Raw genomic sequence first — 57,671 nt, 5'->3', positions numbered from 1 at the left:
CGCCTATTCCAATACCGATTATGGCGAGCCTATAAGTTTCTATGTAAGTAAAATCACAGACTACAGTAATATTAGGTTTAAATTCAAGTATCGTCTGGATTTCAGTATTTAACACTATAATAGTTTGCCAATTACTTTTTCCTGATTTCAATATTGTCCATATTTAAATCAGTGTCTCCGGTATTGGTAAACTTTACTCTGACTGTTTTCATATAATCACCATATTCCTTTCCTGTTTGAAATTTCAACCTCTGTTCTGTATAATCTGATTTTCCGGTCATAGTTTGATCTTTACTTTGTTCCACATCGCCACTAACCTGTTTCAGATTACCAACCGTAGCTTTCAATTTGCCTGTGCCCTTTACCCAATAAGTCAGTTCATAATCCTTGCTGTTGTTCAGATACACATACTGCTCTATACTTTGACCGGGTTTCAACAGTACTCCGTATTGTCCGGATCTCGCAGAAGCAACAGATAATGTTCCGCTTCCTTCCCATGGCAATAAAGTTGTATTGGCTTCAAAACCTGGGTTAGGCAACTCATTCCCATTTTCTAACGGCCAGTTATAAGCCCTGATATAGTCCACTTCCATATTTACCTGACCACCCGCACCATAACTTCCCAGAAAAACATTCATAAAATGATTGGGCGAATAGATCTGATTTTTATTGTCATAAGCTTTGATCAGCTTGCCATTAATGTAGTGTTTAATGCTAGATGGCGTCCAGAGTATACCATGAGTTACCCAATGATCAACATGGGTAAAGCCTTCGGCAATATCCGTAGCCAGGTTATGCAAAAAAGCCCCATACTCATCTACATGCCCATGCAATACAAACTGAGCATCCAGATTTTCAAACACATCAATCTCAAAAACCTGGCCTTTCGGACGGATTCCTTTCACGCCATCCAAGGTAGTTCCTTGCTGCAAATAGTTCTTCAAATCCGGCCCTGGCGAATCAAACCAATAAGCAGTATTGATCCCTTTGGAATTCCCGGTGCTGCTCCGTTTAACCCTAACCTCAAAATATCCCCCATGGCTGTTGTCGAGATAATTCTCATTTGTCCGCCAATCATAGGTTTGGATAGAAGAAATTTTCCTGCCACTTTCCGGGTAAAAACTTTTTAGAGGAACAGAGTCATTTGTAAATAGATTAATGCTGTGCCCATTAAAAGTCATGCCTGGCTGGGGCAAACTATCATGCTGCATTAGTAACAAATTGTCTTTTTTGAGGTAATCGATATTGGAATAATAGTTGGTGCTCCACTTATTCCGGTTCAGAAAATCATCATTGAACTCATCATTCCAGAAAATTTCCATTCCGACAGGAACAGCACTTGAACTGGCGATGTCCAGATTACTAAGTTCGTCCTTATCCAGTTGCCACTGTTTCGTTGTGCTTACTTTAACACTAATCGGTTTACTGGAACCAGCTTTGTTATAGGCCTCCAACCACACATAATACTGGGTTTCTTCTTTCAGCCCCTGTATATAATATCGTTGCTTTCCATCAACTATGGTCGCTCCAGGACTGAGCGGTTGCTGGTTCTGCTCAGACCAGTAAACTTTAAAACCCTGCTGATCAGAAGCCTGGTCTGTCCATTCTAACCGGATCCAGCTCCTGGTACCCAAGGTTTTCAGATTTGCAGGAACTGCAGGGGTCTGTCCAACAGCCCCTGCAGTGATGAAAAGTAAAAAGAATAGAATCCTCATTTTAATTGTATCCTGGATTTTGTTTAATCACTCCGTTACTTTGATTAATCACCACTCTTGGGAGCGGGAGTAATACTTTAAAGGCTTCTGCGGTTCCCGAACCATCGTTTGCCGCACGCTGGGTAAACAAGTTCCATCTGATCAGATCGTCCTTTCTCCAACCTTCCGCCCACAACTCAAATAGACGCTCATCCTGAACTTTGGCCAGAAATTGTGCCTTCGACAAGCCAGAAGCCAGGTTCGCCAATCCGGCCCTGTTTCTAACCGCATTGATGTCACTATAGGCCTCATCACTAGGCCCTCCGTTGGCTTCATTAATACTTTCAGCCAGCATAAGTAAAACATCGGCATAACGATATATCGGAAAATCAACACCACTGTTCTGCGCATTCGCTTTAGAAGGATCAGGTGCAAATTTCATAGGTACCGCCCCAATATCACCCGCAGTCCGGGCATCTTTATAGATTACATTTCCATTCGCATCTTTTCCTATAGGATATTTGCGCAACAGCACTTTAAGTCTTTTATCAGTCTGATCAAATTTATCATAAGCTTTCCAGGGCATCTTATAGCCACCCCAAGCGGTCAGGTTGATCCCCGAAGGATCCTTGTAATCTGCAGGCAAAGAATGAGCAAGCCACATATTTGTGTACTGATCTCCACCGGTCGGCGTACAAACAATAGCCAAAATGATCTCCTTTGAGGCCCCCCCTTTATTGGCAATGCTGAAATTATCTTCATAATTGTCTTGAAGAGCATATCCCTCGGTTTTAATCTTCATTCCAGCCTCTACCGCTTTTGCCCAGTTCTTTTCATGCATATACAACTTCATCAGACCCGTTAACGCCGCTGCCTTGGAAAAACGTCCATAATCACCACCGGTAAATTGGTCAGGTAATACAGCAATCGCATCCAGATAATCTTTTTCTATCTGCGCCACCGTAACTGAACTTTCCGGCCTTGGTACAGCCGGAGTATTTGGATCTGCAGCAATTTTAGCATCGGTCACTATATTTACCGGTCCATAGTTGAAGTAGAGCAACTGAGCATAATGTGCACGCAAAGCCTTTAATTCACCAACATAACGCTTCTTTAAATTATCATCCATGGTAATGCCTTGTATTTGGTCAAGACTAATCGCAATTCTGGAAATGTAAGGCATGTAATTTTTATAATTGTGAGTAACCCAGTCAAAGTCTGGATTATAATTCAGACTATTCAGTTTTACCCAGTCACCTCCCCAGGCACAAACACCTTCATCAGTAGTCATCATTGCTTGTGTTCTCCAGGCATAAGTACCGGCTGTCCACCCACCCTGCCAGTCTACACCTCCTGCAAGTCCTGTATAGGCAGCATTAGTTGCAGCCCCGGCACCTTCAGGCGTTTTAATTACGGAATTCAGGTCTCCATAACTAACATAATCTAAATTTTTCTTACAAGAGCCTAAAAAAAGTACAGATCCTGTTAAACAGATTGATAATAATGATTTAGACAATTTTGTATATATATGATTTTTCATGACGATATTTTTTATTAAAATGAAGCATTGACACCAAACACATAACTTTTTACCATCGGATAAAAATTCGATGTATCCAGTTCCGGATCAAGTCCAGGGTAATTGGTAATCGTAAAAGGATTCTGCACATCAAATGATACCCTTACTTTTGAAAAAATATGTTGTCTCCGCATCAGTTTTTCTGGTAAGGAATAACCAAGTGTAATATTTCTGCAGCGTAAGAAAGTTGCATTGACTAGCCAGTAATCTGATCCATCCTGGTAACCACCATAATTGGCATCATACAATGAAGTTGGAAAATTGCCTCCAGTATTCTGAAAACTCCATCTGCTCGCAGAAATAGGCATTGCATTAAAACCATAAGCATTGGTTGTTCTCTCATTTGCCCTTCCATCCAGGTAAGGCGACCATTTTTTCTGTTTAAGTCCCGACATGAAAATATTCAGGTCAAAATTTTTATAACTAAATTTGTTGCCTATTCCAAAATTAAACTGAGGATCCTTGTTTCCGATATACATTTGGTCTGCCGCAGTAATCTTTCCATCAGGGCCAGTAAGATTACCCACCGCATCATAACCATGGATATCTTTAAGAATCACGCCCCCCGGAAGCATTCCCGGCATCTGACTAGGTGCAGTTCCATACTGACCTGTAAACAGACCCGCAGACTGGTAACCAACAAAAGGATTAAATAAAGCACCACTACCAGAAGGAACCTCATATTTTTCCAGTACCGACAAGGCCTGAGGAGATCTTTGTACCCAATAATTCAGGTAGTGAGAAAAAGTCAGGTTTGTAGACCAGGCGAAACCATCTCCTGATTCAGGAACGATATTCTTGGTTTGTAAGGATATATCATAACCTCTGGACCTGGTTTTGCCTGCATTGGTATATACGCCGTCAATAATAAACCCAGTTGGGTATTTCACATAAGCAATCAGGTCACGAATGGTCTTGCTGTAATAATCAAATGATCCTGTAACCCTGTCATTAAATAACCCATAATCCAATCCAATATTAATTTCAGCAGCAGTTTCCCAGGTCAAGTCGGGATTTGCAGCCCTGGTCAAAGAAACACCTGAATTTATGCTCCCAGATCCAAAATAAGGACTTAAATTTGTTCCGTACTGCGCAAAAGCGGCCCCAGTAAAGGAACTATTTCCTGTTTCACCATAACCTGCACGCAATTTCAGGAAAGAGACTTGCTTAACGGACTTTAAAAAAGTTTCATCAGACAATACCCATCCTGCAGATACAGAAGGGAAATATCCCCATTTCTTATTCTCTGCAAAAAGAGAAGCGCCATCTCTACGTATAGATGCCTGTAATGTGATGTTACCATTGTAGGTATAAATAGCCCTTGCAAAATAAGATGCCCAGGTAGATTGTCCTTTACCAGACCCTACAGTAGGTTTATCTGCTTGCCCAGCGTTCAGGTCATAGTACAAAGTCGCATCAGAAAGAAAATTTTGGTTCGCTGCACTAAGGTTTTCAGAATCTGTTCGTTGATAGGTATAACCCGCCACTGCATTCAGGCTATGTTTGTCTGATATACTTTTGTTATAAGAAAGCGTATACTCAAATAACTTAGACTGCGAATCAGATTCTGTAATACTTGCTGCTCCATTCGTCTGGAAACCATATAAAAAAGTTCTCGGAAAATAAGTCGACCTTTTCGAATTAGACTGATCTAAGCTAAAACTTCCTTTAGCTTTTAATCCTTCGACAATAGTCCACTCACCATACGCACTGGTTAATAAACGCGTTGATTTCGTTTTGTCTGTAACAGTTCCATAAGATAAAGGATTAGGAATATTCGGATAATAAGGGCTTAAAGGGTAACTTCCGTCCGCCCCTCTCAAAGGCACAGAAGGTGCCCAATAGATGGCAGCCGTAACAATTCCACCATTCTCATTTGCTCCGCCGGTTACGGTATTGTCGGCATCTGAATTGGAAGCAATGATATTTGCACCAACCTTAATCTGATCAGAAACCACCTGATCTATATTTAAACGGCCATTATACCTTTTATAATCGGTACCAATGATCACACCTTTCTGGTCAAAATAATTTCCAGATGCGAAATACGATGTCTTACTATTACCACCAGAAAGAGACAGATTGTGCTGTTGCGTATAGCCTGTTCTTACAATGGCATCCATAGCAGACGGGTTGTTATTGGATGCTCCATCCATCTGCGATTGTGAAAAAACAGGGGTATATGGCGCTACAGTACCAGCCTGAACAGTTCCATAATAAGGAGCAATTTTATTATCTCTGTACCAGATCTCCTGCTTAATTAAATTGCGCTGCCTCATGTAATCCTGTTCGCCAAAAACCGGGTACATTTTATCTACGCTCTGTATGCCATAAGATCCAGTATATTCAATCTTTGCTTTACCATCGGCACCTCTTTTGGTAGTAATTAAAACCACACCAGCCCCTGCCCTGGCGCCATAAATAGAGGCCGCACTCGCATCCTTCAAAAATTGTATAGATTCAATATCATTTGGATTGATAAAATTTAAAGGTGATTTGTCTACCCCACCAGCTGCATAATGATTTGTGCCAATACTCCCGCCAATATTGGGCTGTTCTGCTGCGTCATTAACAGGAACACCATCCACAACATATAAAACACCAGCATTGGCAAAAGACGGATTACTCCTGATTTTCACAGTAACCCCCGCACCCGGTTGACCTGTAGGCTGTACCACTTCAACCCCGGCAGCCTTTCCCTGCAAAGTTTGCTGGAAACTGGAAGCCACACTGGTATTCAGATCCTTACCTTTAACCTGTACTACAGCACCGGTCAGATTTCTCTGCTTTACAGCACCATAGCCAATTACAACAACCTCTCCCAGGGCATTGTTAACCTGTTTCAATGTAATGTTCAACGAGCTCTCATCCGTGTAGGTAATTTCTTTGGTTTCAAATCCCACATAACTGATCAGCAATACATCTCCTTTGACCAGTGCAAGCTGAAACTTTCCATTGGTATCTGTTACCGTACCTTTTGAACTGTTCTTCACCTTAACACTTGCCCCAGGTACAGGAGCACCGCTTTCATCAACAATACGTCCTAAGACATCTTTTGTTGTAAATACGGCAACAATCCGGTCCAGGAAAGATTTCTCTCTTACCTTAATCACCACCACTCTGTCCTTAAGCTCATAGCTCAGGGGTTGCTCGGCAAAAAGCGCATCCAGCGTTTCCTGCATAGAAGCATTTTTCAGCTCTACATTAACAGGTTTAGCACCTTTCAAATTGTCTTTTACATAGAAAAAATCATAGCCGCTCCGCTCACGGATCTTCTCTATGACCTTTTTAAGGGAAGCATTCTTTTCAGAAAGTGTTATTTTCTGTGCACGTCCGGCGGCACTCACCTGCAGGAGGGCCGCAAATAATAAAAATGTGGTGATTCGCATAACGAACATGATTTTCGACAGCATGCCCTGTCCAGGCCCTGCCATCTTGTGAAAAGCATTTAAATTCATACTTTTGTTCTGTTTGGGTTATTACTAGATTCTGTTAGTTATTATCAGGATGAAAATCCCGGTAAGGGTGACCCGAACATTTAGCGTGGAAGTGGTACGAACACTTTCACGTTTTGTTTTTTAGGCCCCCTCTCTTTTTGGTTATGAATACCGTCGTAGTAGTTCTTTCTTCATGTTCATTGGATTTAAAGGTTTAATTATTTGGTTAAATATTTTATTAACAGTTCTTTAATCTAGGTTTTACTCACGTAAATCTTTTTGCCCTCTATTCTAAATTTCACCAGGCCGGTGCTTTGCATAATTTCAAGAACTTTTGATACACTCTGGAAACGGGACATGGTTCCTTCCATAGCATCCAATGGTATGCTTCCTTCATACACCACCTCTACATTGTACCAGCGGGCAACCTTACGCATAATCTCGTATACATTCTCGTCATTGAACTCAAAATAGCCCTTCTTCCAGGCTATAGCTTCATCCAGATTTACTTTTGCTATTTTAATAGCACCAGCTTTATCCATGGCAGATTGTTCTCCCGGTTTCAGGATGCTGCCCGAATTGACTTTTACAGATCCTTCCAGCAGGGTCGTTTTAATAATAGGTTCATCGGTATAAGTGTTGACGTTAAAATGTGTACCCAGTACCTCAACATTCTGCCGGTCTGAATGGACAATAAAAGGTTTATGTTTGTCTTTGGAAACCTCGAAATAGGCCTCACCCTTAAGCTCGACATTTCTTTGCGAAAGACCTGCAAAGCTCAGTGGAAATTTCAAAGTAGTTGCCGCATTCAGCCATACTTTTGTCCCATCAGGCAATTCTATCTGGTATTGTTCTCCATTAGCGGTCGAAAGCGTATTGTAAGCCGTATGACCAGCGCCTTTTGCATTTTTTACATGATAAACTACTTCTCCATTTGCCGTTTTAGTGATACTTACACCAGATTGATTGGCCAGTTCTCCTGTAGAGGCATCCTGTAATATGATTTTTTTTCCGTTCGATAACGTCAAAGTAGCGGTGTGTTTACCTGGAGCGATATCATTAGCATAAACAATCTCCATTTTTTTTGCAGGCTTTTGCAAATAATAAGATAAGCCTGCACCAACAATGAATACTATAGCCGCCGCCGCTGCTATACGCGGCCATAATTTAACACGTCCTTTAGACGCAATGCCCAAACGCGACTGCAGTTTCTCATTTGCTTTTTTAAAATCCGGCGCAACCAGATCGTCATCATTTGCCAGTAAAGACGCATTAAGGTACCAACTTTCCACGATAGCCTTTTCTTCCGGGCTACAATTTCCATTTGAGTACTTTTCCAGTAAACTTTTAGCCTCTTTGCTTTCCATAAATCCGATTGTCTTATAATCCTGTTTATGTGTAAGACGAACAACCGGAACGAAAGTGGTAGATTTAAAAAAAGAAAATATACAATCCGCCCAATTTTATTTTCAGAATCTTTATAGCATTGGAAATCTGCTTTTTAACCGTACCCTCCGAAATTTCGGTCACATCTGCAATCTGTTTGTAAGAAAGGTTTTCTTTTCTGCTCAGTTCGAATATCTGTCGCATTTTTTTTGGCAGCTGAGAAATTTCACTTTCAATACGATGGGCCAGTTCATGCTCCCGGACAGTATTGTCGGTAATAAATTCCCCTTTGTCTATAAAGCTTTGCAAAGAGGTCAGATAATTTGTTTTAAGTTTATTCCTATTCACCAGATCAATGACTTTATTACGGGATGCCGCATATAAATAGGAGGATAAAGAACCAGTAAAAGAAAGCTCTGCGCATTTAGACCATAGAGAGGCAAATATCTCCTGAACAATATCTGTCGCTTCATCATCATCTCTAAGCATCCTTCTGGCATGACGGAACATTAAAGCCCAATATCTATGGTAGATTTCTGTATACGCAACATGGTCTTCAGACTTCAACAAGTCAGTCAATTCGTTATCGGTCAGACCACTATACTTTCTCATAATATTAGATTCCGCTTCCGCCTGGAGAAAATTATTATTGAAGCTACCTCAAGTTTATATTTCTGGTCAAGTATAATTCAAATAATCCTAATGTGAAAATAAATAAAACAAATTGTCTTGTTTGTATAATGAACCTAATATATCAAAAGGCCTGTTGCTGCATAAGAATGCAACTACAGACCTTCTACTTAACTCCCTTATCTCTTATCTAACAACCCCCTCAATAGCCTCACCAATTGGGTTTACAGAAGTAAAATCAAATCCCAGCAACTCCCCAATAGTTTTAGCATACTGGTTTTGATAAATCTGTGAACTGGTCTTTACTTCACCAAGAGCTTTGATATTAGGTCCCATAACCATCAACCAGGTATCGTTAGAATGCGGCGTTCCAGAACCATGACTGGTCCATTGCTTACCTTCACCCCTTCCATGATCCGGCATGACCATTAACACCGTATTGTTTTTATAAAAAGAATCATTCTGCAAATAAGCCCAAAGACTCCCGATCATCGCATCAATACCGTGAATATCATCAAGATAAAAATCATATTTACCCTCATGGGCATGATCATCGGTATCCGCCAGGTCAAGATAAACCGCCTTTGGATGTTTAGCCATAATATACGATTTAGCAATGGCATAGGTATTGGCATCCAAACGCTCACCATCACCCCAGATTTTAGGCGCGTAATGCTGAATCTCATTGGCCATCCTTTGACTTTCGGTAAGCCCTTCCCCTTTAACGTCTTCAAAAGGATTATTAACCATTAGGCCATTTCTGTTCCGGTTGATGATCCTGGCCACAGCATCCCATGACGCAAAAGCAACCACTTTTCCTTTATAACCTTTTTGCTGATCAATAAACTCCAGGATATTCTTATTTGGATTATCCGGATAATTATTTGAATTTACCTTTGGATCAGGATAACCAGTTAAGTTTTCACTGCGGCCAGGATACGAAAACCAATAGGTATTTTTAACATTAACATTATTGCCCAGCTCCCTGTTTCCATACAGCTGCCCGCCCTTAGACAAATTACCCCAAACAAAAGGCATCAATTTGGCTCGTCTTTCCAATTGATTTTCTGACCAGTATTTTTTAAAAATATCCGACGAGTCCTGAGAAATATATTTCTTATTAGTCATTAACTGTTTTTCCGCCCCCTGAAATATTTCTTTCCAGCGAAGCCCATCAATAGATACAATAATAACATTCATCTGCTTTTTGCCTTTTTGAGCAAAAGCCATCTGTACCATCACCAGTACCAGGAGAAAAGAAACAATTTTTTTCATTAGTATATAATTTGATTTTTAAAAGTTATGAAGCTATCATGAGCCTATTCATTGCTGTGCTTGAGTGTTTGCTTATGATGGTTTCCTCATCATAATATTATATGTTTATTATTTCAAAGCAACAGCAAATACATTTCCAGCAAAATCTGCTACAAACGCAGTATCATTCGATACCGAAACATCAGCAAAAACAGGCGAACCTAGATTCATCTTCTGCAAAATACCTCCGGTTTTCTCATTTAAAACATAAAAGAAACCATCAGAAGCACCAAAAAGTAATTTATCTTTGTACTTCAGCACCGAACCCTCAACCGTTGCAGATTCCGGCCCGGTATATGGGGCAGAATAAACCAGCGCATTGCCAGCCGGCCTGTTCCACACCTCTTTTAAAGTCTTCAGATCATAAGCAACCACACCATTTTTGGCAGTAGCCATAATGATATGCTCATCCGTCACAAGCGGGCTTGCCATAACTTTAAATTCATAAGGTGCCTCAATCTTTTGCAGCGTTTTACCACTTAAAGGGTCAATTACAAATATGGCATTGATCCCCGTCACATAAATATTGCCGTTTACATACTTCGCCGTACTGCTTCTAAAACGCAAGCCATCATCGCTTCTTTTCCACAACAGCTTTCCCGTATTTTTATCATGCCCAAATAAACTTTGCCAGTTACTTCCCGTCACAAGAACATCACCCGCAAGCGTCATCTTTGCAGGAGTTCCTTCTCCCCCGCTCCAGTCTTTATTGGTCCAAAGCATCTTACCTGTCTTCACCTCCAATGCCTGAAAATAAGGACCAAAGCCAGTATAATAAATACCCTTCTCTGCAACACCACCAGATATATAGCCTGGAAGATTCTTCATACCCAGGTTCCTCTTCCAAACCACCTGTCCAGACGAAGCCTTAAGCGCATAAGTAAAACCTTCCATATCCGTACATAAAATCAAACCACTATCATAAGAAAGCTCATGTTTTACAGAATTTTGTGTTTTGTAATGCCATAAAACAGCACCAGTTAATGGATTTATGGCCGTAACGCCACAATTCATATTATTGCCATCATCAATGGTGGCCAAAAATAATTTCCCTTCGGCAGATAAAGGTGCCGCTTTCCATATATTCCCCTTTATATTGCGCACCCATTTTAAAGACGAACCAGCTGCTTGATTACCAATCGTAAAAGTTTGTTTTTGGATATGCACCTCCCCATCTGCAAAAGACACCTCGGTCTGAACAGTCAAGGGTTTCCCTTTCGCCAATGAAACTGCCGGTATCCTGCCTTCCCAATTCCAGTCTGTATTTGCAGTCAGACTGGCTTCAGCTACCTTATAGCCCCTCACATCATAAATTATACTTTTAACACTTTTTACCGTAGTCTCACTATCGTAAACACTGGCATTTACCATCAAAGCGCCATTTTCAATTTTCACCATATCAGATCCTGATGGCGTGTTGACCACAAGATGTTTATGCAAATAGGTATAATGCGGCTGAACTTCTTTCACTCCATTTTTATCAATTTCGATAGAAAGAAATTGCCCTGCAGAATTGTCTATTCCACCTTTATCAGGCGGTGCGGTAGAAATATACTTGATTCCTGTTTTTTCACTCTGTCTTACAAAATTATTGTGCCAGTGGCCATATACCCACGCTTTTAAATTATTTTCATTCAAATTAATGGAGTCATTTTTACCTTTTAAAATGAATTGATCGCCATAAGTAAGCAAATCGTGGTTAAAAATAATGACAGGTTTTCCCTTATCAACAGCAGCAAGATCATTGCGCATCCAACTAATCAACTCATCAACAGTATAGGAAGGCTGAAAATCGCCAGACCGCATTGGCGTTACAATAAAATGTGCCGGACCAGCATCAAAAGAATAATATACAGGTCCAAACAGACGCTCAAACAGTTCCTCACCATAGGCCCCCTTAACCAAATCATGATTACCTATGCAATAAAAGATCTGTTTCCCAAGTGCCTCAGAGGTAACCTGGCTTGCGTGAAAATTCAGCCCTTTTTCATAGCATATATCACCAGTATGCACAATAAAACTTATGCCCTGCTTCTTGGCATAATTCTTTACATTAACAATCCAGTCGTTATACTTATCAGTTTCCGTATCAGTTATTTGCAGCATTTTAACCGACGAACCAGTACTTGTCGCATCCTCCAGCAAACCAAAATTGTAGGCCACGTCGGTTCCATTTATTTTGATATAATGCTTATCAGAAAGCATATACCCCGCTGGAACTGTAATAAATATAAAACGGTTCTTTGAATGTCCCGGCAAATTGAAACCTCCATCGTTATCCGTTCGGAGTACGTGTTGCCCATCAGATACGGCAACACCCGGAAGCCCCTTTTCCCCCGCATCAAGAAGCTTATTCTTGTTTTGATCAAGGAAGACCTTGCCCTTGTACTGTGCCTTACCAATCCCCCAAAAGGCCAGGCAAAAAAATAAAATTAATAATCGTTTCATGTGTGTGTTTACTGTGGTTATTCAACAATTCAATTACACAGTAATACTAAACAAAAGTTTAGTATATATTACAATAAAAAAATATGTTTTCATGATCAAGCCTCAGAACCTGTAAAGTTCAGCGAGAAATTACCATTGATTCGGAATCAATTTCGATTACCAGTTTTAGCTTCACGTACTATCGCATTCCCTTTGAATTTATAAGCTACACTTAAGCGGTAACGGGCACCATTAAATCGGTTCATAGTAGACAAAACATAATCTGGTCCAACAATAGTACTGTGATAACGACGCGAATCAAACACATTGGTAACATCTGCTACCAAAGAGAGTTTGTCGGAAAACAGAATTTTACTGATACCAAAATCTGCCCATTGCATCGTACGAGTATGGCTCTGGGCTGTGTTTAACGATCCATTGAAATAATAACGCCCCTGAACACTCATAAATTTTCCCAATTTCCATTGTGCATTGAGCCGCCCTGAAGAAGACCCGCCAGAAAAACCAAAGTCAAAATCCTTATAAACACCTGATTGCCGAAAATGATATACATTGAGGTCGGCATTGAACTGCAGTACATTTAAAGGAGCAAACATTACATTCAGTTCGAAACCTTGACGGACTTCTCTAGCTATATTAACAGGAAGCGTAATAAACATTTCCTCTGCATTACGGAAAGTATAATCCGTTATCGATGCATCCGAAACCTGAGCATACAGAGAGGGATTAATGGTTAGCGTATTGCTCCGATAAAGAAACCCTAACTCATAAACATCCGAATAAGAAGGATTTAGATTTGGATTACCAGTATTTTGTGCATTCAAGTCCGTCAATTCCATATAGGGTGATAGCTGATAAAGCGAGGGGCGGTTGATCCTGCGGCTATAATGTGCTTGCAAAATTGAAGTGGAGTTAAGATTATAGTCCAAATGAAGTGTTGGGAACAGACGCGTATAATTCTTTCGGTTGGTGTATATTTCATCGCGGCCAGATACATTGACACCTGTAATTTCCATACGCAGTCCGCCAAGATAACTGAGCTTAGCCAGTTTACCCCCCAATTGTGCGTAGCCACCCTGTATACGCTCACTATATTCCAACCCGTTATTGAGTCCTTTGTAGACACCATAAACATCGCCCGTCTGTTTTTCTGCAAAAAAATCATACCTAACATGCCTGTTCTCAGTTTTAATACCCAGCTCCAGCAAGTTTTCCTTTCCTATTGGTTGCGCCCAATCTGACTGTAACAGCAAGTCGCGGCTGGCATTACCGGCATTTGTCCGCAGGTTTGGATAATCGGCTGCCTTGGGATAAATTTTCCGGGTAGCAAGCAGCCAGTCCTTGTTGCTGTCCCACCAATCGTACTGCATATCAACCGTCCATTTCTTTTTTGATTGGGAAAACAACTGTGTATAATTATATTCCAGCTGGTGGTAGTTCCGCTGCTCCCATGATTCGCCGTTCCGGCGCAAAATACTATCCGTTGTCTCATTGCGGTAATCATAATTCAGTTCAGTTTTATCATGATCATGCGTCCCGTTCCAAAGATAAGCAGCCGTCATGGTTCGCTTGTCACTGATAAAATAATCCGCCCCCAGATAAAGCAATTTTCCATCATCATGGCGGTTTTCGTTCTGCCGCATCTGCATGCTATTGTCTCCAGTCAGTTGGTCTGTAGTATAGATCCCTTTATAATCAGATTTACGCATCCCCAGGGTAGAAAAGAAACTTAACTTGTCTGATTTATAGTTCAGACTGGGATTGATGCGGGTATCGTTAGGTACACCACCCACAACTTTTAATTGCCCGTTAAAACCCGATTTTTTATTTTTCTTCAAAACGATATTAATAATACCCGCACTACCCGACGCATCATAACGTGCTGAAGGGCTTGTAATCACTTCAATACGTTCAACCTGATCAGCTTGCAATTGTTCCAGCGCATTTCCCTGTGTTAAACCAGACCTCCGGCCGTTAACCAATACGGTGACCCCCGTATGACCACGTAAACTTACTTCACCCTGCGGGCTGACAGCCACAGATGGAATACCGTTCAACGCATCGCTGACCGAACCATTCTGCGAAAGCACATCCTTTCCAACCTCAAATACCTTTTTATCAGATTGCAGGTGCAAGGCAGCTTGCCGGCCAGATACAGTTACTTCACTCAACAGACGCGCATCCGGAATAAGCGACAGGATACCCAATTCATTTTGGCCATCATTAACCTTTATAGATCGGACCAGTACCTGATAACCTATAAAGCCGCAATTGAGCGTAAAACTCCCGGCTTTCGAGAGTTTCAGGACAAATTTGCCCTCTTCATCTGTCATGGTGCTGGAAATAATCTGTCCTGCCGGATCAAGGAGGCTAACTGTAGCGTATGCTACCGCATGGTGGGTGTTGTGATCAGCTAAAGCTCCGCTCAGGGTCTGGGCCTTGGTAGTGATCATACAGAATAGAAAAAAAAGGGTCAGTATGGTTTTCATACTGCAAGACTATTAAGTACCATCAAAACTCACCAAAAAAAACATGCAAACAGCACCATGAGCTTTTCGATTGCACTATAAAGCAGAGCAACATTTTCTATCTTTAGACATGCAAAAATGGTGGATCATTTTACTGCTCGTTACCCTCACATCCTGTCAACGTGATATCCGGTACGAGGCTTCAGACGCTGTTATCAGCAGGCCGGACACAACTTTGACTGCCCGCGTGGAGATCATCCTGCTGGAAAAAAAAATCAACACACCTTTAGGTTTACAGGTACATAGCTTTGGTGCATTCGTTGTATATTGGGACGGGGTCAGGATCGGACAGAATGGCATCCCCTCTGCTCCAGGGCAACCAGAAGTGCCCGGCACCGAAACAAGTTATTACCAAATTCCCGACAAACTTTCCAAACCCGGCAAACATGATGTCCTAATCAAAGGTACCCAAAAACACCTGATAGAAAGTGAACGAAACGTGACGGCAAAACCAGAAAGTTATCTCAAGATGCTTCGCCAGCCGCTCATAGAACTGTCCCTGGTCAATCTAATGGCGGGAGCCTTTCTCATCGCAGCAATCTATTACACTTTTTTATACTACAACAGCAAACACAAACAACAAACCACATTGTTATTTGCAGTGATCTGCTTTTTATTCTTCGCCCTTCTGGCTATGGAATACCTCAAATATTATATCGATATTCCCTATACACAGTACTATACCCGCTTAATTATAGTAGGCTGGTTAACCTTTGCCATCGCTGTTCTGATCCCTTTGTATTTTACCATCCACTTTAATTTTCCGCACAAACTACTGTTCATCGGTGCTTTAACGCTCTCTTTGCTGTTAATTTATACAACTGAATATGAACACTATGACCTCACTGCCCGTTTATATAGCCTAACATTGTGGATCGCCTCGGTATTCATATTATTATATGCCATAATTAAAAAACAACGGGGCAGCATACTGGTGCTTGCGGGTTTTTCAGCCTCCATGGTCATCAACCAATACATGTTTTACGACTTTGGTCTATACATTGCATTTACACTTATTCTGCTTTGCATTCTCTATCTGCAAACCCAGGGTGCCAAACAACTGGAAGAAGCTCACCAGACCTCACTGCTGCTATCTTCCCGTTTACAACTGGAATTAATAAAAAAGAACATACAGCCACATTTTTTACGCAACACGCTGACCTCTCTGATCGATTGGGTGGAGGAGTCTCCCGCACAGGGCGTCCTTTTTATCCAGGAATTGTCGCATGAATTTGATGTTATGAATGAAATTGCCGAAGACGTTCTTATTCCCATCAATAAAGAAATCGCGCTGTGCAGGCACCACCTGTCGGTCATGCAGTTTCGCAAGGAAATCACTTATGTATGGGAAAATACAGGCATACAAGAGGAGGAACTGATCCCGCCAGCAATCATTCATACACTCCTAGAAAACGGCATTACACATAGTATCCCACTAGAGGATGGTAGTATAAAATTTCTGCTTTCATTTTCCAGAACTAACCAATACAAGCAATATATTTTTGAAGTCTTTGCCGAAAACCGGATAACAAGTAAGCATTGTGGTGGTAATGGTTTTCGCTACATTGAAGCCCGTTTAAAAGAAAGTTATGGAAATCAATGGAATTTTAGTTCAGAATCTTTTACAAAAGGTTGGAAAAGCATTATCCGTATTAACTTATGAAGATATTAATCATTGAGGATGAGGCGCGAATCGCCAAACGGTTAGCCAGGATGACAAAGGCTTACTTTGAGCAACAACTTACGCTAAACGTATGCGATACGCTGGCCAAAGGCCTGACTTACATTGAACAATCTCCGATTGATATTTTGCTGCTCGACCTTAACCTCAATGGCGAAAACGGATTTGAAATCATGGAAGCAATGGTTGCCAAGCCTTTCCATACCATAATTGTTTCAGCCTATACCGATAAAGCAATCACAGCATTTGCCTACGGCGTACTGGACTTTGTACCTAAGCCTTTCGACGAGTCCCGATTGTTCCAGGCCTTCGGACGCCTGAATAACCAGAGCAATCTCCCAGACAATCCACTCAAATATTTAGCAGTAAAAAAAGGTGGCATAATCAAAATGATAGAGGCCATAAAGGTGAATTACATTAAAGGCGCAGGTATATACAGCGAATTGCACTTGCAAAACGGAACGCAGGAATTACATGATAAAAGCTTGGACGCACTTGAACTGCTGCTGCCAGCCACTGACTTTATCCGCATCCATCGCTCGTATATTGTTCACCTTCAACAAGCAGAAAAACTGCTCATAGAAGCTGGTGGAAGATATTCTGTTCAACTCAGAAATGGCGAGCAATTGCCAGTTGGCAGGTCCAGATATAAAGAAATACGCAATAAGATGATTTGACCCAATCCAGAAAATCTATTTTCAACTATTAAATGAGTAGAACGTAATGTTAGCGGAATTACTTTAATATGTTTTTTTTCAAAAGAAAACGGATATAAAATAATATCGGTAAACTGCTACCTTAGTAAAAAGTGAAATAGGTTTGTTCGCAGCGATGACGAATTCCTTAAAAACTAGACTAATGACCTCGAAAATGCATAAAAAAGATCTCCTCTCTATATCACAAGATATTCTGATAGCGGCTGATTTCCATGAGAAATTAGCACCATCCATCTTAAAATACCATGATCTTTTGTGTCAGACAACCGCTATTGATCCGTCTGGTGTGAGTGATCGTGAGCATATTCAAACAAGCAAAGGAAACGCTATAGGGCCATTTTGGGCATCAAATTGCGTGAAGGAAATATTTAGGACACAACGATTTGTAAAAGCTCTTGATCAAGCCATTAGAGACCTACATCATCAGGGTCTACAAACAGTTCATGTACTTTATGCCGGGACGGGGCCTTTTGCCGCACTCGCGCTACCTATAATGCTAAACTTTGAGCCCTCTCAAGTGCAATTTACTCTTTTAGAGATTAACCAGAACAGTTACGATAAACTACTAACCTTGTTAGAACAGTTAGAGCTTATGCCGTATGTGAGACGAATGGAATTGGTAGATGCTACAACCTATCAAATAAAGGATAAAGACATAGCCATTATATTGAGTGAAACGATGAATCTGGCACTTTTTAAAGAGCCGTATGTCAGTATTATGCTAAACCTTGGGCCTCAGTTGGGCGAGGAGGTTATTTATATTCCCCAAAAGGTTAAGGTTTCGGTATGCAAACGAGAATCAGCTAATTCGCTAAAGCAAATAAAAAGGCTTCTACAGTTTGATAAGCAGTACATCAGGGATAAAGTAAAAGCTTCTGATCATGGGGAATTTGAAAAAACAGGAGTAGAAGTAGATTTGAAAACAAATGAAGAACTGTCTTATCTTACAGAGATCACCATTTATAAAGAATTTAAATTAGGGCTGAATGATAGTTCGCTGACGTTGTTAAAATCCATCAATACTTTTAAAAAAACAGGAAAACTACGGTTGGATTTTCAATATCAGGTGAATGAAAATCCGGGTTTTGTGGTTAATATGACGGAGATCAATACGAAATAGGTAGTATGAGAGATCACCTGGTCCGTTTTTCCAATTCTCCACACGGAGCAATCAATAGTTTTCCAACAGCAGCATTTCCTTTAAATGATTGTGCTCTTATTTGGTAAATGCCTTTGGGGATAACGATCGGTGTTCCATTATAACGCGCACTTGATGAATCAGGATTGGTATTGTCCAGAGTATAGTAAATATCCAGGCCATCAACATCCGTACTAAGAGAAACCAGTAATTGTTTTTCCTGATCAAGTTTGGTCGTAGCAAGCACATCAAATGCCGCCCTGGAATAATTGATTTGCGCAGCATCCAGAATCTTAAACTGGGGTGCTAACTTTGTCTGAAAATCAGCCCAGTTTTGTTTTCCCGATGGCGACCAAAAAACCTCAGATAAGGCCAGAGATCGCGGCCATGTCATATACTCGGCGTGTCGCCCGGTAGGCACAGACTCTGACCATAAATTTCCTTGTCCTCCCAAAACATAGCTACTGTCTATCCCGGCAGGAACAGGGTTCCATTGATATGCTGTTTTTAAACGCAACATATCATAGGTGTTAGGTTCCAATAATGGATCACCCTGGTAAAGATCCAGGTAGGTATTGCTACTCGGTGTAAAAATAACCTGATGTCCTTGTTTCGCTGCTTCTATCCCCCCTTGCATACCCTGCCAGCTCATCACTGTTGCCTCAGGAGCCAGGCCACCTTCCAGAATTTCATTCCATCCTATTATTTTTTTCTTCTTCTTTTTCAGGATTTTTTCTACCCTTTTGATAAAATAACTCTGCAGTTCGTGTTCCGTCTTTATCCCCTGTTGTTTCATAAAATCCTGTACTACGGCCGATTGTTGCCAGAAGTTTTTGGTACACTCATCGCCGCCGATGTGGACATAATCTCCCGGAAACAAAGCCACAACCTCGGTAAATACTTTATCCAGAAAGGCATACACCCGCTCGTCTGCCGGATTTAAAGTATTGTCATCAATATTATAGAACTTACTTCCTGGGTTTACAGCATAATTGTATCCGGTTGCAGACAAATACGGATAGGCCGCTATCGCTGCCAGCGAATGGCCAGGAACATCAATTTCCGGTACAATCGTGATATGTCTTTCAGCAGCATAGGCAATAACTTCTTTGATATCCTGTTGCGTATAATACCCACCATAAGAGGCCTTTTCATCTTTCTGAGGTGGAGTATAGGACCACCACTGTCCTGTCCTTGGCACTCTCCAGGCACCCACTTCAGTTAAGCGGTGAAACGATTTTATTTCTATGCGCCATCCCTGGTCATCCGTTAAATGCCAGTGAAAAACATTGAATTTATAGCGCGCCATATCATCAATATATTTTTTCACAAAGTCTTTTGAGAAAAAATGCCGGCTTACATCCAGCATCAGTCCACGCCATTTCAAACGGGGATAATCAATAATTTCAACAACAGGCAAGTTACCACACTGCTCCTTACTTTCAGCCGAAAGCTGAAGCAGTTGCCGTATCGTTTGTAAACCATAAAATAAACCAGCCGCTTTACGTGCCTGCAGTTTTACATCATGTTCCGTAATAGATAGCTCGTAGCCTTCATCATTACCAGGATTGTTCAATGACGGATTCAACAACAACCTGATAGAGCATCCTGCTTCAGTTGTTTTGTTCTTTACAGGCAGACTAAAGCCCGTTAGCACACTGAACCATTCATTAGCATGGCTACCCAGCATAGCAAGCTCAGCATTACCCGACGGAATGATTAAAGAAGTCTGATTATCAATTACAAATCTACCTTTACCTTGAACCAACGATACCGGTTCTGGAATAATCGCTGGTTTCTCTTGTGCTTTGCTGACAGCACAAATAAATATCAAAGCAAACAAATAGATGGAGGTCTTAACAACCAATGATTTCTTCATATCTTAATTTTATTTTGATAATAACAGTTCAATCCCTGAATATAAGCATTCAAAACAAAAAAATCAGCTGCTTCTTATTCCTGAACTCCATCCTGTCTGAACCCACCCCGGTCTGCACCCAAGAAAATATGTTTTCACGAGCGAACCTCAGAACCTGGAAGGTTCAGAGAGCTCAAAAAACATATTTTTACAAACACATTTTAAGATCTCACAACAATCTTCCGCTTACTTATAAACGGTACAATTTCTTTACCAGCAGATATTCCCGTTGCATCAACATAATTCAACTTTTCAGGCGATTGCCCTACCCAATTGCTTTTTTTGCCTTCAATATGTATTATGCCCAATGAAGGGTCAATAGTTAAAGTAGTAAACAAAGCATCTTGATACGGACATGTGTAGGATATCCAGGGATGAGCTTTATGAACTTCCTCCGGATAACTATTGTGTTTGTATTTGTCCCCAACCCAAAAATAAGAGGCAGAATTAATGTGAACGTAGTTGATGCCCTTTATAAACAACTGGCAATCAATATGCGTATGGCCATTAATGGCCAGTAATATTTTATCTGAAGCTGCACCTAGAATATCCTGTATTTCCGCAGCATTATCCACCGCAAGAGCACCGGCAAGCGGCTGGTGGCAAACAATTACAATAGGCTTTTCTATTTGCCTCAGTTGCTGTTGTAACCATATTTTTTGCTCATCATTAATATAAGATGGGTAGCCTCCTTTATGAGTGGGCGACCCCTTATCGTTCCCATCTAAAATGATAAAACATACGCCGTTTATTTCTTTCGTATAATACCTAGCCGGCATCTTCCAGTAACGGAGACATTGCTCCTTAGTATGTCCAGAATCCGTATCGTGATTACCAATTACATGGAGCGCAACAGGATGCGCCTGATTGAATTCATCAATGAGTGCTTTATTCTTATCATTGGGATAAGCAAAATCACCCATTTGCATGATAAAATCAGGTCTATTTTTTTTCATATGAGTTAAAAAAACCTGTAATCTTTCAGAACCATTATGAATCACATCCTGGTGCAAATCCGTAATCAGGCCGGCTTTTATGCTCTTTGCTTTTGGGCCAAACATGGCCATAACCGTACCTGGAATTTGTAAAACAATACCTGTGGCAAGCATGCCGCTTATAAATTCTCTTCTATTGAATGTCTTCATTATTTATAAAATATGAAATTAACCATTGAGGGGAAACAGATAAAATAACAACAAAGAGGTGATCACATGTTGTAAACACCTCTTTGTTAGGCATATCTATTTAAGGTGCTACCGAAATATAAATCGTCCAGTCTCTTGTGGTACCATCGGCAGAATATACCCGATACACGAACGAACCTTTCGAGAAATCAGAGATAACACCTGCAACGGGCGCACCGTTCAGAGGTTCTATTTTCTTTGCCGAGTGCGTAAACCGAATGCCGATCTTTGTCAGATCTGTTCCCTTTACGGCTACGATGGTTACAGAGGCCTTGCTTTTGTCTACAACATTTGAACTTACGGTTACACCAACGTCTTGATAGCCTGTTACAGGTTCATTATAGCCCAGTTGATTTTTGACTTCTACTAAAGTAAATAAATTTGCACCGGTAATATAGGCGTTATCACCCCAAGCACCATCATTCAACTCTACCCTGGGTTTCATACAAGAAGAGAATGCCACCAGGACAAATAAGGTCAGAGCATATAATATCTTTTTATGTTTCATGATTTATAATTTAAAGAATAAAATTTGATAGGATTAATTCCATCCGGGATTTTGGCTCAGCGTCGCATTGTTGGCTTGATAAAGCTTGATTTGCTGTAACGGAACGAAACTTAAATAGTCTCTTCCCGGATCGATATAAAGGCCTCTGCCCCCTTCTTTGAAATCAGCTATTTTAAACCAGGGGTTTATTCTTCCATTCGCAAACCTATCAACGTTATTGCCTGTAACCAGATTGAATTCGTTCTTGACATAACCATCTTTTCTAATCTGGCTATATAAGGTTGGGTCAGAACCATTATCCAGAACAACCTGACTAGCTGAGCGATTGAAATAATCAAGAAATTCTTGTAATAGTGCGCCTTTTGGCTGATAGCCATTGATTACTTTTTCATACACAGCCCATCTTTTCAAATCATCCAGACGAAAGCCCTCCAGGGCAAATTCTACGGTTCTCTCTCTTCTTACTTCGTTCAATATAGGTGTTGAACCAGGATCAAATCCAAGATCTTCCCGATACGTTCCGGCCGGAATAGCGTTCATATTCAAAGGTGTCATCCCCACACGGGCCCTGATTACATTTACCGTCTTGTCAACATCAGCCTGGTTGATTGTTCCCAATATGGCCTTAGCCTCTGCCAGCGACAGCAAGCTTTCTTCATACCGCATCAACACGTCATCAGTCTCCCCTTTGGTAGCTTCTTGTGCAAAAACTGCCCCTTTAAAATTCCTGTATCCCGTTGAAGTAAAGCCAATACTCGTATAAGGAGCCTGAGAGGCGATAATTGGATATCTAAATGGATCGCCGTCACCACCACGTCCAGGCAATTGATTCAACGGACCTCTGTCTGGGGTCCACACCGTTTGCCTGAACCGCGGATCTAAAGTAGTGCTGAGCTGATTCAGCGTATTGGCATAAGACCCGGAAGATACTTGAGGCGTACCGTCTTTATTTAGATAGACATCTATCAAGTGATCGGTGATTGAGGGACCGGAATCAAGGATTTTGAAAAAGAAGTTGTTGCTGAGTGTCAGCAGAGAGGCATCGTACACTTTGTAAAGAAATACACCATCAACATTTGATGCATTCTTTTGGGCAAACAGTTGATTATAGGCCATCGTTTTGTCGCCAGCAGCAGTATATATTTTTGTACCATACCTGCTGATAAGCTGCGCTACCGTGGGTTCTATCATTGCCAGAAATTCCATACCATCTTTACCCGGCATTGCATAAGGGGTGCCTTTTTTACCATGGTAATATTCCCAGGAGCCTTCGTAAAGTGCTACTCTTGCTTTTAGAGTGAGGGCAGCTTCTTTGTTAACCCTACCAGCAATAGCACCCTGACCTTCGCCTTTCCAGTTTAGTTTTGCGATGGCCAGGTCCAGATCTGCTATAATTTGTTTAGCAACCTCATACCTTGATGCCCTGGGTGTTAAAAGTTTTGACAGGTCACTATCATCAAGCGCCTCGGTCATGATGGGCACACCTCCGAAAGTTTTCAACATGCTGAAGTAGTCCCATGCCCTAAAGAAATACCCTTCTCCAATGTAATGGGTGGCCGCATCTGTTTTTTCTGCATTCATATTGGCATAGTGCAGAAAATAGTTATCTGATCTGATGTTGGAATAGCCTCCAGACCAACTGTCATTTGTTGCGCCAGCAACTGAAACCGTATTCCATCTGTACAAACTACTGGTTACAGTTGTCTGTATAATCATCATATCCGTGTTGGCATCTAAGGCCACATTACTGTTTCCGCCCGATACTGTACCCGTTCCATTTTGTGTATTGTACTGAGGGGCCAAACGGCCATAGAATCCATTGGCAAAGATTTGAAGATCGGATGCCTTTTTAAAGAAATTCTCGGGGTTTACCGCATCTAGAGGGTTTTTGTCCAAAAAATCCTTTTTACAAGCAGTAAGGTTCATCAACACAAAAAGTGCGAATATAACCTTACTGGTTTTACTGATGTAAGCTTTCATCTCGTTTATATTATGGTATAAAGTGATCAATGAGTTTATAAGTTGATATTCAATCCAAGTGAGTAGTAACGCAACGGAGGGTAGCCGTTAACACCGCTACTTAATAGCTCCGGATCGTATTTAATAAAAGATTTTGAATAGATAAACCCTAAGTTCTCTCCGCTTAAATATACATTTGCTCTTTTAATTTTAACTTTCTTTAACCACGATTGAGGTAAGTCATAACCCACCGTAACATTTCTGATCCTAAGGTTAGCCAGATTTAACATGTATCTATCCGTTGCCAATGTACGTCCTGTATTAAAAGCAGGAAAAAAAGCATTGGTATTATCTGGACTCCAATAGCCCAGTTTAGTACTTTCTTCAAATGCTGGCGTGTAAAAATACGCAAGGTCGCTGCCGGCTTTGGTTCCCCACACCCACTCTGTACTGTTATAAACACGCCATTGCAACACACCTTCCAGCACTGCTGAGAAAGAGAAGTTGTTCCAGGAAACCGATGGCATGATAGAATAAGACTTGCGGGGATAACTATATCCGTCCTTATCCAGGTCACCTCTGCTATACCAAAAACCACCGGTTCCTGAATTGATATAACCGTCACCATTGAGATCCTTATACATGATATACCCTGGATAATTATATCCTGATGGTAATGTTCCTTTCTTAAGATCAGCCGTATTTTGAGCGATTCTTGCTACATCATACACATAGTTTTGCCCAAATTGTTCTCCTGGTGTCCAAACGCCGCTGGTTACACCCAATTTGTTCGAAGAATACTCCGTAACGTATCCAATATAATCGCTCATGTTAAATTTCAAGGAATAATTCAGTGGTTTCTGCGCCACCTGAACCTGGTCATTCCAGCCGATGGAAAGTTCCCATCCCCGTGTTTCAGAAACAGAATTGTTTCTCGGCGGCGCTGTAGTTCCCAAAACCTGTGGAAGTGGATCAACAGGACCAACCTGATCCTTTACCGTACGTTGGTACCATTCATAAGACAGGTTCAACCTTCTCTTAAACGCAGAAACATCTATCCCTATATTCAGAACAGTGGGTTTTGCCCAGGTCAGATCTGAAGAGACCAAACCTGGTGTTGTGGTCACATTAGAATAACCTCCTCCTAACAGCAGGTTTTTATTCACCGACATGGCAAGCGTAGATATGTAAGTGTAATAGTTGTCAGCGCCATTGGAAGCTAAATCACCAGACGTTGACCAGGAAACCCGGGGTTTAAATTCTGAGATCAGGTTTTTCAATGGCCAGAAATTTTCTTTTGCCGCATTCCAGGCACCGGATACCGAAGGGAAGAAACTCCAGCGGGATTCCGGTGCAAAGCGTGAGCTCGCATCTCCTCGCCCGGCGAACTTGATCATATATCTTTCCATATAATCATAGGTAATAACTCCATAATAACCCAAAGTACTCCAGGAGTATAATCTATCACTCGTCTGCGGATTGTTGGCTGCAGCACTAAGCGCAGGGATCAAATCCTGGGCAAACAGATCTGTTTTGCTGCCCGTTAGAGACCTATAGTCATTTTCCTCAGACTGCATTCCGAATTGAGCAAATAAATTATGCTTCTCTGCAAACGTGTGCTTATATTGCGCACTAAGTTTTACCATCTGGTACTCCTGCACGCCATCTGTTTTTGTGATGCTGCTTACATTTGCCGAACGATTATTTTGGATCTTAGTGCCGTCAGGCAGTTCCGTATAAACAATTTTATCTGTCCTTGAATACTCCGTATAACTTTGTCTTCTCGAGTAATCTGCATTGATTTCAAAATCTTTAAAAGGCTTTAAGGTAGCTCCACCGTTCAGTACGATTTCATTTCTGCCATTATTGATCAATCCCCCGTTGCCTAAGATACCTGCAGCCCCCAATATCCAGGAATATTGATTGCCTGAAGGTACTTTAAGCGGCGTGGCAAAGTACTGCATCATGCTGCCAAAAATGGTGCTGTAATTCGCATATGTATCGCCTCCGGACAGATAATTCGGACCTTGATTAACCTGTCTTACATAATTGACATCCGTTCTGAAACTCAGCCAATCTGTAGCGGTATAGTCTAACTTGGTTTGAAAATTGTAACGCCTGTTGTAATTAAAATCACCTTTAAATAGACCTTTTGTATTGTTATAACCAAAGCTCGAAAAATAACGAATCTTGTCGTTACCGCCGCTAAAATTCAGGTTATGCTGCTGACTGAAATCGTATTTGTTCAAATAGGTATCATAAAGCTTTGTAGTCGCAAAAGACTGCTCTCTTGTCCAGTTCTTAAAGCCAGCATTGGTGGTTGGAAATTGTCCGTTTTCAATATAAGATTGTGCCTTATCTCCAAATTGAGTTCTCAGATCGTCAAAAGCAGGATTGCTCCAGTCTTTATTTAACCAAGCCTGCATTCGGGCAATGGTAATCGCATCTACACCATCTGTTCCAGTTCCATCTGGTTGTCCGTTCCGTTGAGCGATATTGATATAGCGTGCCCAATCCGGAGAATTTGGCTGGGTAGGCGCAAGTACCATAACACCAATTTTTGTGTTTGCAGAATAGCTGATCGATGCTTTACCTGATTTCCCGCTTTTAGTTGTAATGAGAATTACCCCATATGGTGCACGTGAACCGTAAATCGCTGTTGATGCGCCATCCTTTAATAAGGAAACACTTTCCACATCATTGGGATTAACATCCTGAATAGGCCTTTCTACTCCATCAACCAATATGAGCGGCGCGGCACTACTGTTGATAGACGTAAAACCACGGATATTGATTGATGGGTTAATTTCAGGCGCACCACTTGACATTCTGATATTTAGTCCAGGTGCCAGTCCGATCAATCCATCTGTAACGGTTCGGATTGGTCTGTTTTCAAGGTTCTCTCCACTAATTGTTGCCACAGCATCGGTGAGACTACTTTTTTTAACTTTACCGTAAGCGGTAACCACTACTTCGTTTAAGCTTTCCTGAGAAACAATAAGCGTAATAGGGCCACCCTTAACATCTCCTGCGTCTATTTCTTTGTTCTGAAAGCCTACAAAAGAAATCACCAAAATAGCAGCATGATCTTTTACATGAATCACAAACTCCCCATTTCCATCGGTATGGGTTACATTCTTCATGCCTTTTTCAAGCACACTTGCCCCTGGCACAGGCAAACCTTTTTCGTCCACTACTTTACCTGATATTTTTTCAGAAAACAGACCAAACGGATTAAATAAATCAAATTTCTTTTCCTTTTCTTTAATCAACACCGTTTTATCCGTGATCTGATATTCAAGAGATTGATCTTTGAGACAAATTTTCAATACCTCTTCAAGAGTAGCATCCTTTACATGAATGCTAAGTGATTTAGCTTCTTTTAAGACCTTCTTATTATAAAAGAAATCGTAATTGCTCTGTGCCCTGATGTCATTAATAATTGACGACAAAGGCGCATTTACTTTATTGAGGGTTATCTTTTGTGCGAACGTACCCGCACTTACCTGCATTATGGCTATTATCAGAAAAAATGTAGTAATCTTCATCACCAGCAGAAATTTGTAAAAAGCATGGCGATTCTCTCCATACCTGTTATGTAAGTTTAAATTCATAAATTTGAATGTTGGGTTTCGGTTTGATTCATCGTTAAATTTTTATTCCGATTCATCGGAATGGGTAAACTCAACATCCGGTCAGAGGTGCTCTAACACCTTTGACCATTTTTTGGCCTACCATGATTGCCATAGCTATTTAGTCACGATAACCCTCCTTCCTTCTATTTTAAAATGTACATCGCCATTAAATTCTATGATTTTCAATAGGGAGGAAATATTTTTGGAACGTGAAACTTTGCCCTCGTATATACTATTGGGATCGGGTTTAAACTGATAAACCACTTCTACATTATACCACTTGGCCACTTTTGCCATAATGGCTTCCAGGTTCTCATCAAATTTGAAATAACCGTTTTTCCAGGCCACAACATCTTCCACATCTACCTCATTTGTAACCGTAATTCCCTCTTTGCCTACTTGTGCCTGTTCGCCGGGAACCAGCAGCTTTGTTGCTTTACCTTGCGAAACTTTTACCGAACCTTCTATCAATGTGGTTCTGATGAGTTTTTCATCGGCGTAAGCCATAATATTGAAATGTGTCCCCAGCACCTCAACAATCTGATGACCAGCCTGTACTTTAAATGGCATCTGAGCATTGTGCGCCACCTCAAAATAGGCTTCTCCAGAAATTTTCACATTTCTTTCCTTACCAGTAAAATGTAACGGATAAGTAATCCGAGATAAAGCATTTAACCATACCTTGGAATGGTCTGGAAGAATAACTTGCCACTGTCCACCCAGTGGTACTTCAATGGTATTAAATTCGGGTTTGAACGCTGTAGATTCTGTACTTTCAGTAGCCTCATAAACCAATTGACCATTGGCTTTTTTAGAAATCCGGATGCCAGCCTGGCTGGCAATCTGGCCTTCGCTTAAATCCTCTAAACTAATTTTTTTGCCATTGGCCAGTATTAATACGGCTTTATTATTTCCAGGGGCAACATCATGAACAGCAGTAGTATCGTTGAGATATTTCTTTTGCTCAGCAAACTGAAAATAAAGCCCTACACCAATGGCTATAAATATTGAAGCTGCAAGGGTAAATATTTTTATTTTTTTATATACGTCAATCTTAGCAACCGGGGCTGCAGTATGATGTACACGATCATAAATCCTGAATAATATTTTCTGTTTGGTTTCTGCACGTTTAGTAGATGACATCCCATCCGTATACCCCTCATTAGAAGCCTGATTCTCATACCAAAGATTAATCTCTTCAATTTCGGCATCTGTGGCTTGTCCATTTTTAAACTTGGTCATGATCTCCAGCAGGTGCTTCTCAAATTCTCTTTGGTTATCGCTCATATATTGTATTCGAAACAAAAACCAAAAGGTTCTACTCTATCATAAAATAAAATCAAAAAAAACAATAACCAATTGATTATTAGCAAGAAACATTTTAAAAAGTTTATTGAGGCAAAAAGAGCAGGCAGGCAATCAATAATTTAATTGTATTGCCCTTAAACTCTTCTCTCAGCAAGACCATCGCTTTGTGAAGATGTTTTTTTACTGTACTAATCGAAATTGCAGAGCGTTCAGCAATTTCCTGATGAGATAATTCTTCAAATCGGAACATCATAAATACTTCCCTGCATTTTTCAGGCAACTTTTCGCATCTGGATAGTATAAGTGTTTTAAATTCTTTAATTTCTAACTGATCATCTGGAGTTACAGGAGAAAGCTTTGTTTCCGCAATCAAATGATCTATATGCTTATAGTGCAGCTGCTGCAAACGATAAGTATCAATCACTTTAAACTTAAGTGCCGTTTTAAGGTAAGCCTCCAGAGTAGATTTTGGATCTATTTCTTTACGACGAAAATAAAGATTAACAAGTACCTCCTGAACAACCTCCTCCGCATCTTCTCTCGAACGCAGACGCTGATAAGCCGCATTCAATAAAATTTCCCAATACCGGTTATAGATTTCAGTAAATGCATTCTCATTCCCCAGTTTAAGTTGGATAATTAAATCAGCGTCAGAGAATTGATCACAATTTTTCATTAAAACTAAAAGCTAGACATTTAAAAATCATTTTAATTCAAGCAATCTCGTGAGACGGCATTATCGGCTAAAAACATACTATGCTCTAAAGAAATTCTATTTGGTTACGGATTAAAATTATAATTATTTATCTGTTTAGCAAAACTAAACTTTGTTTATTACCAACAAAACAAATTTCAGTTAAATTATAGTTACCAAAAACAAGAGAAAGCAAACCAACGATTTTACATTTCTGCACCCAATCCAATCTGCAAACAAACCCCATCCACACCAAATCGGTCTGCATCAAATCCAATCTGCAAACAAACCCTATCCGCACCAAATCGGTCTGCACCCAAGAAAATATGTTTTCATGAGCGAACCTCAGAACCTGAAGCTATTCGCGGAAGGTTCAGAGAGCTCAGAAAACATATTTTCTAGCACAATAATTGTGTTGTTTCAGTATGATCAAAAAGCTCCCACTTCCTTTATGGACCATTATTTCTCCCCTAATTGCCTGGCTTGCTTACTTCGCATCCACTTTAAATCTAGGTGGAATGTACATTTTCTTCCTCGCTGCCGTACTCATCGCTGCCGTATTAGCCGCAGTACACCACGCAGAAGTTGTCGCCCACCGCGTTGGTGAACCATTTGGCACCTTATTACTCGCATTAGCCATTACAATTATAGAAGTGGCACTGATTGTTTCTTTAATGCTAGCCGGCGGGCCGGATACGGCCACTCTTGCACGAGATACCGTACTTGCGGCAGTGATGATCATCTTAACCGGTATTATCGGCCTTTGCCTGCTGGTTGGAGGTGCAAAGTTCAAAGAGCAAATCTTCAATTTATCTGGAGTAAGTGCAGCACTGATTACTTTGACCGCCATCCTGGTACTCACGCTTATTCTTCCAAACTACACAACCAGTAAAGCAGGCCCGGAATACTCCTTCACACAACTTTTCTTTGTAGCCATTATATGCCTTGTTTTATATGGAGCCTTTGTGCTGGTACAAACCATCAGGCACAGGGATTTCTTTTTACCACCCGATGCAGACGGGAACGAAGAAGTACATGCAGATCCCCCAACCACTAAAGTATCCCTGCTTAGTGCATTTCTACTCCTTGTATGCTTAGGTATCGTTGTGTTACTAGCCAAAGCCATTGCACCCGATATAGAAAATGCAGTAATCAGCTTCGGAGCACCTAAATCGCTGGTAGGCGTAATCATTGCAGCCGTGGTTTTACTTCCAGAAGGACTTGCAGCCTACCACGCCGTTAGAAAGAACAGACTACAGACAAGTTTAAATCTTGCCTTGGGTTCCGCATTAGCCAGTATTGGTTTAACCATTCCCGCAGTAGCCATTGTTTCGATCGTTACCGGAATGAGCATCACACTCGGAATAGATATGAAAGCTACGGTATTGCTGCTGCTTGCACAGTTCACCATTATGCTTTCACTCGCCACCGGTCGCACCAATATCCTGCAGGGCATTGTCTTGCTCGTAATATTCGCCGTCTACCTTTTCACTATCATAGCCCCTTAACTCAGTAATCCACTCTACACCCTCACCACTCTACACCCAATCCGGTCTGCACCCAATAAAATATGTTTTTATGAGCGAACCTCAGAACCTGAAGCTCTTCGCGGAAGGTTCTGAGAGCTCAGAAAACATATTTTACCCCATCTCCTGCTCCACAAAGGTTTAAACAACTATTTGAAAATTTGTAAATGCAAAACCAGACCAAACTCCTACCTTCATCAAAAAAAGATTCATGAAGAATTTCCCTTTAGCCAAGCTTATTCAAGGATTGCTGATGCTCGTTTCTGTAGTATTGCTAACTTCTTTTTCTTCAGGAAAAAGAACGAAACTGAATATCATTTTTATAGGTGACAGTATTACTGAAGGAAGCGCATTACCGCAGCCATCCCTAGAAGCCCCCTCAATTGTAATTAAACAAATCCTGACCTCAAAGAAGCAATTTACATCTGTTAATATTGCCAATTTGGGCTTTAGTGGACATACCAGCTTTGACTTTTTACCCACCACTAATAAAGATTTCCCGAAGGTTATGGAAGCTGCAAATGCACTAAACAAAGATACCTCTGCTACACTTATCTTTTCTATTATGCTGGGAACTAATGACAGCGCCATATCCGGGCCTAGTGGATCACCCATCTCTCCAGAGCAATACGATCAAAATCTTTCCAAAATAATCGATGTTTTATCAACTCAATTTCCAAAAGCAAAATTTGTAATTCAATATCCCCTTTGGTATAGTACTAATACCCAGAATAACGCTTCTTATTTAGAAGAAGGCCTAAATCGATTAAAGAACTACCTCCCAAAAATAGATAACCTGGTTAAAAAGTATAATCAGTTAAGCCCCAAAAGAGTATTTGCAGGAGATAAATCTGGCTTTAATTTTTTCGAAAAGAACCACATCACTTTGTACAAACCGGAACAAGGCAAAAAGGGTACATTTTATCTGCATCCAAATGCGGACGGATCAAAAGAACTCGCCAAAATATGGATCAAAGGAATATTGAAAGCAATCTAATCCACTCTGCACCCTCACCGGTCTGCATCATACCCGGTCTGCACCCAAGAAAATATGTTTTCATGATCGAGCATCAGGGCCTGAAGCTCTTCGCGAAAGGTCCAGAGAGATCAGAAAACATATTTTCACACCTTATTTCTTATCGATCGAGAAGTTCCAGTATTTTTTCACCTTGGATAATCATCATTCCCTGTCTATCCTCAGTTATACCCTCCTTAAGCCTATAAGTATACCGCGGCACGCCCCCTTCCAATATAGTCGGCATATACCGAAACTGAATATTAGGAAAGGACCTAAGCTCTTCACCCACTTCAATAATATGCGTGGAAACCACAAACAAACAATTTGTATACTCAGCGAAACCTTCAGTTACCGCTAATGTACCATCAAAAGCATCCTTTACATTCGTTCCTTTAAAAAGCTCGTCGAACATCAACATCAACCTTGCCCCGCTCGCCGCCGCCTCAGCCGCTTGTTTTACCCTAATCACTTCCGCGTAAAAATGACTATAGCCAAGGTTGATATTATCGGCCACATTAATAGACGAATAAAGCCCTTCCCTCAGAGAGAATTCAAAAGAATCCGCAGCTACCGGGAATCCCATATGAGCCAGATAAATTCCAATACCAAGAGATTTCATCCAGGTAGATTTTCCAGCCATATTCGCACCCGTCAGGAACAAGACATTACTATCTTCCTCTAATAATAAATCATTTCCAATGGCCTTTTCAATACAAGGATGGCGCAGATTCTGACACCGAAAAATATTCTTTTCAGGCTCTAGTGCAGTAGCATACCTTAAGCCTTTTGCTCTTGCAACCATGCCCACCGCCTGATAAACGTCCAATTCGTAGATGAACGACAAAACATTTCCCATATCCGCTAGTAACCTCCCTTTAAGCAAATGTTCATAAAACACGAGCCGACCTAAAGCAATTTCCGAATAAATATCCATTTGCAGGAGCTGGTCTATTTCAGGCCTTTCGAGCAGCGCCTGTATTTCCTGTACCCGCGATCGGAAAGGTTCAGGGGCCCAGGACAACAAGGGCATAAGCGCGGCAGTTTTCTTTAAAACCTGAATGATCGCCTGAAAACCCTGAATACTCTTTTTATATCGTTCATCCCGGGTTAACCGAGCCAGTACACTCCTGGAAAGCAGACTGAAATAAACGCGTATTTTATGGTTGTAAGTTTTGGTATCCAGATATTCCCTGAAAACAGAAATCACCTGAACATCGTAATCAAACCTGAAATCATGTTCTTGAAAACACCTAAACGTTTCACTCCTTTCATTGATCAGCACAGTACTGGATAAAGGATTATTGAACATTTCATCCAGCAACTGTTCCCCTCCCCGCGTTCTAACCTGATTGAATAGGTGATATACCGAACCCGCTCTGAATTTCCCAAGCAAATTCAACTCATCTAAAGTTTGCCTGTCTATCTTAAATTTGCTCATTTCTTCCAATATTTATAGGGTTTCATTACAGTAAATCCTTCCCTTTTTTCCATTCTTCAATATGTCCAGAATTCCTTCGCTGCGTATAATTAACATACCATGCCGATCATCTGTAACCCCACGCTCCAATGTATAAGTATATTCTGGCGCAGTACCATTCATCCGTGTTGGCAGGAATAAAAAGTCTATTCCAGGTTCTACCCCCAATTGCTCTGCGGCCTCTACAATATGGGATGAAATGATAAAACGGCTTTCCGAATTCCGGGCAAAGCCAATGGCAATAGCAACCGTTGCTTCATGCGCATCTTTAACATTCGTTCCACGAAACAATTCATCGAAAATGACAAACAGCTTTTTTCCTTTATGAAGCTCGGTAGCTATCTTCTTTACGCGCAATACCTCCGCATAGAAATGACTGGCCCCCATGCCCAGATCGTCAGGTAAATTAATGGTGGTATACAATCCATCCATTATGGAAAAATCCATAGCCCGGGCGGCAACAGGAAATCCCATATGAGCAAGAAAGGTCGCTGTACCTATCGATCTTAAAAATGTACTTTTTCCCGCCATATTTGCCCCCGTTAGAAAAACCAGGCTAGAATGACCTTCCATCACCATATCATTGGCTACCGGCTTTTTCAGTTCCGGGTGGAATAATCCCTCCACACGCAAAATACGGTTGCCTTTTTCATGCGCTTTGGGATAAGTAAATCCATATTTCAGCGCTACACGGGCAATACTCAAGTACACATCCAATAGGTAAATCAGATGGAGCAATCCCTCAATCTTTATTTGTCCTTTACTTCTAAAAAGTGCATCAAAAGCCGTTATTGCAGAATAGGATACCTTACCACTGTTCTTATCCCGCAAAACAGGCTGTAAGACATCCGATTCCAGAATTTCGATTATGGCATCTCTTTCTCCGGCAAAAGGGACTGATGCCTTAACAACGTCGATATCGATAAACACTTTAAGTTTCTGCGTAAGCTGAATGATAGAGACCACTCCGTTTTCAATATCTTTATCATTTAATATTTGTTGCCGCGAAGCTCCGGCATCTTTGGTGCTTGCCGTATATTTTTCGGCCATATCCAATAGAGAACCTTCAAAAGGAAATTCCAGTTTATGCGCTGAAAAATAAGCAAAAATATTACGACGGTAGCCAATGGATTCCATATCTGATAATGGATTCCTGAACATTTCCCTTAACAATTTCTCCCCACCCCGGGTATGGGTATCATTATACAGATCAAATATCCCTGTCTGTTCCCTCTTGCCAAAAATCCGAAGATCTTCCAGGGTCTGCGCGTCTGTTTCAAGTTTCATATCAAGGTTATTTACGTTTACGGCGAAGCAATAGAATGGCACCCACGCAAGCTATTACGCATGGAAGAATCCAGACAAACACAATTTTAATCATTCCTGCTGTCCTTAGAGAAATCGTCAACAGTACGTCCGTAGCCATTTTAGGAACAATATAAACGGGCAGACGATTGTGATCTAACCAGCTAAAAAGAGCTACTGAAAATAAACCTCCACCTCTTCTCAGTTTGGACATAAAATCTGCATCCCCGGATACCGCAACCCGCTGTTCTTTTTGTTTGATCTCCCTTGTCAGGCTCAATAGCGTCGAATAGCTTTTTTGTTTCGTATCTCCTCCAGAAGGATTATATACCGGAGGAACAGAATCAACCACAACCTTACCGATTTTATTAAAGGCATTACGGGAAGGATTCGTTTTCAGGATAGCTTGAGCTTTAAATCCGGTACCAGAATTGACCACCGCAACTTCAGAAACACCAGGCATAAGGATATCCAGCTCAGGCATTTTCTTACCCCGTGCCACGTCTGCTCTTTGCATTATAAATTGATCTGACAGGCCTAACCCCTCCTTTGTCAATTGCGGTTTCACCATCTCAGGTGTTTCATTAGCCGTTAATTCGATCAGGGTTCCAGCATTCAGTTGCAGACCCAGCCCTGTAAGCACAGGATTCAGCATGCCTTGTTTTCCAGGTTCACCTAAAATTAAGGCATTACCGCCTTCTTCGATATAACGTTTTATTTTATCTTGTTTTACGGTACTCAGATCGGTTTTAGGATCTGCAATCACCAATGCAGCAATTCCTTTGGGAATCTCCTGTTGATCTAAATTTATACTGTCTGTGTCAAAGCCAAGATTTGTCATTGAAAAACGGTTGGAAATATCGTTCAACTGGTAGTGATATTCGCGCTCACCTGTTTTATACACACTCCTCTCCAGGTTACCGGTGGTAAAAATAAACTTTGGTCTGGTGGGCTGCTGAAGCCGCTTGAAAGCAGCAGAAACGTTCATTTCGTTTGGCCAGAAATCAGGATCATCATAAGTCCGCAGAAAGGTCGACCGTCCTTTGTATTTGAGTTGCATTACTACCCGTAAACCTTCTGGCCGTAAATCAATTTCCTTGCGGATTTGCTTGGGGCTTTCATAATTAGAAAGGTTAACCTTTTTTAATTTAGCTGTCGTTTCTGCAACTTCTTTAATGGTTTTCTTCGGGTACATTTTAAAGAACATGCTATCGTTGTCTGCTATATCGTAGTAATTGACATACTTTAATTTGATCTCCGGTTTAAAACGAACGTATCTTTCCCAAAAGGAAATCTCATAATTTTTCCGGTTCTCAGGCAAGCCGCCCTGATCTAAACCACCGCCCAATAAATTGACATAAAGCGTAACCTCCAGAGGTTCTCCTTTTTCAAAATCTTTGATCACTTTCTGACTATTGGGGTGTATGGTATTGACTTCATTACGGGTAACATCCCAGTAGCCCATAAAGGCGGGTCTGGATGTAATATATCCTATAGCCAGTACCCCAACAAAAACCGACACATATTGCAATGCTTTAGTTAGCCAGGGCTTTGATTCCATTGCACCTTTCACCCGAAATAAAGTGAAAGACAAGAACATACCGATGATTAAAAGATAGTAAATGACATCACCCGAAGTAATGAGACCTGCAATCATTTTATCAGTACGGCCATTGGCGGATAGAAAATAAGTCAAATCCCGTACAAAATCATATTGTTGTCCAATCGTACCAATCACTGTTAGTAAAAAAATGATTAGAAAAGTAGATATTGCCGACACAATCGGATAGGTACTCAGACTACTCATAAAAAGACCAAGTGCGGTATAACAGCATATGAGAAGAAAAAGTGCGAGCATGGAAGAAAAGATCAAACCAGCATCCATGTGAACAATTGAAAACACACTGCTAATTAAAAATATTGCCACGATTCCCAACAACATTAAATTATAAAGTACAATGGCCAGGTATTTCCCTAACACAATATGATAGGGCTTAATTGGTGAAGAATAGAGTAATTTAATGGTACCACTATTGATTTCCCGGTTGATCAGGCTCATGGTCAATAAAGGAACAAAAAGATATAAATTGCTCACTACACTTGAAAACAGTCCGCCTTTTAAGAGGATGATATTGGTAAGCGATGTACCAAATCCCTCAAAGTGCGGATTATCACTTATAGCAATATCCTGATAACCGGCCATTTGAGCCAGCTGATTGGTGTAAAAATAGGCACACTGCAACAAAAAGGCAACTCCAAGGAACCAGGCTACCGGCGAAAAGAAGAGGTTCCTGATTTCATTCAGTGCAATTTTATAGATAAGTTTCATTTAGTTTATTTAATGGTTTAGGTTTATGGTGATATAGGTTATTAATCAACATTAATTCTGTAGGATTTGCGTGGACAGTTGCTTAAACACATCCTCTAATACACCTTTCTCCAGACTAATCTCTTTTAATCTCCATCCATTGTGTACACTACGCTCTACGATACGCTCTTCAACATTCTGTCCGTTATCAAAAAAGATCCGCAGTTTTCGCTCACTCATATATTCTACCCCGGTTATGCCTTTAATCTCACGAAGCTCGGCCTCTGCAGGTGGATTTTCAAGATAGACCAGCAAGCTATTGGGCCGTAGATAATTGTTAAAGGCATCAATCGTATCAGAAAAGACTACGCGACCTGCTTCAATCATAATAATCTCCCGGCACAGCAAGTGAATTTCACTCATGACGTGAGAAGAAAGCAATACGGTTCTCTCTTTACCAATTTCCTGAATGAGTTTTCGCACTTCAATCAATTGATTGGGGTCTAAACCATTAGTTGGCTCGTCCATGATCACCAATTGTGGTTTATGAATAATAGACTGCGCTATTCCTACACGTTGCCTGTACCCTCCCGAAAGATTTTTGATCAGCCTGTTACTGAAATGGCTGATCTGACACTTCTCTTTAACTTCTTCTACAGCAGCATGGATAACTGATGGCTTCATAAGGCGCAGCTCAGCACAATAGTGCAAATATTCATCAACAGTAAGATCAGTATACAAGGGTAAGATTTGCGGAAGAAATCCAATCTCTCTCTTAGCCCGTTCGGGCTCTTTTTGTAAGTCTATTCCGTTGATTTCAACACGTCCCTCGCTTTGTTTCAAGGCACCGCATATAATATTCATTGTGGTCGATTTACCCGCACCATTGGAACCCAGAAGGCCAATGATACCGGTTTGGTTAATCTCCAGGTTAATATCCCGGATAGCCCATGTCAGGGAATATCTATGGGATAAGTTACTTATCTTCAGTATACTCATAGTTAATTAATTACACCATTTAACTTACTGTTCACACCATCTCCATAGAGCCCAACAGCAATCACCTTTCCTTGCGGATCAATTAGAAAATTTGTCGGGATATAGGTAATTCCATAGAGCGTTTGGGCATGCTTGGCCGAGTCATCAACCAACTGTGGCCAGGCCAATTTTTCATCCTCCAATGCCTTACGCCATTTACCCTGGTCCTCATCAACCGATAAACTGAGCAGCGTAAAATTCTTTTGACCAAACTGTTCATGTGCTTTTTTCAGAAATGGCATTTCCTTACGGCAGGGTGCGCACCAACTGGCCCAAAAGTCCAGCAAAACATATCTACCCTTATAATCAGATAGTTTAACAGATTTCCCATTAACGTCTGTAAGTGTAAAATCAGGCGCTTGCTTGTTTAATAAAGCATTTTCTGCTACAGTAGGCATCTTTAGATTCAGCATTAAAGTGGCGAGCCTCGACATCCGGGCTTGCGGCCCAAGTTGCTTAATCAAATCCTGCATCTCATTAAGAGGTATCTTGTTGAATAGAAATCCATTGATCACATATACAGAAACCGGATCATTTGGATATTTTTTCAACCATTCCTTTGCAGCTGTTTTACCTTTCTCTACATAATCTACATATTTTTTCTGAAGATTTTGAGACGCTTCCGTATCGCCAATGTTTTGGGCCTTTAACATTTGTGCTGCTATATCCTGTACCTCGTCCATGCTCATTCCACAGGATTTATCCATATAACTGATCATTTCCTTCCATCTGTCAACAAATTCGCTGCCGCTAAAGCTGGCTTCACTAAAACTTTTGACATCTCCTGAAACGTTCACTTCGCCAGGCCCCATATGCATATAAAAACCAAGGTCTTTATTAAACTCTGAACCGACCTGAACGATATAAAAACTACTGGAATCTGTTTTAGTGGTCAACTCAAATTTGTGGTCTTTAATGAGGGTTGAATCTGTTGCTTTGGTAACAATATCAATCAAATACACCTTCTTCCCTTCAGGAAGCATTGGAAGATTGGCCGATACCTTTAACTTGTTTTGCGCCGATAATATGGAATAGGAGCAAATCATTCCCGCCAAAAGGAATGTAATCTTTAAACTTGGTTTCATTGTTGGTCAATTAGGATTAGTTATGTGGTTGTTATTTATGTTATCAAGGCATCCGAACATTAAAAAAGGGTGAATGTGATCTTCTTTTTTTTTAATATTCCAAATCACAAATAAATCCTGATCTATTTATCGGTTTTTATAGGAGGCTATAAAAACACAAAAGCCCCGGAAAACCGGGGCAATTTGCATTCGCAACTAAAAAACTGTTTTTATTTTCAAGCAGGCTTATTTCTCTAAGATTGACTTGATCCTTTCGTCCATTTCTTCATTCAGGTTTCCAATTACCCTCATCAGGATTTTGCCGTCCTGATCAATAAGTAATTTTGTAGGATAACCGTCAATTCCATAGGCCTTTGTTATGCTTGGTGCTCCGCTTCCCTCGTCTTCCAAAACGTGCACCCAGTTCACATCATCTTTCTTAATTGCCGCAAGCCAGGCCGCTTTATTCTTGGATAAATCTTTATTTTCTTCATGCGCAACAGCAACAATTTCCAGTCCCTTGTCCTTATACTTCTTATACAGTTCTTTCAAATGAGGATGTCCCTGACGGCAAACCGCACACCAACTTCCCCAAAAATCAAGCAGCAACAATTTTCCCTTGTAACCGCTCAGTTTAACCGTCTTTCCAAACTGGTTTTTTCTTTCAAAATCCTTTGCGTATGTCCCGGCAGAAGTTATTTTCAGATGTTCAATCTTTTTTCTGATGACCTCTGCAGCCTGCGTATTTTTCAAACTGGAACTCAGCTGATCATAGGCGGTAGCATAACCATCTGCATCATACATGATACTGTTGTCCATCAACAAGTACAGGCTCACAAAAGAATCAGGATGCGCCCGTACAAACTGCTGTTCCAGTTTCAGCTTCTCCCTTGTAAGCGCTACGCCTTTAGTTCCGATCAGGCCGTAAAAAACCGCACTGTCTTTAACCATATCCAGCTTACCAAGCTCCTGGCTAAATGCAAGCTCTCCGATGTCTTTCCTTAGAATTACATTTAATGCATTGCAATCTTTCAGTACATCTGCTTTACCAATATTATCTTTTGAAAAAAACTGCATCACAGAGCGCACATCAACACTCATATATATCCCACTATCAACAGGACTGATTATTTCTACTGTTTTTCCTTCTTTATTGAACTCTTGCTGCCGGCACACCCCTATAATAGGAGTAGCCAGCATTATACCTAAAACTATTCTTTTCATGATTTATTTGGCTATAGCCTGAAGATCAATTCCGTATTCTTGTTTATAATAGTTGATAATGGTAATATACTTGAACTTATACTTTCCATTTGGGTCATTTTCAGGCAGAAACAAAGTTTGCTCCAGCTCTTCGGCTGTATGAGAAGCAATCAGATCGATATATTGCACAAAATCTGAATAAACAGTTGCAGTATAATCATTCGCATTCACAAAAACCCCATAGTATTGCTTATTGTAATTGCCAACTTCTGAATAATTCGTCGCGGCGATAAAAACAGGTGGTAGAGGAACCTTATTAAAACTGACAGCCTGGTTCCAGAATTCCCGATGCAGGTCTACTTTCAACTGATGTAGTTCATCTTCAGTCATTCCAGCTAAACTACTTCCCGCCCGCCCAAAAGCGAAATGACTTGAAGCACTTACAACATTGACGGGGGGTTCAAGTGTATCCCCATATTGATCTAGTGCTCTAATCCTACTGGATAGGATAATTTTGTAGGGTAGTGCTTTTGTTAAGAAATCCTTATTATAATATTTAAATAAATATTCATCCAGTGCAGTAAGCGCAGGAGTTATATAATTCTCATCACCTTGATCAGCCACGTAAGGAAGCGTATACGAAATATTCCAATTAAAATCCTTGTCACTAAATTTATATAAAATATAACAACCATATTTATGATAGAAATCCACAATCTGGGTATCATAAGGGTGATTGCCTTGTGGCAGATGATATTCTAATGGAATCGTTTCCGGCACTATCGCAGCTTCTTTCTTACAGGCAGCAGCTGCTACCAGAATGAACAACGAGTACAATAATATTTTTAATTTCATGTGGATCAGATTAATGCCCGGTACGTAATTCCGGATTAGGATTAAGTGTTAATTTTGGGTTTCTATCTAATGCAGACCTTGGAATTTGAAGTATATAAGCAGGATCATGATCCTGGAGTACATAGCTTAAAATTTGCCCTCCATTTGGATGGTACACATGGGTAATAGCCGGCATACCATGACGCCGAAGGTCAAACCAACGATGGTTTTCCTCGGCAAAAAGTTCCCTGCGCTTCTCGTCATAACATTTCTGAAGCAAGTCATCAGCGTCCGCACTAACCAGGTCATGATAACTTTCGTGACTAAACCTTTTTTTCCTTAAAGTATTCAGATCATTCAAAGCCAATTGTGCGTTTCCCGTTTGCCCCAGTTTATTCAACTGTGCATAGGCCTCCGCCCTGTTCAACAAAGCTTCTGATACCCTGAAAGCATTTGCCACTTTAACCAGGTAGGAAAACGAAGGCCGTTTAATAGATCTTTTATCTTTAATATAGGTGCTGGATCTTAAATCTCCAGCTTCGTAGCTGGAAAGAAGGTCATCAGAAAGTCTATAGTTATCTCCTTCAGTGCCTGAAGGAAAAAACACATCATTACTACTGCCGTATACCCACAGAGATTCGGGATTCTTAGCGTCCACGATCGGTTTAGCATTTTGATCTGTTCCCCAAGTATTGAGGTCGATGATGTCCGACTTTCGAGTGAGTACATTTGTAGCTGCATCAATCACTTTTTGCCAATTGCCCATCTGTAAGTATACACGGGAAGAGAGCAAATAGCCCGATACATTGTTTAAGCGATAAACATCATTATTCTTACCATTCCTTTCCATGAGTTCAATTCCTTTACCCAAATCATCCTGGATTTGCTTGTAAACTTGTGATACTGTGCTACGGGCTATACCTTCAAGAGACAAGCCGGAATTCAGCATCAATGGAACACCAGGGTCCTGATCAGGATTGGATAATTTATCATTATAGGGTTTTGCATAGAGATTGATCAGTTGAAAATAGTTAAATGCCCGCAAGAGGTATGCCTGTCCGGTAACATTTTCAATTTCTGCGGTGGTGCCTGTTACTTTAGGGGCATAATCAAGTACCAGGTTGCAAGTCAAAATACTTGGGTATAAACCAGTCCATGCCGCTGCACCTGCAGTAAAGCTGGGATTACTTGCAGATTGGGGCTGCCAGGTATAGGCAAAAAACATATTTCCCGGGCCTGTTAGAAAAACATTATGGGTTATATTATCATCCAAAAGACGAAGGGAAAGATCAGCTCCGCCACCATTGTTGGAAATATAACCTGCACCCATTAACAGTTCGTTCAATGCAGAAGCAGATCTGGGAATGATATCCGTCTGCGACTGTTCTTCCAGAAATTTTTTACAGGATGAAACCGAAAAAAAGATGGGAAGAATGAGTAAAATAAATAAATTTCTTTTCATTGTTCTTATTAAAAAGTTACATTTAAACTCAGGCTAAATATTTTACTGATGGGTAAAGCTGTAGTGCCCATCCCGTCAATTTCGGGATCCTGCCCCCTTAGTTTCTTGTCTGCAATTACAAATAGATTCGAAGCCGTTCCGGAAACAGAAATCCTCTTTACATTTATCCGTTTAACCAGTTGATCAGGCAGTCTATAAGAAAAATCAACCCTATTACATCTCAGAAAACTTCCTGAAACCACATTGGCATCAGAATGATTGTACATTTGGTAACGACTCATATTGTCTGAGTTGCTCAAATAGACAAATCCGCCACCGTTAACGCCAGTATTTTTAGGGTAAGATGGTATATCTGTAAAAGCTTCATCGCCTGGTTTACGCCATCGCTGCTCTAAAATCGCAGGTAAATTTTGGTCTGGTAAAGGAATAGATACTCCAAAGGCACTATAAACCGAATTTCTTAACCTTTTGGAGCCAAGTTTGAATGAAAGATTTGTTCCTAAAGAAAAGGCATGATATTCTACAGAAGTACTAAACCCGCCACTGATCTTGGCATTCTTTGATCCTGCTGGTTTCAAATAATCGATAAACGAATCCTTTGATACCGCTCCAGCTCCATCAATCCCATAAAACAGAGGCACACCTGTTTTAGGGTCTAACCCTTTAAACGAAAAAACATAAAATGTATTAACTGGCTGCCCTTCAATAAGAACCGAACCATCCAGATATTCATTAGTTATATTACTGGTTGCATCAATTGTACCCTTTTGTAGCGTATTATAATTCTTTCCTGAAACTATAGACATACGCCAATTGAGGTCCTTGTTATGAATGAGGTTCATTCCAATTGTCATATCGTAACCATAATTTTCAATATTACCCCCATTAATGTACATCATATTCAGTCCATATTCAACGGGAATAAACTTTGAAGTAATGGCGTCCGTTGTTCGTTTGTGATAATAAGCAAAGTCAAAATTCAGAAAGGAATTAAATAATGAACCACCTAATTGTAGATTGATACTTTTAGTTTTTTCCCATCTCAAGTCGGGGTATGGCAAAGATTTGATATTCAACTGAAATTCGTTGGATCCATTCTGTGGTATTGTGCCATCGGGTATAGTTAATATAAGGTCTGGACCAACACTGGAAATAACATTACCCTGAAAGCCATAAGAAGCATTTAAGCGTAAATTGTTAACGAACCTGTTGTTTTGCATCCACTTTTCGGAGCTGATATTCCAAAGACCGGAAACACTCCACACAGGCAGGAAACGTTGATTAGAAAATTGGCCAAAACGGTTGGAAGCATCTGTTCTGATATTTCCATTTAGGATATATTTATTTGCAAAACTATAACTGGCAGTACTATATAAAGATACCGAATTCTCCAGCGTATTCGTTTTCCTTGGACTGAGCAAATTGATACCATTAGGTGATATAGAAAAACCTTCTCCACGGTCATGCATATAGCCTGGAAGCAAATTGTTCAATCCATTATAACGAACAGATATCATCTCTTGTCCTGCCAGTATATCAAGCTGATCGTCATCGGTAAACAGGCTTCGTTTAAATTCGGCCTGGTTACGCAAAGTATAACTATACTGTGATGTGTTCGACTGATATAAAATTCCACCAATCGGCAAATAGGAAGATTGTTCGAGATCGCTTCCAGGGGCTACTGAACCATAATTATATCCCCTTAAGTTAGCAATATAATTACTTAGTTCAGTAGCATATTGTTCGGAGTTTAATACACTCACATTTCCGGACGCTATCGACGTTAGCGTTAGTCCCCGGAGAGCCAGGTAATTAAGACCTAAGGTGGTCGATAGTTTTGTATCCCTGGCCGAATTTCCAGTCTGTTGCATTTCATTAAATATATTAAAATCCAATGGGTTAGCTATTCCATAAGCGTTTTCTTCAGCAACAGGATATGTGAGTGAGGCTGGAATTGCCCGGCTTGTTTTTATTGCATAATCAAGTGGATTTGTACCAAAATAATTAGTAGAAAACCGATGACTTCCACCTACATTAAAATTTAACGAAAGTTTTCGGCTCAATTCTGAGGTTATATTTACAGAAACACTACCCTGCTTCAATCCATCTGGTTTTGTTGTACCTTTATTTTGCTCATAAGAAAATGCAGTATAATAGCTCGTTTTGTCGCTACCACCGGAAAGACTAAGATGCTGACTGGTGTTGAAGGTATTTTGAAATAGCAAGTCAAACCAGTCTGTATTCATACTTTCTAGACCCGCAACATTCTTCTGAAATTGTTCTTCCGTAATCTTTCTGTTCATCAGATCCTGAAAGGCTCCTTCATAACCCATATTAAACGGTACGCTTTGATAGGTATAGCCGTCCTGATACATTTCTCTGGAGAATTGGACACGTTGCTGGGAATTCATCAACTGCATATCGGTATATCGAGGTTTACGTGAAGTACCATAGGTGCTATTATAGTTGATCTCCATCTTACCACTCTTTCCTTTTTTTGTCGTGATCACGATGACTCCATTTGCTGCTCTGGTACCATAGATTGCTGTGGCTGATGCATCTTTTAAAAAAGTTATGCTTTCTATATCATTTTGATTTAAGCCACTGATCGAATTTCCGGCTACACTGGCGTTGGAAAGGATGTTGTCCTTAAGAATGATCTGGTCTCGAGCGCTTGGATCAACACCCAAAGGGTTATCTGGGTTAACGTTGTTGGGATTTTCCCTTATAATTCCATCTACCACAATAATTGGGTTCGCATTTCCAATCAAAGTAGAAGTCCCCCTCATTCGCATAGATGGAACAGCATTCGGGCTACCCGAAGTTTTTACTACATCCAGACCAGGCACCTTTCCCTGTAGCATGGAAATAATATTTGTTGACCCGGGATCTATGATCTCCGATCCTTTTAAAGTATAGGTAGAACTGGAAGACAAACGTTTGCTAATGGTTTGATAACCGGTTACAACAACCTCATCCATATCATTATGATCAGGTACCAACTTAATATCTACCACCTCTCCTAAATGTGGTTTTATTGTTTTCTTCTGGAAACCCACGTATGAAAAAGTAATGGAATTTCCTTCCTCCGTCTCTATAGTAAATTCTCCTTCTTCATTGGTAAATGCGTTATGCGATGTCCCCGAAACACTTACCGTAACCGAAATCAATGGTTTGTCGGTATTATCTAAGACCTGGCCTTTTATGATCCCTGTTTTTTTTTTTACCTCTTCGGATTCATCTTTTGGTCCAATAACCATCACATTGTCCTGCAGTACAAAAGTAAGGTTCGATCCTTTCAGCAAGCGTCTGATCACGAGTTTCAGTTCTTCGTTATTTGCTGTAAAATCCATGCGGGCTGCTTTTTGCACCAGTTCCTGGTTATACACAATCTTAACCGAAGTTTGTTTCATAATAGACTGGATAATGCTCTCCATTGTGCCATTACGTACATTTAGTGTCACTTTCACACTGTTTTTCTGCTGGGCCGAAGCTGGCAGGAGAAAAACCAGCAGAAGTAGAGTACTGTAAATTACAGTACGGATAGTTCTATAATTCATTGGTTTGGTTTAGTTGATGGATAATTTAGTTGTGCAGTTTGGTTAATATTGTTTTTTTCATTGTCTATTGGTTTTTTAGATTTATTTAGTAGTCGGTTGAGTTATAGTGTTGGCTGTTCCATGCCAGGTATTGTTGCTTAGGTCGCGGTCGGGAAGGTTATGATCAGGATCAAGTCTTACTGAAATAACAGCGCTGGTTGAAGGATAATGAAAAGTCCAGTCGCCGCCCTTTTGCCAGATCTCAGCAGGTAAATTTGCCCGGTTCACCTGGCCATTAGATTCCACAATCTCCACTACTGCGGGCATCACCATCTTACCCTTATTAACCAGCTTAATATTCACCCCCTGTTCTGGTAGTCCATTTACATACTGCACGCTTTCCACAGATTGATCTAAGGTCCAGTCGTTCAGAAACCAGCTTTGCCAAAACCAGCTGAGGTTCTCGCCACTTTCCTTCTCCATACACCTGAAGAAATCAGATGGACTGGGGTGTTTAAATTTCCATGCCTGGACGAAAGTCCGGAACGCCGCATCAAAACGTCTGGCTCCCAAAACTTCCGTTCTTAGCAGGTTAAGCGCAACAGCTGGCTTTACGTAAGCAAGCAGGGCGAAATTTTTATAGAGCATCAGTTCGTAAGGTGTTGCTGCACATTGGTTTGGATCAGCTTTTCCAAGCCAGTTAATCGCATCCGGTAGGGTAAAAGCAGTTTCACCCTGAAGTACCTTTCCATTAATATGGTTGATAAAAGAGTTTAATCCCTCAACCATCCAGGCCTGTCTCCCATTGCCGGCAATCATCATATTAAACCAGTTATGCCCCAGTTCGTGGTTAAGCTTAGACCATACTCCATTGGCCATACCATTTGACTGGTATTGAATAAAACTTGTTCCCGGCCCTCCTATTCCAGTAACAGAACCTGCAATATTCACCGCAGTTTTGTAAGGATACGGGCACCATAATCTGGAATAGCTTTCCAGTACTTGCTTCATCGTTTGCGCTGATTTCTGCCAGGCCAGATAATTACTTTCAACAGGGTATAAAGACATGGCCAAAGCAGTTTCTTTATCAGGCAGGTCAACTTTCACCGCATCCCAGATAAAAGACCTGGAAACAGCAAACAATCCATCTCCGGAATGATCCGTACTAAAATGCCAGGTCAGCAGGCCTGGACCTGGTCTTGACGAAGCCATGGTTACTTCTTTAGCTGTGCGTATCTGCACAGTTTGATTACTTCTTTCTGCTTCACGCAAGCGGACTTGCTGTAATTTGGTTAAAACCTGCTCCGGATTTAGAAGTTGTCCGCTACCCTGAACAATACATTCTGCAGGCACTGTAATTTTATAATCTAGTTTTCCAGGTTCTATATAGTATCCGGAATTGGCCGTATTCCAACCCTCTATATCATCATAAACCGCTACCCGGGGAAACCAGGCAGAGAACTGATAGATTGTACCATTTGTAGTTGGTAAAACGCCCATAAAATCAGAGCCGTTTTTGGGTAAAGTAAAATGATAGTCTATCCTTAAAGTAATTTTCTCTTTCGTCTGTAAAGCTTCAGGCAGCATGATCTTAAGCTGATCATTCATCACCTTAGCATCTATTTTATTCCATACCCCTGTCTTTTTATTTTTGACCATCACTTTTTCCAGTACAAAGCCATCGGTAAACTCTTTGATTCCAAAGCGGCTGTCTTCCAATGGGGTTGTTGCGGTACTCCTGGAATCTTTACGAAAACGGTTCTGCCCTAACAACAGCCATACCTCTGGTAAAACATCTGGACTACCATTAAAATAGATTAATTCCTCTGTGGCCCGAAGTTGCCGGGACAAAGTATCAAAACGAGCAGAAATCTTGTAATCTGCTCGGTTCTGCCAATATTGTACCCCTGGTTTTCCCGATGCGGTCCTCACAAGGTTTCCTGCAGGAAAATTGACCTGCTTAAAACTTTCCTGCGGATCGAATACAGATTTCTGCTGTGCATGAGCATACTCGATACACAACAGAAAGCAAACGAGAAGTATAAACTGTCTAAGGAACCTGGTCATACTTATATTTTTGAATGAAGGCAAAAGGTTGGTTGGTTTTATATATAGGCATCGTGCCTATCAAAAAGGGTGAAAACAATTTGAAATTATTTTCACCCTTTTTTAAATAAAGTACAATAACTTAATTTCGTCGTTTTACTTCAATCACATTTCCTTTCACCACAAAATCTACCTCGTTGGTACTCAACCTGATGTTCTTAAGCACTTGTTGAATATCATCTCCTGTTTTAGGCATATCTACCATAAAATGCAAATTCTTAAGTGCTGCATCCTCAAAACTGAAATGAAGGTTATACTCCCTTTCTAAACGGAAGGCAATTTCGGCCAGGCTGCTGTTGTCAAAATAAATTTCGCCATCTTTCCAGGCCGTATATAATTTTAAATCTGCTTCAGTTTTAGATAATGTTCCACCCGCCCTGGTGTAAGAACCCAACTCACCAGGTATCAAAAGAATAGACTGATCTCCCGCTTCCAAACCGACCTTACCCCTTACCAATGCAGTCTGCACCGCCGGGCCAAAAGAATTGATGTTAAATGCGGTACCCAACACCTGTACATTCAACCCTTTTACATGCACAATAAAAGGCCTTTGGGCATTATGGCTTACATCAAAAAAGGCCTCACCCTCTAAAATCACCTCCCTTTTGGAGGCTGGAAAATGACTTGGATAGGTCAATTTCGATCCAGAGTTTACCCATATCGCCGTGCCATCACCCAGCTCCACCTTGGTTTGTTTACCATAAGGTACTTCCAGTACATTCATGCTAACCGAGCCTTCTTTTTCTTTCGTCAAGTCCGTTTCTTTTTTATAAACCAGTGTGCCGCCATTCAAATCGGCGCCCGCAGATTTTAAAACCGGAGCTTCTTTCTGGTCCAGTGCAACCGTTTTTCCATTCTCAAGGGTCAATTTAATACCTGTTATTGTTATAGCAGATGCATTTTTTGAAGGATCTTCCGGCCGCATAGACAGCCACCAAACCGATCCAATCACACAAGCAAGCACAGCTGCTGCTGCCATAAACCAATTGCGTTTACTACGGCCAGTCCTGGGATTGGCTTCCCTGTGTTTCTCTTTATATCTTGCCTCTAACTCTTCCCAGCCAGCTTGCACCGGAAATTTCATTTCTGGGTCTGTTCTATTTAAACTCATATTTGTTTCTTCTGCCAGTAGCAGCACATCGAGCTCCTCCTGATTCAATTCTTCATCGGCTTGCCCATCATCCTGATGGCCGTCAAGGTGCTTTAACAGCTTTTCCCAATTCATTTTTTCTTCCTGATCCATAGCTCTGTTAATATAATCCTATCCATATATAAATTAAAATCACTATCCTGATCAGCGACCTACATTCTCGTCTTAAAAACTCATATGATAATTTGATATGTGTTTTTACGGTATTCACAGAAATATCCAGTTGCGCTGCGATTTCAGTATACTTTAATCCCTCTTTGTTGCTCAGCAAGAAGATATGTCTTCTCTTTTCCGGCATCTGGCCTATAATCTGCCACAATACCAGATCCCGGGCAATTTCATTTTCTTCCCTATCGTCTTCTGCTACACAAGCTAAATTCGCCCCGGTTTGCTTCAGCAAATCATCATTATAATCTACTTTTTTAGACTTCTTTCTATAGCTCAGTGAAGCGTTTCTGACCGCCCTGAAGGCATAACTTTTGAAACTCCCGTGGATATCCAGCGAGGCGATCCTATCCAGACAATACAGAAAGAAATTCTGGACAATATCTTTGGCAGTCTCTTCATCTTCAACTACTTCATAAGCAACCGAACATAAAAAAGAATAATGTTCACGAAACAGGGGTTCTATCTTTGAAAGTTCTGCCATCAGCCTTATCTTTTACATTTTTTGATTCATCACACGCATTATGTCCAAACCTTTGTCAAGGTACAGATCTGTTGAGAGCGTATTTAACCATTTTGTATACCATTCATTTTCAACAGCGCCACTGTTATCCATTGTACCAGTTATTTTTAACTTGCTGTTATCATCCAGCTGAGCAATTCGATCAATTTTTTTGGTATAAGCCAAAAGTTGATCCTGTTGCCGGATAAATTTACCACTGATTAAATCCACCGGATCCAATTGGTGTTGCGCAAGAAGCCTGCTGTTTTCATCTATCGCTTTAAATTGCGCGTCGTTGCCAACCGCTTTGGTAGCTAAATTTAAAATATTATTCCAAATTAATGGCTTATTAAATTCAGAATAATGAGCAGCAGGGATACTGTCCCAACTTAATGCTGTTGAGTTATCTTTCTCTCTAATTTTTAAATAAGCAAGCTTCCCCGGCAATACCACATCTGCTTTTACACCTCTTAGCTGGGTAGATGCCCCATTAACGCGATAAAACTGGAATTGGGTAAGTCGCAGCGATCCAAAACTCAAATCTGGTATTCCCTTTGCCTGATCTCCCATCTTACCCATAGGCAGGGTACCTTGTGCTGTTCCCTTTCCATAACTGGATGGGCTGCCAATAATGATCCCCCGTTTATAATCCTGAATCGCGGCAGAAAATATTTCTGAAGCCGAAGCACTTTGCTCATTGATCATTACTGCAAGAGGTCCATCATATATAGAGGCTTCATTACTTGTATAAATTTTTATCCCGTTTCCGTCTCTGATCTGCACTTTTGGCCCATTTCCCAGAAAATAACCACTCATCTTCACCACTTCGTCTAAAGAACCTCCACCGTTATTTCTCAAGTCTACAATAACCCCATTCACATGCTGTGCTTTCAATTTCAACAGCTCCCTACCCACGTCATCTGCACAATGGAATCCTGCAGGATTGGCTGCATCTGCATAAAATTCCTGTAAATAAATATAACCGATTTTCAGCCCATTCTTCTCAATAACAGCACTTCTGGCCCTTCCTTCTTCATCTTTAATTTCGGCCCGCTTTAAAGAGACCGTTTTCTCCTGACCACTACTTTTCAGTAAGTCTAAAGATACTTCAGTATCTTTATCTCCCCTGATCAGGTCGGCCACTTCAGTAATCGGGATTCCGGCTATATCAACCATTACGCCTTTGGTATCACTAATACGTAAAATACGGTCATTAATATCTACCAGACCACTTTTAATGGCAACGCCACCCGGTTTGAGCGATTTAACGAAGACATCTCCCTCCTTATCCTGTAACTCCAGTCCAATGCCAAAAAAACGCTTCGCCATATCATTGTTTACACTTCTTGCTTTAACAGGTGCAAAATAAGACGTATGAGGGTCTACCTCCATAGTAATGGTATTTACATATTGGCTAAACCGCTCATTTACAGCAGACGAACCAGTCAGGTTTTTAAAAACATTCCCCAACCATTTATCCACCTTTAAGCGTGCTTGCTTTTCCAGTGCAGGGTTATTGACTTTATTACTGTCCAGATCTATCATTTTTTTCAGCACAAAATATTTAGCCCTTTTTTGCCATACACTTTCCAGCGCAGCTTTGCTTGTGGAGTAGTCCAGTAAACTTCCATTCATCTGAACCGTCTCATTTTTATTAAAATTCATAGGCCGGTCCAGAATCTTCTTATAACCTGCCTGAGCTTCCAGGAGTCTCTTATGAAAAATTTGATAAGCTGCAGCAAAGAAATCGATACTTCCTTCATGAAGTTCATCATCAATGTTTAGCTCATATTTTTTTAGATCCTGAAAATCGCTCTGCAGCAATACATCCTTATTTGGATCTAAACCCTCCAGATATTTCTTCCATATGGCTCTTGAAAAATCATCATCAATTGCCTTGGGCCTTACATGGTCTTTTTCAAGCTTTTTAACCACAGCCTTTATCGTCATCTTTTGAATGGCTGTAATATTTGTATCTATAGCTTGCGCCAGAGCAGCCTGCTCCGCCCCAGAAAAAAGAAGGGCAGCAAGCGCCAGCATCCGTATTGAATTGGAGTGGTTCTTTAGTTTCATAAAGAGGTTTAAGGTTTATCAATAATCCTTAAGGCAATCGGAATTAAAAAAAGGGTGAAAGAAAAGTAAAATTATTTTTCTTTCACCCTTATAGTAGATGTTCGTCTCGATACCTTGTTAATTAGGCTTCCCAACTAAACTCCTGCGATCCTTATTTGTTTATTTTCTCATTTGCTCCAACAAATAACAACCACAAACAAGTTCCGATCTCTCCAATACTTGCCGGCAAACTTATATATGAAGAAATCACAAGTTTGGAATAGCCAACAATTAATGTACTTCCAAAGAAATCTATTAAATAACCAAAACAACCCAACATCAATAACACACCTAAAATTTTGGGAAGAAAGTTCGATTTAAACACCAAATAACCGAATGGAAATAACCAAAGTCCCGAAAAAACATGCACTAACCGCATTCCATTGTCATATTGGCCTATAGACAATAATACCTGCGACTGTATTTGCCCGGAAGAAAATAATTTCAGGTAATCTGTGTCCTTAATTAATGAAAGAACTGTAAATTCATTTTGAACATTTATAAAAAACATTGGCACACTTATGATTGCTAACAAGACCATTAGTTTTGCCATATCTTCATGAACTTGCCTTAGTAATTTATACAAAACAAGAGGTAGAAAGAGGAAGAAGATATAGCAGAGCAATCCGCTTACAATTCCAGATCTGAATAATAATTCGGAAGCAGCAATGTTTTCAAAAGTTAATGCCGCATTACCATAAACAATAAGTTTGTCTGGGACATACATTAAACTAAAGATCCCTGTAATTACCACTCCCAGGTAAAGAAGTCCTGCAATTCTTGCGGTTTTATTACTTTTTGTCATTGAACTGGGTTTAATCAATGAGACGAGAAATGTCCTCGTTTGTTACAAACGAACTCTACCCCACTCCTCATCGGTCTGAACTAAAGCTTAGCTAAATATTGATGCACCTGCGTTACAGCCATAGCACCCTCACCTACCGCTGACGCTACCCTTTTGACCGAATTAAACCGAACATCGCCAGCAGCAAAAGAACCGGGAACACTAGTTTCCAGATGATAAGGAGGTCTGTCTAAGTTCCAGCAGTCTCTATATTTATCCAAACCAATCACATCGTTACCAGTATACAGATAACCATTTCTATCTCTGCAAATTGCTGTTTCCGAAGCCCAATCGGTATTGGGTTTACCTCCAATACAAATAAATAATTTAGAAGTTTCTCGCCAGTTTTCCGAACCGTCCTGACTATTTACGATTTTAATCTTTTGTAAATAATCGTCGCCGTCAAGTTCGGTTACCTGCGAATTATAGAGCACCAAAATATTGCCGATACTGCCGATTCTTTGGACCAGATATTCAGAAAGTGTATCAGAAAGATTTCCTTTTCTGATAACCATAAAAACACGTTTGGCAAAACCCGAAAAATAAACAGCAGCTTGTCCCGCAGAATTCCCCCCTCCAATAATATAAATATCCCTGTCCTGGCAGAAAAAGGCTTCACTGGCACCTGCTCCATAATAGATACCTTTATGAAAAAACCTATTCTCATCTAAAAGATTAAGCCTCGCATATTCTACTCCGGTAGCACAAATATTGCTTTTAGCTACCAGTTTTTCTCCGGATGCAAAATCAACATGAATCCGGTTATCACTAAATGATCCCTTTATTCCTTCTTTCAGCAACAGAATCTCTACACCAAACTTCAGTGCTTGCTGTCTTGCCCGTTCTGCCAGTTCAGCCCCAGAAATTCCTTGGGGAAATCCCATATAGTTTTCGATAAGTGAACTGGTTCCTGCTTGCCCGCCAATTGCTTCCCGCTCTACAAGAATAGTCTTCAATCCCTCCGATGCAGCGTAAACTGCAGCGCTCAAGCCAGCTGGCCCCGCTCCATAAATAGAAAGATCATACTCTTTATATTTAGGTTTTGTAATCCACCCCAGGTTGCAGGCAATTTGTTCAAGCGATGGGTTCACAATAACTTTTCCATCAGGAAACTCTATCACAGGGTGTTTGTAAGGATTATTAAAAGAAGTGATTCCCTGACCCCATCCCAGGTTATCATGACTGATATCTACCCAATCAAAATCCACCACACTACGTTTTAAAAAGTCCCTAATCGGATAGATTTCAGGTGAATTTGGTACTCCATACAATTTCAGTTTATTCATAACTATCTCTTATTTTCATGTCACCTAAAAACCACACTAAATTAATCAATTAAACATCAATTCATTAACCTGTTCTTAACCAAACGTAATCCAAGTGTATTTGTATAGAAATTAAAATTTTGTGGTGCAATAGCGGTAATGTGGTGTATCTAAGTCCAGTAAGTCATATACTGAACGGAGATCACCGGACTGAAATAATGCTTAAAAAAGCTATTTTAGGCCAATCGTTTTGCACAGATTATGGAGAAAATGAAACCAGTACTTCCCTTTTACACGGATATCAATGATTTTCTGGCCTCAATTCCCTGGCCTTGCAGAACAGACAATCCTGATTTTTACTGTTTGAGGTTAATGCCGCTGGATGAGCCACAGACTTCGGTCTACCGGCGGCCGTTTAAACGTTCCTTTTATTTTTTTGCACTGCTGTTCAACTCCGGAAAGGTGAATGTCAGTTATGGTGAAGAGATCGTAGAAGATCCGGATTCCTACCTGGTGTTCCATTCGCCCAACCTGGTCTATAGTTTCGCGCATAATAATGAGCTAGAGGGCTATATTATCTATTTTAAACCTGAGGCTTTTTCTTTTTTCAAGCCAGGGTTCCACGAGCAATTTACACTGTTTGACCGACTCCGTACCCATCTGTTCAGGTTCAATCATGCCACCTTTATTCAACTGGCACCACATTTTGAGGCCGTTTTTTCTGCTTATGAACAGTCGGACAGAGACGCGCATCTGGAAGCGCGACTGAAGCTACTGGGGCTGCTCTGCCATCTGGAGGGATTTGCACTGGAAAGGAATCAAAAGGCGCTTCCCGCTGGCAGACAGCAGCTATTGATGCGGAATTTCATCCAGTTGATTGAAAGCAACTATATCCATAAGCGCAGTGTCAAAGAGTATGCAGATCTGCTTTCCGTTACAGCCAATTACCTTTCTCAGTCTGTAAAACAGATTTCCGGGCGCAATGCGTTGAGTTTTATTACCGAACGGGTCATTAGTGAAGCTAAATCACTTATACGTTATACCGATATGGAGATCTCCTGGATCGCCTACCAGCTGGATTTTTCTGACCCGACAAATTTTGGAAAGTTCTTTAAAAAAAATGTAGGGGTTTCACCTTCTGCCTTCCGCAGACAGCACAAGTAATTAAATTGACCTGTAAATCCAAGATTTTAACCGATCTTTTTTGTCCAAATCTGCTTTTATTTGCATTAAACGTTTAGATATGAATAATACAAAGTACGATCCAGCCATAGATACCTATATTGCTAAAGCAGAAGAATTTGCCAGACCCATCCTTGAACATTGGCGCACGCTCGTCCATCAAAATTGCCCGAATGTGGAAGAGGCTATAAAATGGGGCATTCCACATTTTGATTATAAGGCAGACCATATGTGTGTGATGGCAGCGCATAAGGCCCACTGCTCTTTTACCTTCTTAAAAGGCCAGCTGATGACCGATCCGCGATTAAAAGCAGCTAAAGACCTTAAGCCTGTTAAACGACTGCTGGGCAAAATTACGCAGTTTAACGAACTGCTTCCTGATCAGGAATTTATTGCCATGATCAAAGAAGCAGTACAGCTAAATGAAAAGGGTGTAAAGGTCCAAAAGGAAAAAACTGCAGATGAAAAGCCGAAGGTATTGGAAACGCCAGACTATTTTCAGGATGAGTTGGAAGGGAATCCAAAGGCAAAAGAGGTTTTTGAAAGCAAGTCAAATTCTTTCCGCAAGGAATACATCATCTGGATCAGCAACGCCAAAACGGATGCTACCCGGCAAAAAAGGATAGCCGAGGCTCTGCAATGGATTTCAGAAGGCAAGGGCCGGTTTTGGAAGCACCAGAAATAAAAGACCTGTGGCAGTCCCAAGGGTACGATAAGAATATTTCAACACTCTAAAAAGTATACCTCACCCCAATCTGCATTTGCCATCTGCTCGCAAAATAATCAATAGAATAAGGTTTATCAGAATCGGCAAAACGATACACTGGATAATTGCCCCCGAACCCGCATGGCCGTGCTTCGGCGAAATATACCCATTTCCTATTACCGGGTCAACTCAATCTACCCAATTGTCCTTGGCTCGAAACTACTTTAGTGTAATCTACATCTCAGAGAGGGCCACATTATCACCGGCACCTGCAAGGTATTGGTACGTTTTATCCATTTCCAGATGAGCCCTCAGTCTTTCTTCCCCAATCGTATCCAACAGTTCAGTGATGCCATAATAGTCAATCGCGACAATGATATCTACAAGGGCAAGCAAACGATAAGTTTCTGTTTCAGAAACATTAGATTCATACATTTTTGAGGCCAGATCAACCAGTTCTGGATCGGTATTTATTAACTTATTTTTCATTGTGATTAGGCTATCTTTGTTTATTGTTTAACTATTTTAAACTCTGTTCTTCTGTTCAACTGATGAGCTGACTCTGAACACTGCACTCCGTTAAAGCAGTGATTTAACAACTTGCTTTCGCCATAACCTTTTGCAGTGATTCTGTTTTTCCCGATTCCACGATCTATAATATATTGAACCGCTGAATTTGCCCTCCGCTGAGACAACCATTGATTATATTGATCATTGCCTCTACTATCCGTATGCGATCCAAGTTCAATCCAGATCGTTGGGTTGTCTTTCATAATCTTGACAAGTTTATCCAGTTCAACCGCTGCATCTGGCCGGATATTCGATTTATCAAAATCATAGTAAATATTCTCCAATTGTTGGTTCTACATACTACGCTTAGCGCAAATTCGTTTTTAAATAATAAACCAATGTTTTTTTTTTGATGAGCCTGGCCATTATTTGTAGACAGCAGAGATCGTAATTTTATCTTCATATAGGGATTGTAGTGATGTTAATTTTAGATAGTGATGATCAAATCTGATCATCACTATCTAAAATTAACATCACTACAATCAAGTAAGAGAGCCAGACATTAATTATAACAACATCATGTTATGCTATCTATTGT

At 40.7% G+C, this 57,671-nt stretch carries 39 protein-coding genes and 1 pseudogene (1 of these 40 running past the window's edge); 8 read left to right on the top strand and 32 right to left on the bottom strand.

Going from position 1 to position 57,671, the window contains the following annotated elements:
- Positions 1–112, top strand: the end of a protein-coding gene (locus DBR11_RS18015) for a thiol-activated cytolysin family protein (RefSeq protein ID WP_108554032.1). The gene continues 1,004 nt to the left of window position 1, outside the view; only the last 112 of its 1,116 coding nucleotides appear in the window; its start codon lies beyond the left edge, outside the window; the stop codon is at positions 110–112.
- A 19-nt stretch (positions 113–131) separates the two neighbouring features.
- On the opposite strand, the gene DBR11_RS18010 is transcribed toward DBR11_RS18015, so the two are convergent.
- From DBR11_RS18010 to DBR11_RS17975, 8 genes are all read right to left on the bottom strand, one after another.
- On the bottom strand, positions 132–1,715 hold the full coding sequence (locus DBR11_RS18010) for a fibronectin type III domain-containing protein (RefSeq protein ID WP_108554031.1): 1,584 nt from the start codon (positions 1,713–1,715) through the stop codon (positions 132–134).
- Position 1,716: 1 nt separating this feature from the next.
- Entirely contained in the window at positions 1,717–3,234 is a 1,518-nt protein-coding gene (locus DBR11_RS18005) for a RagB/SusD family nutrient uptake outer membrane protein (protein WP_108554030.1), read from the bottom strand.
- 14 nt (positions 3,235–3,248) lie between these two features.
- Positions 3,249–6,731, bottom strand: coding sequence for a TonB-dependent receptor (locus DBR11_RS18000; protein ID WP_108554029.1), 3,483 nt, complete (start codon positions 6,729–6,731; stop codon positions 3,249–3,251).
- Between the two features lie 233 nt (positions 6,732–6,964).
- Complete coding sequence (locus DBR11_RS17995) at positions 6,965–8,077, bottom strand: FecR family protein (protein WP_108554028.1); 1,113 nt, start codon at positions 8,075–8,077, stop codon at positions 6,965–6,967.
- 64 nt (positions 8,078–8,141) lie between these two features.
- Positions 8,142–8,708 (bottom strand): RNA polymerase sigma factor, encoded by a 567-nt coding sequence (locus DBR11_RS17990; protein ID WP_108554027.1) that lies wholly within the window; start codon positions 8,706–8,708, stop codon positions 8,142–8,144.
- 204 nt (positions 8,709–8,912) lie between these two features.
- On the bottom strand, positions 8,913–10,001 hold the full coding sequence (locus DBR11_RS17985) for a phosphoglyceromutase (RefSeq protein ID WP_108554026.1): 1,089 nt from the start codon (positions 9,999–10,001) through the stop codon (positions 8,913–8,915).
- A gap of 108 nt (positions 10,002–10,109) precedes the next feature.
- A complete protein-coding gene (locus tag DBR11_RS17980; RefSeq protein ID WP_108554025.1) occupies positions 10,110–12,488 on the bottom strand; it encodes a PQQ-binding-like beta-propeller repeat protein in 2,379 nt (792 codons plus the stop codon).
- A 146-nt stretch (positions 12,489–12,634) separates the two neighbouring features.
- Entirely contained in the window at positions 12,635–14,977 is a 2,343-nt protein-coding gene (locus DBR11_RS17975; RefSeq protein ID WP_108554024.1) for an outer membrane beta-barrel family protein, read from the bottom strand.
- Positions 14,978–15,086: 109 nt separating this feature from the next.
- Here DBR11_RS17975 and DBR11_RS17970 point away from each other — a divergent pair, with 109 nt between their 5' ends.
- The 3 genes from DBR11_RS17970 (at position 15,087) to DBR11_RS17960 (ending at position 18,533) form a co-directional block, all read left to right on the top strand.
- On the top strand, positions 15,087–16,679 hold the full coding sequence (locus tag DBR11_RS17970) for a histidine kinase (protein ID WP_108554023.1): 1,593 nt from the start codon (positions 15,087–15,089) through the stop codon (positions 16,677–16,679).
- Positions 16,676–17,374 (top strand): LytTR family DNA-binding domain-containing protein, encoded by a 699-nt coding sequence (locus tag DBR11_RS17965; RefSeq protein ID WP_108554022.1) that lies wholly within the window; start codon positions 16,676–16,678, stop codon positions 17,372–17,374. Before DBR11_RS17970 ends, DBR11_RS17965 begins: the two co-directional genes overlap by 4 nt.
- A gap of 181 nt (positions 17,375–17,555) precedes the next feature.
- Positions 17,556–18,533: a hypothetical protein gene (locus tag DBR11_RS17960; protein WP_108554021.1), complete on the top strand. Its 978-nt coding sequence runs from the start codon at positions 17,556–17,558 to the stop codon at positions 18,531–18,533.
- 13 nt (positions 18,534–18,546) lie between these two features.
- Here the strand turns inward: DBR11_RS17960 and DBR11_RS17955 are convergent, their stop codons facing one another.
- From DBR11_RS17955 to DBR11_RS17925, 7 genes are all read right to left on the bottom strand, one after another.
- On the bottom strand, positions 18,547–20,430 hold the full coding sequence (locus DBR11_RS17955) for a beta-N-acetylhexosaminidase (protein ID WP_108554020.1): 1,884 nt from the start codon (positions 20,428–20,430) through the stop codon (positions 18,547–18,549).
- Positions 20,431–20,630: 200 nt separating this feature from the next.
- Positions 20,631–21,614 carry a metallophosphoesterase gene (locus DBR11_RS17950; RefSeq protein WP_108554019.1) on the bottom strand — a complete coding sequence of 328 codons (984 nt, stop codon included), beginning with the start codon at positions 21,612–21,614 and terminating at the stop codon, positions 20,631–20,633.
- A gap of 100 nt (positions 21,615–21,714) precedes the next feature.
- Entirely contained in the window at positions 21,715–22,161 is a 447-nt protein-coding gene (locus DBR11_RS17945; RefSeq protein WP_108554018.1) for a hypothetical protein, read from the bottom strand.
- 33 nt (positions 22,162–22,194) lie between these two features.
- Positions 22,195–24,141, bottom strand: a complete 1,947-nt coding sequence (locus DBR11_RS17940) for a RagB/SusD family nutrient uptake outer membrane protein (protein WP_108554017.1) — start codon at positions 24,139–24,141, stop codon at positions 22,195–22,197.
- Positions 24,142–24,176: 35 nt separating this feature from the next.
- The gene (locus DBR11_RS17935; protein ID WP_108554016.1) at positions 24,177–27,734 is read right to left on the bottom strand and encodes a SusC/RagA family TonB-linked outer membrane protein; all 3,558 of its coding nucleotides are present in this window, start codon (positions 27,732–27,734) and stop codon (positions 24,177–24,179) included.
- A gap of 135 nt (positions 27,735–27,869) precedes the next feature.
- The gene (locus DBR11_RS17930) at positions 27,870–29,042 is read right to left on the bottom strand and encodes a FecR family protein (protein ID WP_108554015.1); all 1,173 of its coding nucleotides are present in this window, start codon (positions 29,040–29,042) and stop codon (positions 27,870–27,872) included.
- A 103-nt stretch (positions 29,043–29,145) separates the two neighbouring features.
- Positions 29,146–29,739, bottom strand: coding sequence for an RNA polymerase sigma factor (locus DBR11_RS17925; RefSeq protein ID WP_108554014.1), 594 nt, complete (start codon positions 29,737–29,739; stop codon positions 29,146–29,148).
- A 443-nt stretch (positions 29,740–30,182) separates the two neighbouring features.
- Here DBR11_RS17925 and DBR11_RS17920 point away from each other — a divergent pair, with 443 nt between their 5' ends.
- Both DBR11_RS17920 and DBR11_RS17915 read left to right on the top strand, forming a co-directional pair.
- Positions 30,183–31,265, top strand: a complete 1,083-nt coding sequence (locus DBR11_RS17920) for a calcium:proton antiporter (protein WP_108554013.1) — start codon at positions 30,183–30,185, stop codon at positions 31,263–31,265.
- A 229-nt stretch (positions 31,266–31,494) separates the two neighbouring features.
- A complete protein-coding gene (locus DBR11_RS17915; RefSeq protein WP_108554012.1) occupies positions 31,495–32,280 on the top strand; it encodes a GDSL-type esterase/lipase family protein in 786 nt (261 codons plus the stop codon).
- 139 nt (positions 32,281–32,419) lie between these two features.
- Here DBR11_RS17915 and DBR11_RS17910 read toward each other — a convergent pair whose 3' ends face one another.
- From DBR11_RS17910 to DBR11_RS17840, 15 genes are all read right to left on the bottom strand, one after another.
- A complete protein-coding gene (locus DBR11_RS17910; protein ID WP_108554011.1) occupies positions 32,420–33,739 on the bottom strand; it encodes a DNA mismatch repair protein in 1,320 nt (439 codons plus the stop codon).
- Between the two features lie 12 nt (positions 33,740–33,751).
- A complete protein-coding gene (locus DBR11_RS17905; protein ID WP_108554010.1) occupies positions 33,752–35,065 on the bottom strand; it encodes a DNA mismatch repair protein in 1,314 nt (437 codons plus the stop codon).
- A gap of 7 nt (positions 35,066–35,072) precedes the next feature.
- Positions 35,073–37,412: a Gldg family protein gene (locus DBR11_RS17900; RefSeq protein WP_108554009.1), complete on the bottom strand. Its 2,340-nt coding sequence runs from the start codon at positions 37,410–37,412 to the stop codon at positions 35,073–35,075.
- 51 nt (positions 37,413–37,463) lie between these two features.
- Positions 37,464–38,390, bottom strand: a complete 927-nt coding sequence (locus tag DBR11_RS17895) for an ABC transporter ATP-binding protein (protein WP_108554008.1) — start codon at positions 38,388–38,390, stop codon at positions 37,464–37,466.
- Positions 38,391–38,392: 2 nt separating this feature from the next.
- Positions 38,393–39,514 (bottom strand): TlpA disulfide reductase family protein, encoded by a 1,122-nt coding sequence (locus tag DBR11_RS17890; protein WP_108554007.1) that lies wholly within the window; start codon positions 39,512–39,514, stop codon positions 38,393–38,395.
- Between the two features lie 225 nt (positions 39,515–39,739).
- The gene (locus DBR11_RS17885) at positions 39,740–40,717 is read right to left on the bottom strand and encodes a TlpA disulfide reductase family protein (protein WP_108554006.1); all 978 of its coding nucleotides are present in this window, start codon (positions 40,715–40,717) and stop codon (positions 39,740–39,742) included.
- Between the two features lie 3 nt (positions 40,718–40,720).
- The gene (locus DBR11_RS17880) at positions 40,721–41,551 is read right to left on the bottom strand and encodes a hypothetical protein (RefSeq protein WP_146186577.1); all 831 of its coding nucleotides are present in this window, start codon (positions 41,549–41,551) and stop codon (positions 40,721–40,723) included.
- A 10-nt stretch (positions 41,552–41,561) separates the two neighbouring features.
- A complete protein-coding gene (locus tag DBR11_RS17875) occupies positions 41,562–42,992 on the bottom strand; it encodes a RagB/SusD family nutrient uptake outer membrane protein (RefSeq protein ID WP_108554004.1) in 1,431 nt (476 codons plus the stop codon).
- Between the two features lie 8 nt (positions 42,993–43,000).
- Positions 43,001–46,552 carry a SusC/RagA family TonB-linked outer membrane protein gene (locus tag DBR11_RS17870; RefSeq protein WP_108554003.1) on the bottom strand — a complete coding sequence of 1,184 codons (3,552 nt, stop codon included), beginning with the start codon at positions 46,550–46,552 and terminating at the stop codon, positions 43,001–43,003.
- 81 nt (positions 46,553–46,633) lie between these two features.
- Positions 46,634–48,598: a M1 family metallopeptidase gene (locus DBR11_RS17865; RefSeq protein ID WP_146186576.1), complete on the bottom strand. Its 1,965-nt coding sequence runs from the start codon at positions 48,596–48,598 to the stop codon at positions 46,634–46,636.
- A gap of 121 nt (positions 48,599–48,719) precedes the next feature.
- The gene (locus tag DBR11_RS17860; RefSeq protein ID WP_108554001.1) at positions 48,720–49,880 is read right to left on the bottom strand and encodes a FecR family protein; all 1,161 of its coding nucleotides are present in this window, start codon (positions 49,878–49,880) and stop codon (positions 48,720–48,722) included.
- Positions 49,881–49,887: 7 nt separating this feature from the next.
- Positions 49,888–50,436, bottom strand: a complete 549-nt coding sequence (locus DBR11_RS17855) for a sigma-70 family RNA polymerase sigma factor (protein WP_108554000.1) — start codon at positions 50,434–50,436, stop codon at positions 49,888–49,890.
- Between the two features lie 12 nt (positions 50,437–50,448).
- The gene (locus DBR11_RS17850) at positions 50,449–52,527 is read right to left on the bottom strand and encodes a carboxy terminal-processing peptidase (protein ID WP_108553999.1); all 2,079 of its coding nucleotides are present in this window, start codon (positions 52,525–52,527) and stop codon (positions 50,449–50,451) included.
- Between the two features lie 151 nt (positions 52,528–52,678).
- Positions 52,679–53,371 (bottom strand): DUF4386 domain-containing protein, encoded by a 693-nt coding sequence (locus DBR11_RS17845; RefSeq protein WP_108553998.1) that lies wholly within the window; start codon positions 53,369–53,371, stop codon positions 52,679–52,681.
- Between the two features lie 80 nt (positions 53,372–53,451).
- Complete coding sequence (locus tag DBR11_RS17840; RefSeq protein WP_108553997.1) at positions 53,452–54,696, bottom strand: FAD-dependent oxidoreductase; 1,245 nt, start codon at positions 54,694–54,696, stop codon at positions 53,452–53,454.
- A gap of 249 nt (positions 54,697–54,945) precedes the next feature.
- Between DBR11_RS17840 and DBR11_RS17835 the strand changes: the two genes are divergently transcribed.
- Positions 54,946–55,839 (top strand): AraC family transcriptional regulator, encoded by an 894-nt coding sequence (locus DBR11_RS17835; protein ID WP_158275321.1) that lies wholly within the window; start codon positions 54,946–54,948, stop codon positions 55,837–55,839.
- A gap of 79 nt (positions 55,840–55,918) precedes the next feature.
- Entirely contained in the window at positions 55,919–56,542 is a 624-nt protein-coding gene (locus DBR11_RS17830; RefSeq protein WP_108553995.1) for a YdeI family protein, read from the top strand.
- A gap of 255 nt (positions 56,543–56,797) precedes the next feature.
- Here the strand turns inward: DBR11_RS17830 and DBR11_RS17825 are convergent, their stop codons facing one another.
- Together DBR11_RS17825 and DBR11_RS17820 are read right to left on the bottom strand one after the other, a co-directional pair.
- Complete coding sequence (locus DBR11_RS17825; RefSeq protein ID WP_108553994.1) at positions 56,798–57,052, bottom strand: hypothetical protein; 255 nt, start codon at positions 57,050–57,052, stop codon at positions 56,798–56,800.
- A 20-nt stretch (positions 57,053–57,072) separates the two neighbouring features.
- Positions 57,073–57,420: pseudogene (locus DBR11_RS17820) on the bottom strand (OmpA family protein); the annotation flags it as partial.
- Positions 57,421–57,671 lie beyond the last annotated feature (251 nt).

Source organism: Pedobacter sp. HMWF019 (assembly GCF_003061025.1).
Lineage (GTDB): Bacteria > Bacteroidota > Bacteroidia > Sphingobacteriales > Sphingobacteriaceae > Pedobacter.
Note: the sequence above shows the minus strand (reverse complement) of the source record. Positions and strands in the feature narration are given on the sequence as shown.

What these genes read in the sequence shown, in the direction of transcription:
- DBR11_RS17870 (WP_108554003.1), bottom strand. Translation starts at nt 46,552, where the DNA reads ATGAATTATAGAACTATCCGTACTGTAATTTACAGTACTCTACTTCTG.
- DBR11_RS17945 (WP_108554018.1), bottom strand. Translation starts at nt 22,161, where the DNA reads ATGAAACATAAAAAGATATTATATGCTCTGACCTTATTTGTCCTGGTG.
- DBR11_RS17835 (WP_158275321.1), top strand. Translation starts at nt 54,946, where the DNA reads ATGAAACCAGTACTTCCCTTTTACACGGATATCAATGATTTTCTGGCC.
- DBR11_RS17880 (WP_146186577.1), bottom strand. Translation starts at nt 41,551, where the DNA reads ATGAAATTAAAAATATTATTGTACTCGTTGTTCATTCTGGTAGCAGCT.
- DBR11_RS17860 (WP_108554001.1), bottom strand. Translation starts at nt 49,880, where the DNA reads ATGGATCAGGAAGAAAAAATGAATTGGGAAAAGCTGTTAAAGCACCTT.
- DBR11_RS17985 (WP_108554026.1), bottom strand. Translation starts at nt 10,001, where the DNA reads ATGAAAAAAATTGTTTCTTTTCTCCTGGTACTGGTGATGGTACAGATG.
- DBR11_RS18000 (WP_108554029.1), bottom strand. Translation starts at nt 6,731, where the DNA reads ATGAATTTAAATGCTTTTCACAAGATGGCAGGGCCTGGACAGGGCATG.
- DBR11_RS17975 (WP_108554024.1), bottom strand. Translation starts at nt 14,977, where the DNA reads ATGAAAACCATACTGACCCTTTTTTTTCTATTCTGTATGATCACTACC.
- DBR11_RS17905 (WP_108554010.1), bottom strand. Translation starts at nt 35,065, where the DNA reads ATGAAACTTGAAACAGACGCGCAGACCCTGGAAGATCTTCGGATTTTT.
- DBR11_RS17970 (WP_108554023.1), top strand. Translation starts at nt 15,087, where the DNA reads ATGCAAAAATGGTGGATCATTTTACTGCTCGTTACCCTCACATCCTGT.
- DBR11_RS17845 (WP_108553998.1), bottom strand. Translation starts at nt 53,371, where the DNA reads ATGACAAAAAGTAATAAAACCGCAAGAATTGCAGGACTTCTTTACCTG.
- DBR11_RS17890 (WP_108554007.1), bottom strand. Translation starts at nt 39,514, where the DNA reads ATGAAACCAAGTTTAAAGATTACATTCCTTTTGGCGGGAATGATTTGC.
- DBR11_RS17990 (WP_108554027.1), bottom strand. Translation starts at nt 8,708, where the DNA reads ATGAGAAAGTATAGTGGTCTGACCGATAACGAATTGACTGACTTGTTG.
- DBR11_RS17865 (WP_146186576.1), bottom strand. Translation starts at nt 48,598, where the DNA reads ATGACCAGGTTCCTTAGACAGTTTATACTTCTCGTTTGCTTTCTGTTG.
- DBR11_RS17950 (WP_108554019.1), bottom strand. Translation starts at nt 21,614, where the DNA reads ATGAAGACATTCAATAGAAGAGAATTTATAAGCGGCATGCTTGCCACA.
- DBR11_RS17855 (WP_108554000.1), bottom strand. Translation starts at nt 50,436, where the DNA reads ATGGCAGAACTTTCAAAGATAGAACCCCTGTTTCGTGAACATTATTCT.
- DBR11_RS17960 (WP_108554021.1), top strand. Translation starts at nt 17,556, where the DNA reads ATGACCTCGAAAATGCATAAAAAAGATCTCCTCTCTATATCACAAGAT.
- DBR11_RS17940 (WP_108554017.1), bottom strand. Translation starts at nt 24,141, where the DNA reads ATGAAAGCTTACATCAGTAAAACCAGTAAGGTTATATTCGCACTTTTT.
- DBR11_RS17965 (WP_108554022.1), top strand. Translation starts at nt 16,676, where the DNA reads ATGAAGATATTAATCATTGAGGATGAGGCGCGAATCGCCAAACGGTTA.
- DBR11_RS17925 (WP_108554014.1), bottom strand. Translation starts at nt 29,739, where the DNA reads ATGAAAAATTGTGATCAATTCTCTGACGCTGATTTAATTATCCAACTT.
- DBR11_RS17900 (WP_108554009.1), bottom strand. Translation starts at nt 37,412, where the DNA reads ATGAAACTTATCTATAAAATTGCACTGAATGAAATCAGGAACCTCTTC.
- DBR11_RS17930 (WP_108554015.1), bottom strand. Translation starts at nt 29,042, where the DNA reads ATGAGCGATAACCAAAGAGAATTTGAGAAGCACCTGCTGGAGATCATG.
- DBR11_RS17915 (WP_108554012.1), top strand. Translation starts at nt 31,495, where the DNA reads ATGAAGAATTTCCCTTTAGCCAAGCTTATTCAAGGATTGCTGATGCTC.
- DBR11_RS17935 (WP_108554016.1), bottom strand. Translation starts at nt 27,734, where the DNA reads ATGAATTTAAACTTACATAACAGGTATGGAGAGAATCGCCATGCTTTT.
- DBR11_RS18005 (WP_108554030.1), bottom strand. Translation starts at nt 3,234, where the DNA reads ATGAAAAATCATATATATACAAAATTGTCTAAATCATTATTATCAATC.
- DBR11_RS17825 (WP_108553994.1), bottom strand. Translation starts at nt 57,052, where the DNA reads ATGAAAAATAAGTTAATAAATACCGATCCAGAACTGGTTGATCTGGCC.
- DBR11_RS17910 (WP_108554011.1), bottom strand. Translation starts at nt 33,739, where the DNA reads ATGAGCAAATTTAAGATAGACAGGCAAACTTTAGATGAGTTGAATTTG.
- DBR11_RS17850 (WP_108553999.1), bottom strand. Translation starts at nt 52,527, where the DNA reads ATGAAACTAAAGAACCACTCCAATTCAATACGGATGCTGGCGCTTGCT.
- DBR11_RS17840 (WP_108553997.1), bottom strand. Translation starts at nt 54,696, where the DNA reads ATGAATAAACTGAAATTGTATGGAGTACCAAATTCACCTGAAATCTAT.
- DBR11_RS17895 (WP_108554008.1), bottom strand. Translation starts at nt 38,390, where the DNA reads ATGAGTATACTGAAGATAAGTAACTTATCCCATAGATATTCCCTGACA.
- DBR11_RS17885 (WP_108554006.1), bottom strand. Translation starts at nt 40,717, where the DNA reads ATGAAAAGAATAGTTTTAGGTATAATGCTGGCTACTCCTATTATAGGG.
- DBR11_RS17830 (WP_108553995.1), top strand. Translation starts at nt 55,919, where the DNA reads ATGAATAATACAAAGTACGATCCAGCCATAGATACCTATATTGCTAAA.
- DBR11_RS17920 (WP_108554013.1), top strand. Translation starts at nt 30,183, where the DNA reads ATGATCAAAAAGCTCCCACTTCCTTTATGGACCATTATTTCTCCCCTA.
- DBR11_RS18010 (WP_108554031.1), bottom strand. Translation starts at nt 1,715, where the DNA reads ATGAGGATTCTATTCTTTTTACTTTTCATCACTGCAGGGGCTGTTGGA.
- DBR11_RS17955 (WP_108554020.1), bottom strand. Translation starts at nt 20,430, where the DNA reads ATGAAGAAATCATTGGTTGTTAAGACCTCCATCTATTTGTTTGCTTTG.
- DBR11_RS17995 (WP_108554028.1), bottom strand. Translation starts at nt 8,077, where the DNA reads ATGGAAAGCAAAGAGGCTAAAAGTTTACTGGAAAAGTACTCAAATGGA.
- DBR11_RS17980 (WP_108554025.1), bottom strand. Translation starts at nt 12,488, where the DNA reads ATGAAACGATTATTAATTTTATTTTTTTGCCTGGCCTTTTGGGGGATT.
- DBR11_RS17875 (WP_108554004.1), bottom strand. Translation starts at nt 42,992, where the DNA reads ATGAAAAGAAATTTATTTATTTTACTCATTCTTCCCATCTTTTTTTCG.